Raw genomic sequence first — 56,819 nt, forward strand, 5'->3', positions numbered from 1 at the left:
CGGCCCGCTCGGCCTCGGGCAGCCGGCCGTCGCCGGCCCGGATCCCCTCGACCAGCAGCAGCAGCGCGAGCAGCTCGGCGGTGTACGTCTTGGTGGCGGCCACCGCCCGCTCGTGCCCGGCGGCCACGTCGACCGACAGCTCGGCGGCCCGGGCCAGCGGCGACTCCGGGTTGTTGGTGACCGCGAGGGTGAGCGCGCCGGTCTCCCGGGCGGCGGAGAGCACGCCGGTCAGGTCGGGCGAGCCGCCGCTCTGGCTGACCCCGACGACCAGGGTGCCGGTGAAGTCGGGCCGGGCGCCGTAGAGCGTGATGGCGCTCGGCGAGGCGCTGGCCACCGGCAGGCCGAGGCGGATCTCGGTCAGGTACGCCCCGTAGAGCGCGGCGTGGTCGGAGGTGCCCCGGCCGACGAACAGCACGTTGCGCGGACGGCGGGCCGCGATCTCGGCCGCCACCTCGGCGATCGCCGTCGCGTGCGGGCCGTCGAGCAGGCGGGCGAAACCCGCCGGTTGTTCCGCGATGTCCGCTGCCATCCCGTGGCCTGGCTGTGTCACGTCATCCTCCCCAGATGAGCATTTCCCGCGCGATCGATGCGCAGTCTTGCAAGAAAAAGCTTAGTACGTCAATCTTTCGAGCACTACTGCGCAAACGTGAGGCCTGACAGATCGCCCCGATGCCCGTACTGTCTTCACTCGTGGATGCCCACCCCCAGGTCAGCCAGGACCTCACGCTCGCCCGCGCCGCTCTCGACCGCGGGGAGCGCAGCCAGGCCGCCCGGCACCTGGCCGGGGCACTGCCACACGCACCCACCCTGCCGGAGATCCACGAGCTGCTCAGCCGATTGGCCGCGGACACCGACGACGCCCTGGACCTGTTCCCGCTGGACGCGCACGCGCCGGCCGGCCGGGTCGCGGCGCACGCCCACCTGCTCGCCGCGGCCGGGCGCCCGGAGGACGGGCTGCCGCTGCTCGCCGCGGCCAGCGGGCACACCCCCGGGGTGGACTGGGCCGGCGTCCCCTGGGTCAGCGACCCGGTGCTCGGCGACCGGATCGACCCGGACGCGCTGGCCCGCACCGTGATGCGGCTGTGCACCGCGGTGGGCGACCCGGCGCCGGCCACCGCCGCCGTCCCGCTGCAGCCCTACCTGACCGTGGTCCGGCACACCGTGGCCGCGCACGGCGAGCACGCGATGCTGCTCGGCGCCGGCTCGGCGCTGGCCCGGCGGCTGGGTGAGGCGCGGCTGGCGGTCGACTGGGCCAGCCGGGGTGCCCGGTCCCACCCGTCCAAGCTGGGCGAGATCTGGCTGGGGTACGCGTACCGCAGTGCCGGCCGGATCCCGGAGGCGCTGGCCGCCCTGCGCCGCGCGGTCACCTACGACCCGGACGACCTCAGCGTCTACGCCGACGTGGCGGCCACCCTGGCCGATCTGGGCCGGCTGGACGAGGCGCTGGACTGGACCGACCGGGCGATGGAGCGCGACCCGATGTTCGACTGCGTGGTGCACACCGCGCACCGGCTGCGTTACCGCGCCGACGGCGAGGTGGCCCACCTGATCGCGCTCGCCGACTACATCCGCGACCACCCGGACGACACCCACGAGCACACCGACCTCGCCGACTGCTGCCGCAACACGCCCTGGCTGAGCGGCACCCCGGCCGGGCTGGGCCGGCTGCGGCCGGGCCGGGCACCGGTCAACGCCGAGCCGTCCGCGGACGCCCGGGACCGGCTGCTCCGAGTCGCCTCGGGCACCTGGGCACATCCGCCGGCCGCCTACGATCGAGCGCTCGGCCTGGTCCTGGTCGAGCCGTGGGAGCTGCTCGCGCTGCTCGGGCACCCGTCGGTGACCGGCGCCGAGCAGCCCGGCGCCGCGGAGATCTGGGCCTGCCTGGGCCTGCTGCACCACGGGACGGACGAGCCGTGGCTGGACTCGAGCCGGCGGCGGCTGCTGCTCGGGCTGCTCGACGGCGAGGTCGACCGGGTCACCCAGGCGGCGCTGTTCGCGCTGATCACCTACGCCTGGGTGGACCCGGCCGCGCGCGCGGACGTGGCCGCGGTGGTCGCCGGGCGGTTCGCCGAGGTGGCCGGGGGGCCGTTCACCCGGGCGGTGGCCGAGCTGGCGATGATCACGCCGGAGCTGGGCCGGGCCACCCGGGAGCTGGCCGCGGCGACGATCCGGGTGCCGGCGATCCCGCGCCAGCGCCGCCGCTCCTACCTGCTGCGCTGGCTGCGGAAATAAGCGCGGCCGCGGAGATCAGCGGAGCGGTGATCAACGCGGCAGCGGGACAGCGCCGGCCCCGGCAAGCTCAGTTGATGACGGCGATCAGGTCGCCCTCCTGGACCACGTCACCCTCGTTCACCGCCAGCTGGTCGACCGTGCCGTCGGACTCGGCCAGCACCGGGATCTCCATCTTCATGGACTCCAGGATCACCAGCGTGTCGCCCTCGGCGACGGTGTCCCCCACGCCGGCCACGACCTTCCACACGTTGGCCACCATCTCGGCCCGGATCTCGTCGGCCATTCCTGATCGCCCTCCTTCGTCACCCTTTTGGGAACGTCATCAAATCACGGATCCCGCGCGGGTAGGTCCAGGCCCGCGAGAAGGGCCGACTACGATCGGCGACTGAGCAAGCGTGAGGAAGGAGGCCCCTTATGGCCAAGAAGGCTCGCAAGAAGAAGGCCCGTAAGAAGAGCGGCGCGAACCACGGCAAGCGCCCCAACAGCTGAGCCGCCCGGCGGGCCCGCGCCCGCCGCTCGTGGTTCAACCGAAAAGACCCGGCAGCGCGGCTGCCGGGTCTTTTCCGTGTCAGCACCTCAGATCAGGTACTCCCGGGTCTCGGTCTGCACCTCGAGCTGGTCGAGCTTGTGCCGCAGCCGCTCACGCAGCTCGGACGGCGCCCGCTCGTCCCCGCAGCAGCGGCTGACCAGAGCCTTCACGTCGTGCTCGATGCCGAACTCGCGCAGGCACCCGGCGCACTCGTCCAGGTGTTTCTGGATCAGCCGCCGGCGGTCCTCGCTGCACTCCAGGTCGAGGTAGAGATACACCTCGTCGAGCACCGCGGAGCAGTCGGTCTCGTGCTCGTTCTCGTCGGTCGCCATCGGGTCACGCCTCCTGCGGCTCGGACGCGGTCCGGGTGATGCCCCGGTCGCTCGCATACTGCTCGAGCAGGTTGCGCAGGTTACGACGGCCGCGATGCAGCCGGGACATGACGGTGCCGATCGGCGTGCCCATGATGTCGGCGATCTCCTTGTACGAGAAACCCTCGACATCGGCGAGGTAGACGGCGAGCCGGAAGTCCTCCGGCAGGGACTGCAGGGCGGCCTTGATGTCGCTGTCCGGGAGCCGGTCCAGCGCCTCGGTCTCGGCCGAGCGCAGGCCCTGCGAGGTGTGCGACTCGCTGGAGGCCAGCTGCCAGTCGGTGATCTCCTCGGTCGGCGACTGCAGCGGCTGACGCTGCTTCTTCCGGTACGAGTTGATGTAGGTGTTCGTCAGGATCCGGTAGAGCCACGCCTTGAGGTTGGTGCCCTCCTCGAACTGGTGGAACGCGGAGAACGCCTTCAGGAAGGTCTCCTGCACCAGATCCTCGGCGTCGGCCGGGTTACGGGTCATCCGCAGACCGGCGGCATACAACTGATCCACGAACGGCAGCGCGTCACGCTCGAAACGTGCACGACGCTCGTCGGTCCGCTCTTTCTGCGCCACCCTGGACTCTCCCCTCGACCGCCCCGCCGAGGATACGGGTAGTGCCCCAGTCACGCTCTCGAAAACCGGTGTGCTCACGCTCACCGGTGGGGCGGACGGCGCCGGCTCGGTGGCGGGCCACTCCGGGGACTCCAGAAGCTCCCGGACCCGGGTCGCCTCCCGGCGCTCGTGTTTCACGAACTCGGTACCGGCACGCACTACAGATTCCCCTTCCGCCGGACAAGTCTCCGAGGGCTGTAACGCCGGACCGTCCGTCAGCATTCCGAGGCTGGGCACCTGGCCTCGCTCCGCTCGGCGGCATCGCGCTGTGACATGGCCTCGCTCCGCTCGGCGGCATCGCGCCCCGAGGAGCCGGTGTCGTGAGGGCCGAAAACGACCACGCTTCGCTAGCTGTTTTCGGTCCTCACGACACCGGCGGGCGCGATGCATCCGTCACCGGGCCCAACCCCAGCGGCGGAGCCAGGTGATCGCGAGGTCCACTGTGCCGGGGAGGTCCTTTTTCAGGTCGTGCACGGCGCCGGGGCGGACGAGCACCTCGACGACGCCGGCCGGCTGCGGGACGCCGAACGGGTCCCGGTCGCCGTTCAGCACCAGGGTGGGGATCTCGGCGGGCAGCTCGGCGGCCCGGGTCTTCTCCGGCTTGCCCGGCGGGTGCAGCGGAAACGCCAGCGCGAGCAGCGCCGCGGCGCCCAGCACGGGTGCGGTCCGCGCCGCGACCCGCGCGCCGCTGCTGCGCCCACCGACGATCAACGGCAGGTCCGGTACGGCCTCGGCGCGCACGACGGCGGTCCACGCCTCGTCGAGCTGCCCGGCCGGTGCGGGCGCCCGCCGGCCGGCCACCCGATACGGCTGGGTGACCAGCACCACGCGCACGCCGGCGGCGACCGCGGCGTCGTGCACCGCGGCCAGGTCCGGGGCGTCCACCCCACCCCCGGCGCCGTGGCCGAGGAAGAGCTGGCTGCGCGCGGGGCCGGCCGGCTCGGTCACCCGGACCAGGGCCGGCCCGCGCGGTGTCTGGACGGTTCTCTCGGAGCGGGGCACAAGCTCCGTTTCTAGCAGCGCCGTCCCGGGACGCGGCCGGAAAGGGTCAGCGACTCACCGGGGTGAGGCTCAGGAACCGCCGATCCTCGTCGTCGGAGGACTCGTCGTCGACCGGATCCCCGTTCGGCTGGACCCGCTCGCGCCAGGCCACCAGCATGGCCCGCCGCTCCCGTGGCGTGGTGCCGCCCCAGACCCCGTGGCAGTCGCCCACCTGCAGCGCCCAGGCCAGGCACGGGCCCTGCACCGGGCACGTGCCGCAGAGCGCGACCGCGCCACCGGACGGCTCGTTGGGCGCCGGAAAGAATGTCTCCGGATCAACCGTGCGGCAGGACCCGCGGGTCCGCCACGCCTCGTCGGTCCGGCGTTGCGCAATTGCCTCGAGCAACCGCGGGTCGCGTCGCGCGATGGCCACCTCGTGCGGACGCGGCATGCGTGCTCGTGTCATCAGCCCACCTCCCCCGTGGGACCGGAATTGCTGCGGCGGTCGTTCCCGCACCTTGCGGATCGACACCACTCCGGCGCTGGTTTGTACCGCACCGTACAAGATCAGAACAAGGGTTTGATCTATCTTGAAACAAAGTTGTCGATTCAGAATCCGCGCATAATCCGACAAAGAACTTCGTTGATCTTCGTCAGTTCAGAAAAGCGTCACCTCGACGGGAGGAGTCAGTAACTCCGGCCCGTTGTTGCGCACATTGCCCACCGCCGGACCGACCGGGCGCACCTCGATCGCCGCCAGCGCGGCCTCGTCGAGCGGGCGCAGCAGCGGCTCCGGATCGCCGCCGCCGGCCAGCCAGTCGGCCCACCGCGCGGCCGGCAGGATCAGCGGCATCCGGTCGTGGATCCGGGCCAGCCCGCCCCGGGCGGCGGTGGTGATCACGCTGCAGGTGAGCATCGAGTCCGGGCCCCAGGCCGACCAGATCCCGGCGAACGCGAGCGGGGAGCCGTCCGCCGGCGTCATGTAAAAGGCCTGCTTACGCTTGCCGTCGCGGACCCACTCGAACCAGCCGTCGGCGGGCACCAGGCAGCGGCGGCGGGCGAAGGACAGGGCGAACGCCTTCGACGTGGCCACCGTCTCGGCGCGCGCGTTGATCATGCGGGAGCCCTGTCGCGGGTCGGCGGCCCACGGCGGGACCAGGCCCCAGCGGGCGGTGTCCAGCACCCGGGCGGCGTGCGACGACGACTCGCGGATCAGCGGGACCGGGTCGGTGGGCGCCACGTTCCAGCTCGGCCGCAGCTCCTCGGTCAGGTCGACCGCCTCGAAGAACTGGCTGAGATCCGCGTTGCTCCGCGTGGTCGCGTACCGCCCGCACATGGGCAGCAGCGTACGCCAACGGAAACGGTGGCAGGGGGCACGGAGCGCCGAGGAAAAACGGCGCGTGGAACGAGCACAGATCAAGAATCGGTGGTCCGCGCGGTGGAAAAGCCGGCCACCGGCGGCGCCGGGACGGGCCGGTGTCCCGGCCGGCGGGAAGGCTCGGCGGAAATGTCGGCCGCCCCCGGCAGAATGGCGGGCATGGCTGCTGAACTCCGCCCCTGGCTCGCCCCGTCCGCCGCCGGCCCGGTCACCGCCACCGTGCGGCTGCCCGGGTCCAAGTCGATGACCGCGCGCGCGATGGTGCTCGCCGCGCTGGCCGACGGCCGGTCGGTGATCGAGGCGCCGCTGCGGGCCCGGGACACCACGCTGATGGCGGCCGGCCTGCGCGCGCTCGGCGTCGCGGTGGACACCTCGGCCGACGACCGCTGGGTGATCGAGCCGGGCCCGCTGCGCGGTCCGGCCCGCATCGACGTGGGCCTGGCCGGCACCATCATGCGCTTCCTGCCGCCGGTCGCGGCGCTGGCCGACGGGCGGGTCGAGTTCGACGGCGACCCGCACGCGCGCAAGCGGCCGATGGGCCCGATCCTGGACGCGCTGCGCGCCCTCGGGGTCCGCCTGGAGGCGTCGCCGACCGGCGGCCTGCCGCTCACCGTGCACGGCGCCGGCCTGGTCGAGGGCGGCGAGGCGGTGGTCGACGCGTCCGGGTCCAGCCAGTTCGTCTCCGGCCTGCTGCTCTCCGCGGCCCGGTTCAGCAAGGGGCTGACCCTGCGGCACGAGGGCCCGCCGGTGCCGTCCGCCCCGCACCTGCGGATGACCACGCACATGCTGCGCGCGGCCGGCGCGGTGGTCGACGAGAGCGTGCCGGATGTCTGGGTGGTCGAGCCCGGCCCGCTGCACGGCCGCACCTGGGTGATCGAGCCGGACCTCTCCGGCGCGCTGCCGTTCTTCGCGGCCGCCATGGTCACCGGCGGCGCGGTCACCCTGGCCGGCTGGCCGGCCGCGAGCTGGCAGCCGGTCGCCCAGCTGAGCGAGCTGCTCACCGCGCTGGGCGGCGAGGTGACCCGCTCCGCCGACGGGCTGACCGTGCGCGGCACCGGCACGCTGCGCGGGATCACCGCCGACCTGTCCGAGGTGAGCGAGATGACCCCGGTGATCTCGGCGCTGGCCGCGCTCGCCGACGGGCCGTCCGAGCTGCGCGGCGTCGAGCACATCCGGGGCCACGAGACCGACCGGATCGCCGCGCTCGCCACCGAGCTGACCAAGGTGGGCGCCGGGGTCACCGAGTTCCCGGACGGGTTGCGGATCGAGCCGCGCCCGCTGCACGGCGCCTCCTTCGAGACCTACGCGGACCACCGGATGGCGCACGCCGCCGCGGTGATCGGACTCTCCGTCCCGGCCGTCCAGCTCACCGACGTAGGTTGTACGTCGAAGACCCTGCCCGAGTTCCCGGAACTCTGGTCGGGTCTCGCGACGACGAGCTAGACGACAAGCCAGAGGAGCCGGCTCTGCCAGGGCGCAAGCGGGAGTACGACGAGGACGACGTCCGGGTCCGGCCGGGGCGGTCGTCCCGGCCGCGCACCCGGACGCGGCCGAAGCACGACGACGCGGTCGACGCGCTGGTGATCACCGTCGACCGCGGGCGGTATGGATGCGTCCGCGAGGACGACCCCGACGTCGAGGTGATCACCGCGATGCGCGCCCGCGAGCTGGGCCGCAAGTCGGTGGTGGTGGGTGACCGGGTGGCGCTGGTCGGCGACGTGTCCGGCGACGCCGGCTCGCTGGCCCGGATCGTCCGGATCGGCGAGCGGACCTCGGTGCTGCGCCGCACCGCGGACGACGACGACACCACGCCGGAGGGCCGGCTGGAGCGGGTGGTGGTGGCCAACGCGGACCAGCTGGTGATCGTCAGCGCGCTGTCCGACCCGCCGCCGCGCACCGGGTTCATCGACCGCTGCCTGGTCGCGGCCTACGACGCGGACATCGAGCCGCTGCTCTGCCTGACCAAGGCCGACCTGGCCGGCCCGGAGCAGGTGCTCGACTACTACGCCGAGCTGGACCTGCCGCACGTGCTGATCCGCCCGGGCAGCGACCTGGCCGAGTTGCGCGACCGGCTGGCCGGCCGGATCTCGGTCCTGGTCGGGCACTCCGGGGTGGGCAAGTCGACCCTGGTCAACCGCCTGGTGCCGGACGCGCTGCGGGCGGTCGGCGTGGTCAGCGCGATCGGCAAGGGCCGGCACACCTCGACCAGCGCGGTCGCCCTGCGACTTCCCGTGGCCGGACCGGGTTCGGCGAAACGAGTGCGCAAGGACCCCGGGTGGATCATCGACACCCCGGGCATCCGGAGTTTCGGGCTGGCCCACGTCAGCGCGGAGAGTCTGCTGCACGGCTTCCCCGACCTGGTCGAGGGCACCCTGGAGGACCAGCCGAACTGCGGGCACACCGCCGCCGACGTGGACTGCACGCTGGACGCCTGGGTCGACGGTGGCCATGCCGATCGGCGGCGCCTGGAGTCGTACCGCAGGTTGCTCTCCTCGCGGGCCGGCGAGCTGGACGCGCGTGATCACCAGGCGGACAGCGGACCGAGCGCCTGACTCGCGACAGCGAGTCGCGGATAACCTTCTCGGCATGGCCGGATATGCCGACGATCTCGCCCTTGCCCACACCCTCGCCGACTCGGCCGACGCCATCGCGATGGCCCGGTTCCGCTCGCTGGACCTGAAGGTCGAGGCCAAGCCCGACCTGACCCCGGTGTCCGACGCGGACACCGCGGTGGAGAAGTCGATCCGCGCCACGCTGGCCCGGGCCCGGCCGCGCGACGGCGTGCTGGGCGAGGAGTTCGGCCGGTCGGAGGCGGCGGCCGGCCCGGGCACCCGGCACTGGGTGATCGACCCGATCGACGGCACCAAGAACTATGTGCGTGGCGTGCCGATCTGGGCCACCCTGATCGCGCTGATGGAGGGCGACACCCCGGTGGTCGGCCTGGTCTCCGCCCCGGCGCTGGGCCGGCGCTGGTGGGCCGGGCGCGGGCTGGGCGCGTTCGCCGGCAAGCACCAGCACGCGGCCACCCGGATCGAGGTCTCCCAGGTGCGCAGGCTGGCCGACGCGAGCTTCTGTTACGCCAGCCTGAACGGCTGGCAGGACAACGGCCGGCTGCCCCAGATGATGGACATCCTGCTCGGGGTCTGGCGCAGCCGGGCCTACGGCGACTTCTACGGCTACATGCTGATGGCCGAGGGCGCGCTGGACGCGATGGTCGAGCCGGAGCTGTCGCTGTGGGACATGGCCGCGCTGATCCCGATCATCACCGAGGCCGGCGGCAAGGTGACCGACCTGGACGGCCGCACCTGCGCGGACAAGTCCTCGGTGATCGCCACCAACGGCCTGCTGCACGAGAGCGTGCTGACCGCCCTGACCCCGCGGGGCTGAGCGGGTTCCGCCGTCCCGGAAACGGACCTTGGCATGAGAGCACCCGGACGGGGTACTCCCCTTGCATACCCGCGAAGGGCATATGTCCGGTTCCGGCGGGATCCGGCCCGCCGCTCGCCGACGTGCGCGGCGGCGAGGCGTTATGCACAATGGAGCGATCATGCCGAGCGAGGTTCGTCATCTGGTGAACCGCGACCAGAGCTTCCCGCTGGTCCGGCTGACCGGGGTGCTCGACGCGGACACCGCCGCGCCGGTCCGTTCCACCCTTCTCGACGTGCTGGCCGGTCAGCCGGAGGCGGTGGTGGTCGACGTGGCCGGCCTCCGGGTGCTGCAGGCCGACGCGCTGTCCGTGCTGCGTGAGGTGCTCGACGAGACCCGGGACTGGCCGGCCGCACGGCTCGCGCTCTGTTGTCCCGGCGACGCGAACGGCACGGCCTGGGAGTCGACCGGCTGGCCGGTCTGGCCGGACCGGGCCGGCGCGTTCGCCGCGCTGGGCAGCCCGGACCAGGGCCGCCGGGTCAGCCTGGAGCTGGAGCCGGTGGTCGGGGCGGCCCGGCGGGCCCGCGGCATGATCACCGAGACCTGTCTGCGCTGGGAGCTGGCCGAGCTGGCCGGGGACGCCTGCATCGTGGCCACCGAGATGGTCAACAACGTGGTGGCGCACGCGCACACCCGGATGTGGGTGCTGCTGGCCCGGCACGGCGACACGCTGAGCGTGGCGGTGCGGGACGAGTCGCCGGTGCTGCCCCGGTTCGCCGGCCCGGTGGCGCCGACCGCGTACGGCGGGCGTGGCCTGCTGCTGATCGACTCGGTGGCGGTCCGCTGGGGCCGGCTGGCGCTGGCCGGCGGCAAGGTCGTCTGGGCACATCTGGACCCGGAACGGATCACGGTATGACCTGCCCGGCACGCGGGTAAGTTGCGGACATGCGAGACAACGACTACCCCACCGAGGTGACCGATCCGGAGGCCTCCGGCCTGCCGGACACCGCCGACGACGACTCCACCGCGTACGACGAGGTGGACAGCGGCCGATGGGCCGACGGCCCGGACCCGGCGGCGCTGGCCGGGGTCGGCCCGGGCGGGTCGAACCGGTTCGGCGACACCGCGGAGGAGCAACGCCAGGGTGAGGGGCTCGACCGGCGGCTGCGCCAGGAGGAGCCGGACGTCGGTGCCGAGGACCCGCTCCCGCCGCGCCGCGATCCGGTCGACGAGACGGTCGACGACTCCGAGCGGGAGCGGTTCGACCGGGACGTGTGGGGCGACAGCCCGACCTCCGACCCGGACTCGCCGGTCTCGCTCTACGACGACGGCCAGCTCGACGAGGACAGCCCGGGCCGGGTCGGCCGGCTGGTCGCCCCGGACGGCGGCTCCGGCCTGGACGACGAGCCGGACAGCGTGGCCTGGGACGCCGGGGCGGCCGGCGGTGGCGCGAGCGCCGAGGAGCTGGCCATGCACGAGACCCGCGCCCCGGACTACGACTGACCTCCAGGTAAGGGATCCATAAACAGATCGCGGCTGGTCTTGCCCTCACCACCGGCGCCGTGCAGAGTCGGTGCGCGGCTTCGAGGTGGGGGTGGGAACGGTGCGTCACGGTGCCCGGTGGCTGCGGTCGCTGCTGGCGGCCGCGGTCGTCGTCTCCGGCTTGACCATGTCCGGCGTCGCGCGGGCCGAGACGGTCAGCAAGACCGTGTTCAGCGACGGTTTCGGCGGCGCCCGCGGCACCGGGGTGGACCCGGCCAAGTGGGCCGGCGACACCGGCGGCCCGTGGCGGGACGGCGACGGGCACCTGGTGCTGGGCTCATGGCTGTACACCGCGACCACCTTCACCCAGGACTCCGGGCACGCCTCGGCGCGGATCCGGGCCGGCCGGACCGGCGCCGCCTGGGCCACCTTCGGCATCCTCGGCGACCAGGGGCAGTACCTGTCCGGCTCGGTGCAGACGCTGGGCGACGACGGGGTGGACGACTACGACTTCCACACCTACGCGATCGACTGGACGGCGACGTCGTTCGTCTGGTCGGTGGACGGCCGGCAGGTGCTGCGGCTCATCCCGGACACCGCCGGGCAGCCGTTCCGGCTCGCGCTGAACCTGGGCGGCGGCGGGCGGTACTCCAGCGGGATCCTGATCGACTCGGTGAGCGTCACGGTGAAGGTCGTGGTGGCCGATCCGTGGAAGGTGCACACCACGTACCGGGTCGGTGACCACGTGACCTATCGCGGCGCGACGTACCTGGTGAAAGCCCTGCACACCGCCCTGCCGGGCTGGCAGCCGGGCCGGGTGCCGGCGCTGTTCGAAAAAATCTGAGCGAATCCTTGTTATCCGGGGTTCCGGAACCCGTCTCCATTGACCAGCAACAGTCCATCTCTAAAGACTGTTTGGAGTACGGCATCCTCTCCCCCCGGAGGTCTCCCCATGCGCAAGTCCCGGTTCTTCCTCGCGGCGGCGGTCGTCGCGTTGACCTTGGGCGCCGGTCTGACCGTCGCCTCCCGCAGTGACACCGCCGAGGCGGCCGTCGTCTGGAACGAAGACTTCAACGGCGCGGCCGGCACCGGCGTCGACACCTCCAAGTGGAACTTCGACACCGGCGGCAGCGGCTTCGGCAACCAGGAGCTGCAGTACTACACCAGCGGCACCAGCAACGTCGCGATGGACGGCCAGGGTCACCTGGTGATCACCGCCCGCAAGGGCAGCGGCGGGCACAACGACTGCTGGAACGGCACCTGCCAGTTCACCTCCGGCCGGATCCAGACCGCCGGCAAGTTCACCCAGCAGTACGGGCACGTCGAGGCCCGGATCCAGGTGCCGAACGGCTCCGGTCTGTGGCCGGCCTTCTGGATGCTCGGCGGCGGCAACTGGCCGACCGACGGCGAGATCGACATCATGGAGATCGTCGGCCGGGACCCCAACCGGCTGTTCGGCACGCTGCACGGCCCCGGTTACTCCGGCGGCGCCTCGTACGGCGGTCAGCTGGTCGCCGGCTCCCCGTGGTACCAGGCCTTCCACAACTACGCGGTGGACTGGTCGCCGAACCTGATCGTCTGGACCGTGGACGGCCAGGAGTACTTCCGCGCCACCCCGGCCTCGCTGAAGGCCGCCAAGGGCAACGTGAACTGGGTCTACGAGCACCCGTTCTTCATCATCCTGAACCTCGCGGTCGGCGGTAACTTCGGCCAGGGCAACCCGGCGAGCCTGCCCGCCGAGAGCAAGATGCTGATCGACTACGTGCACGTCAGCACCTCGACCAGCGGCACCACGCCGCCGCCGTCCACCGGGGGCACCGCGCTGAAGAGCAACTTCAGCAACCGCTGCATCGACATCCCGGGCGGCAACCCGGTCGACGGCGCCCGGCTGCAGACCTGGGACTGCAACGGCTCCACCGCCCAGAAGTGGACCTTCAACAGCGACGGCACGCTGCGCGCGCTCGGCAAGTGCATGGACCCGGCCGGCGGCGCGCTGGCCAACGGCACCCCGATCCAGCTGGTCACCTGCAACGGCAACCCGGTCCAGCGGTTCACTCTGTCGGCCGCCGGCGACCTGGTGAACGTGTCGGCCAACCGCTGCGTCGACGTCAAGGACAACAACGCGGCGAACGGCGCCCAGCTGCAGCTCTGGGACTGCGCCGGCACGGCCAACCAGAAGTGGAGCAGAGCTTGATGGCCTCGCTCCGCTCGGCGGGGATTGCGCCCCTTTGAGTCGATGTCGAGGGCACCGAAAACGACCACGCTTCGTTAGCCGTTTTCGGCGCCCTCGACATCGACGGGCACAATCCGAACCGTTCACGGCATTTCAACCGCTTTCCGGTACGGATGGTCGTACCGGGAAGCGGTTTTATCGTTTGATGGTGTATTTGTCGCCGTAGACGTGCCAGGTCAGCGGCGCCACCAGGTCGAGGTTGCTGCCGCGCAGGAAGACCCGTTGCGCGGTGTCCACCCGGGTGGTGTCACTGTGCGCGGCCTCGCGCCGCATCTCGGCGTCCCGGGCGTCCAGGAAAGCGCCCAGGTAGGCGATCTCGTCACCGCCCTGGGACGGCGTCTTGCCGGCCCGGACCGCCCGCTCGCGGATCGCCCGCAACCCGGAGACGCCGTGCATCACCGCCGCGTCGTAGTAGGCGAACTGGCCCAGCGCCCGCAGCCCGTCCGCCTGGGCCAGCCGGACCGCCGGCGTGAAGTACATCCGGTCCCGCGCGTCCTGCTGCGCCTTCTGGAACACCGGGTCCTTGGCGGCGGCCCGCCAGGCGGCCACGAAGCCCGGGTCCAGCCCCCGGTGCGAGGCGGTGCCGTCCACCGCGCGCAGCGCCGGCAGATAGCCCGCCAGCCGGTTCGACGGCGACCGCCGGGTGTAGTCGGTGACCAGGTCGAGCATGTCCCCGGTGCCCGAGCAGAACCCGACGATGCCGGCCGTGTAGCCCCGCCCGTCGCCCAGGTCCTCGATGTAGTCGAACTCGCCGCGCCAGTTCAGCGTCGAGTTCTCCGCACTGGAGACCAGCTGGAACGCGGTCTCCTTCTTGCCCCCGGCGGTCAGCGCGGCGGCCGCCGGCGGGGTCGCCGCACTCGGCACGGCGCCCGCCTCGGGCACCCGGGCGGCCGGACCCGGCCCGTACGCCCGCAGGTCCCACAGCGAATAGCCGCCCGGCGTGGCCCGCTGGGTGGCCAGCACCCGCAGGTAACGTCCGTGCCCGCGGAGGTTGCGCAGGTCGTCCACCCCGCCGTTGCCGGTCCCGGTCCGGTACGCGTCGGTCCAGGTCGCCCCGTTGTCGGAGAGCTGCACCCGGTACCCCTTGGCGTACGCCGAGGCCCAGTGCAGCCGCACCCGGCTCACCTCCTGCGCCGCGCCCAGGTCGACCCGCAGCCACTGGGTGCCCGGCCCGGCCCCGCTGGCCCACCGGGTGCCGGTGCCGCCGTCCACCGCCGACGAGGCCAGCCAGGCCACGCTCAGCGTCGACGAGGCGAGCGCCGGGCGGCCCCGGCTGAGCAGCACGTCGGCGGACGCGTTCGCGGCCACCGAGACGGCCGGCGGGACGCAGAGCAGCACCGCGATCCCGCCGCCGAGCGCCATCGATCGCCTGCTACCCGTCCGCATCCTCCCAAGCTAGGCAGCGAATCAGCGGCGCCGCTTGCGATTGCGCGAAATCAACACCATCGCCAGGATCACCGCCGCCACCACGAACAGGCAGCAGAGCCCGCCCACGAAGAAGAACCCGAACCCGCCACGGCTCCGGGTGCGGCGCTTGGCCGCCTCGATCATCACGTCGTCCAGCCCGTTGCTCGCCGCCCAGGCGTGCGCCGGGACCACCAGGGCCAGCACCGCACCGGTCAGCACGGCGGTCAGCCGGGTCCACCACTTCACCACGTCAGCCATGTGCCCCATGCTGGCCGATGTAAGCAACGAACGCACAGCGAGTAACCACCGATCAAGCCGGGTAATGACCCGGCACCGACGGGAGGGGTACGCATGGACGCGCGGCTCGAAGCGCTGGCCGAAGCACACGGGGTGGCCACCTGGTACGAGAACTACCAGCGCCGCCGCACCGAGGTGGCCCCGGAGTCGGTGATCGGGGTGCTGGGCCTGCTCGGCGTGGACGCCACCGACCCGGCAGCCGCACCACCGGCCCCCCGCACGGTGCAGCCCGGCACCATCGTGCTGCGCGAGGGGCAGAGCCGCGACCTGCCCGCCCCCGCCGAGCTCACCCTGGAGGACGGCACCACCCGGACCGTCGACCGGCTGGCGGACCTGCCGCTGGGCTGGCACCGGCTCGGCGACGCCACCACCGTCGTGGTGGTCCCGGCCGAGCTGCCGAAACCGCCGGTGACCTGGGGCTGGATGGTGCAGCTCTACGCCCTGCACTCGGCCGACTCGTGGGGCATCGGCGACCTCGGCGACCTGCGCTCGTTCGTGGCCCGGTGCGGGGACGCCGGGCTGGTGCTGCTGAACCCGCTGCACGCGATCACGCCGGTGCCGCCGGTCGCGGCGTCCCCGTACTCGCCGTCCAGCCGGCGCTTCGCCAACCCGATCTACCTGCGGATCTCCGACACGGCCGAGTACCAGCGGGCGGACCGGTCCGTACAGCAGAAGATCGACGCCTTGAGACCGGCGGCCGGTGAGCTGATCGACTACACCGCGGTCTGGACCGCCAAGCTGGCCGCCCTGGAACTGCTCTGGCCGCTCGCCGAACCGGTCGACCTGGACATCGACCCCGGGCTGACCGACTTCGCCCGGTTCTGCGCGCTCGCCGAGATCCACGGCCCGGACTGGCACGCGTGGCCGGCCGAGCTGCGCCACCCGGACAACCCCGAGGTGCGCGCCTTCCGGAGCGACCGGATCGCCTTCCACGCCTGGATCCAGCGCCTGGTCGAGCAGCAGCTGGACGCCGCCCGGGAGGCGGCCGCCGGGATGCCGGTCGGCATCGTGCACGACCTCGCGGTCGGCATCGACCCGTCCGGCGCGGACGGCTGGCTGCTGCAGGACGTGCTCGCCCCGGGCGTCCGGGCCGGCGCGCCGCCGGACGCGTTCAACCAGCTCGGCCAGGACTGGGGGCTGGCCGCCTGGCGCCCGGACACGCTGATCGCGACCGGCTACGCGGCCTACCGCGACATGCTCCGCCGGATCTTCCGGCACGCCGGCGGCCTGCGGGTGGACCACGTCGCCGGGCTCTGGCGGCTCTGGTGGGTGCCACCGGGGATGGGCCCGGCCGAGGGTACCTACGTGCAGTACGACCCGGAGGCGATGCTCGGCATCCTGGCGCTGGAGGCGCACCGGGCCGGCGCCGTGGTGATCGGCGAGGACCTGGGCACCGTGCTGCCGGAGATGACCGAGACGCTGGAACGGATGAACATGCTCGGCTCGTCCGTGCTCTGGTTCGTCCGGGACTGGGACACCGGCGAGTTCCGGCCCGCCGCCGACTACCGCCGCAACGCGCTGGCCAGCATCTCCACCCACGACCTGCCGACCGCGGCCGGATTCCTGGCCGGCGAGCAGGTCGAGGTCCGGGCCGAGCTGGGCCAGCTGGCCGGCACCGTCGAGGAGGAACGGGCCACCTGGCAGGCGGACAAGGCCGCGCTGCTGGAGCTGCTGCGGGCCGAGGGGCTGCTCACCTCGGAGCGGACCGAGGACGTCGTCGTCGCGATGCACGAGTTCCTGGCCCGCACCCCGTGCCGGCTGGTCACCGCCTCGCTCTACGACGTGCTGCTGGAGAAGCGGCAGCCGAACCTGCCGGGCACCTTCGACGAATACCCGAACTGGCGGATCCCGCTCGGCCCCGATCTCGACGGCGTCGTCAATGACCCGCTGTTCCGCAAGGTTGCCGGAATTCTGGGTAAGCGGAACAGCGAAGTGGACGAATTAGCGAAGGGAACCGCACGATGAGCTTCCTCGACAAGGCCAAGGACTTCGCCGACGAGCACGACAAGCAGGTGGACCAGGGCCTGGAGAAGGCCGGCGACCAGGTCGACGAGCGCACCGGCAACAAGTACTCGGAGCAGGTCGACCGGGGCGTCGACGAGGCGCAGAAGCGGACCGGGGCCGGCGACACCCAGCCCTAAGCACAGAGCCCGCCCTCCCTGGGGGCAGCCCCCGCTGACAGTGTGCACCCCGGCGGACAGCCGCCACGGCCACCCTGTGGACAACGCCTCGCTGTGGAAATCTCCCGGCGGGGCGCCCACGGCGTCACATGCGGCCGGTGGCGGCGCGGGGCGGACCGGAGCGGGACATCTCGGTACGCCAAGCGAACCCGCACGACACGCCGCGCCACGGCCCGGAGCAGGCCGGGACCTCGCGGTACCGCCCAGCGAACCCGCACGACACGCGCCACGGCCCGGAGCGGGCCGGGACATCGCGGGCCGCCTGCCACAGCACCCCAAGTCGTACCGAAAAAAGATCCGCAAGGGTGTGCGGCGACAGACTCTGGTCATACGTTGAGCGGCTCCGGCGGCGGGTCGTCGTCCAGGGCATAGAGCATCGGGTGCAACGGCAGGTAGGTGTCCGGCTGCCGGCAGGACGCCGGGGGCAGCAGCGACGAGCGGTGCTCCGGGTGCTCCTGGCAGTGCCGCACGGCCCGCAGGACCGCGTCCGGGTGGTGCCGGCCGCCGCCGTACTCCCCGCAGCTCTCGCAGTCCCACCGCCAGAACGGGAGACCCTCCTCGGAGGTGTGCCGGCGGATCCTCAGCGGCGGCCCGGCGCGATGCCGGGCCGCGTGCAGGATCGCCGGCATCTCCCGGGCCGGCGGCGGGCCGGGCGGGCGCCGCTGCCCCCCGATGAGCTCGGCCAACACGTTGCTGGTCACCGTCACCTCCGTACGTAAGATGTCGGTGACAGTGTGAAACAGCGGCCTTGCGCCCTATATGGGTTTTGTGAAATTAAGACCGTTTCTAGCGAGCCGTGACCAGGCCCAGCGAGGACGCCGCGACGCCCGGGAAGACCGTGGACAGGTCGCCGACCCCGCACCGGGCGCGCAGGATCTCGCCGATCACCGCTCGGTAGTCGGTGGTCACCGCCAGGTCGCCGTCGCGCAGCTGGGCGGCGCCCAGGCCCGGCCAGGTCCCGTAGACCCGGCCGCCGCGCACCCCGCCGCCGAGTACGAACATCGCGTTGCCGTACCCGTGGTCGAGCCCGGCGGACCCGTTCTGGGTGACCCGCCGGCCGAACTCGCTGATCGTGATCACGGTGACCCGGCGCAGCCCGTCGGCGCCCAGGTCGGTGGCGAACGCGGCGAGCGCGGCGGCCAGCTTGGCCAGCTGGTCGTGCATCCGCCGGCCGGGCGCCGCGATGCCCACGTTCTCGTGCATGTCCCAGTCGCCGGAGTCCACGGTCGCGGTCATCAGCCCGGCGTCCGCCTTGATCAGCCGGGCCACGTCGCGCAGCGCCGCGCCCAGCTCGGTGTCCGGGTAGGCCGCGCCGTTGGCCGGGGTGTACCCGGCCGCCCGCAGCTCCCGGCCCCGCTCCAGCGCGCCGGTCAGCTGCCCGGCGGTCTGCGCCAGCGCCGGCGGCGCGTCCCGGTAGAGGGCCGCCATCGTGGCCGCGACCGGCTTGGTCGCGTCGTCGCCGGTCAGCGCGAGCCCGTCGATCGAGGTGAGGCTCAGGTGCGGCACCGGGCCGGCGAGCACCCGGGCCGGCCGGGCGGTGCCCATCGCGATCGCGTCGAACGGGTCGTGCGCGCCGAACGAGCCGAGCATCCGGCTCAGCCAGCCGGTCCGCACCGAGGTGCCCGGCGCGGCCCGCTCCAGCTCCTCCATCGCGGAGAAGTGCGACCGGTTCGGGGCCGGCTGCCCGACCGCGTGCACCGCGGCCAGCGAGCCCGCGGTCCAGTGGGGCAGCAGCGGCGCCAGCGCCGGGTGCAGCCCGAAGAAGGTCCCGCCGCCGATCAGTTGCGCCTTCGGCACCCCGATGGTCGGCCGGGCGGCATAGTAGGCCGGGTCGCCGGCCGGCACCACCGCGGACAGCCCGTCGAACCCGCCGCGCAGCGAGAGCAGCACCAGCACGTCGCCGGAGTACGCCGGGTCGGCGGCGAACGCCAGCTGGGTGTCGAGCTGCGAGCCGGCCAGCCCGGCGAGCGCGCCCAGCGCGGTCGTCTTGAGGAACCGGCGGCGGCCCTTGTCACAACAGGTCACAGTCTTCACCTCAGTGCGAAGTTCGGCGAGTTCAGCAGCATCGTCATCAGGTACGGGTACAACCAGCCAACCGCGGGATCGTTGGACTTCAGTTGCGAGGCCGGTGTCTTGCCGTAGAAGGCGGCCAGCGCGGCGGTCTGGTCCGGCCCGAGCCGGACCCCGAGCAGCCGCTCCGCGGTCGCGTCGATCAGCGCCCCGTAGGTCGCCGGCCGGGCGCCGATCATCCCGGTCAGCAGGTCGGCCGGCTTGACCAGGTCGGCCGGCCAGTACCCGGCGGCGATCGACAGGTGGAAGTTCCACCGGACCAGCAGCCCGGACGGCGAGGCCCAGGCGGCGGCCACGTCCGGGTAGCCGTTCGGCGGCCCCCAGTACATCGGCGCCTGCCCGGCGTTGCGGGCCATCCAGTAGAGGCTCTCGAAGGTCTTGGTGCCGCTGGGCGGCGGGCCGTAGCCGAGGACCCGCACGGTGGCGGCCAGATCCTCCAGCGGCGTCCGGGTCTTGGCGCCGACCGAGGCGGCGAACTCCGCGGAGGTGAACAGCGCGCGCAGCACCGGGACGATCGCCGAGCGGTGGTCCAGGTAGACCTTGACCAGCTCGGTGACCAGGCCGGCCGGCGGCTCGTCGGCGACGAACCGGACGCACAGCTTGGTGACGATCCGGCGGGCGGTCGACGGGTGCAGGGCCAGGTAGTCGAGGAAGGCCAGGGCGGCCGACTCGCCACCGGTGGTGGTCGCGTTGTCGTGGCGGAAGCCGAGGATCCGGACCGGGCCGGCCACGTGGTTCGCCGCGTCGTACCGGTACGCCCCGGTCGCGTTGTCCACGGTCAGCCCGGTGAGCAGCTTCGCCGCGTCCTTGACGTCGGACTCGGTGTACTCCAGGCCGACGGTGTGCAGCTCCAGCAGCTCCCGGCCGTAGTTCTCGTTCGGCGCCAGCCGGGTGGAGAACCGGTTGTCCAGGTAGGTGAGCATCGCCGGGTGCCGGGCCGAACTCTTGAGCAGGTCGGCGAAGGTGCCGAGGGCGTGCTTGCGGAGCACCGTCCGGTCGTAGTCGGTACGGCTGTCCCAGACGTCGCCGAACGGGCAGGTGACGTTGAGGTGGTTGGCCCAGAAGTCCACCATCACCTCGAACAGCTGCCGCTCGCTCCAGATCGCCCGGGCCGGGGCGGCGAAGCTGAGCTGCCACATCGGGGTCCAGTCGTACTGCTTGAGCTGCCCGGCGGCGACCTTGGCGCGGATCTCCGCGATGCTCAGCCCGCTCAGCGGCAGCCGGGCGAGCAGCTGGTCGGCGACCGGGTCGGCGATCGAGGCCGGGTTCAGCTGCCGGTCCAGCCAGGCGTCCGCGCCCAGCCGGCGGATCTCGGCGATCGAGGCCGGGCTGGGCCCGTAGGTGGCCCGGCGCAGCAGGTGCAGCAGCGGGTCGGCGGGCAGCAGGCCGGCCGCCGGATCGAGGTCGAGGTCGTCGACGAACTCGACGCCGGGCTCGACGGTGGTGTGGAAGGTGGAGTCGGCGCGGGCGGGCGTACCCGTGGCAAGCACGGCGGCGGCACCGGCCGCGGCCGCGCCGCCGATCGCGGTCCGCCGGTGCAGGGTCTGCTCGAAAACCGTCACGGAGCAAACGTCGGAAGTTTCCCGCGCCACCATCGGCTTCCCGCCGCGGTGCTACCGAGCTGCTCCCCGGACAATGGTCGGATGGCACAGCGCAGGGCGGCACGACGACGGGTGGAGACGGTCGCCTCGGGCGTCGCCGAGCTGGTTCCGGACCCGGACCGGGACACCGCGTTCACCCTGCTGCTGGACGGCGCCCCGCAGTCACACGTGGACCTGGCCGACCCGACGTACCTGCAGTTCGAGTACGTCCGGCGGATCGCCGCGGCGATCGACCTGGCCGCCCCGCCGGGCCGGCCGCTGCGTGCGCTGCACCTGGGCGGCGGCGCGCTCACCCTGCCGCGCTACCTGGCGGTCACCCGGCCCGGCTCGGCGCAGCGGGTGGTGGAGATCGACGGCCCGCTGGTCGAGCTGGTCCGCCGGGAGCTGCCGCTCCCGGAGCGGGCGAACATCCGGGTCCGGGTGGGCGACGCCCGCGAGGCGGTGACCGGCATGCGGGACTCCGGGTACGACGTGGTGGTCCTGGACGTCTTCGCCGGCGCCCGCACCCCGGCGCACCTGGCCTCGGTCGAGTTCATCGAGCAGGTGGCCCGGGTGCTCGCCCCGGACGGCTGGCTGGTCGCCAACATCGCCGACGGCCCGCCGCTGCGGCACGCCCGCGCCCAGGTGGCCACGATCCGCGCGGTGCTGCCCGAGGCGTGCCTGGTCGCCGACGCCGCGGTGCTGCGCGGCCGCCGGTTCGGCAACGTGGTGGTGCTCGCCGGCCGGACCCCGCCGCCGGTGGCCGAGCTGACCCGGCGGGCGGCCGGCGACTGGTTCCCCGGACGGGTAGAGACGGACCTCGATCGGTTCGCGGCCGGAGCGGCCCCTGTCCCGGATGCGACAGCAATCCCGTCACCGGCACCCCCGGCTACCCTTTTCGGTAACCGAAAGTAGTGGTTTAATCGGCCGAAGGTGCATCGGTCATCACTGTCCGGTGTCATTTTCGGAAGTCCCGGTGTGATTCACGTCGGGTCACTGGCGACCCCGGGCGGGAGAAGGCTGTAATCGTTTCGGCCGCGTTCACCGACCGCGGCGTGAACAGGGAAGGCAACCATGTTCCACCAGCACTTCCTGTCCGCACCGGGCACCGACCTCGGACCGCTGGACAGCGGCGAGCGGGTGTTGTGGCGTGGCCGCTGCGCGGTCGCCGAGTACGCGTTCGACGAGGCGTCGTCGCTGCCACGATGGACCCTGCCGGAAGGCGCCGAGGTCCTGGTCACCGACCGCCGGGTTCGCTATACGTATGCGGACGAGAGCACGCTGAGTAACGGCGAACTGTTCTGGCTGTGGCCCCAGCACCTGCGCGTGCAGCCGGGCAACCGGGATGTCGGCCGGACCGCCACGGTCACCCAGATCCAGCTGGTCTGCAACGGCCCGGAGGGCAGCTACCCGGCCCTGGTGTTCGCCGGCGGCGACCTGGCCACGGTCGGCGACGCGGACCGCCTGGCGAACGTGTTGCGGCAGGCGATCGCCCGGTTCCGGGTGGAGAACGCCGCCGAGATCGGGGTGGCGCCGGCCCACGCGCGGATGCTGTCCCGGCAGGTGATCGGCCCCGAGTTCACCAATTACCAGGGCGGCGAGGGGCAGACGGTGACGCTGCTCGGCGCGGTCCCGGTGCCGGCCCCGGAGCCGGCGGAGCCGGTCTACGTCGAGGCCGTCTACGAGGAGCCGATCTACGAGGAGCCGATCTACGAGGAGCCGGTGTACCAGGAGCCGGTCTACGAGGAGGTGCCGACCTCGGGTTCGCGCGCCTACGCGGACCGGCCCGGCCGGGACGCCGACGCCGAGCGTGCCGAGCAGGCCCTGCGCGCCGAGCGAGACTCCCGCTACGCGGAGCCGGACCTGGCCTCCCGGGCGTCGAGCCTGGCCGCCCGGGTCGCCAGCCTGGTCTCCGGCGACGGCGGGGACAGCCGGTTCACCAACCTGTCCGCTTACCTGAACGGCGCCGACGAGCCGCACTCACGCCGCTGACCGCTCCGGTCGCACGAAACAGCGGCCGGCCGCGACCCGCTCGTCGTGCACCCGGTGTGCCCGGTCCAGCAGCTCCCGCAGGTCGGTGTGCCGCTGGACCCGGTCCTGGTACTTCTCCGGCAGCCCGTTCAGGTGTGCCTCGTCGCCGAGCAGCTGGTGGTACAGCTCGTCGCAGTACTCCGGATCGGTCTCCACGTCGAGGAACTCGGTGGCCCGGCGGCGGGCGCCGGCCACGTAGGTCCGGGCCCGGCCTTTCGGGCTGAGCACCGACGCCACCACGGTGATGAGCAGCACCCCGACGATGATGCCGAGCGAGGCCAGGGTCGGGATCTCGGTCACCCCGATCGGCTCGCCGTCGTTGATGAACGGCACGTTGTTCTGGTGCATGGCGTGCAGCACCAGCTTGACGCCGATCAGCGCGAGCACCGCGGCCAGCCCGTAGGACAGGTAGACCAGCCGGTCCAGCAGGCCGTCGATCAGGAAGTACAGCTGCCGGAGGCCGAGCAGCGAGAACGCGGTCGCGGTGAAGACCAGGTAGACGTTCTGGGTGAGGCCGAAGATGGCCGGGATCGAGTCCAGCGCGAACAGGATGTCGGTGCCGCCGATCGCCACCATGACCAGCAGCATCGGGGTCAGCACCCGCTTGCCGTCGCGGTAGGTGACCAGCTTGTCCCCGTCGTAGGTGTCCGAGGTGCGCAGCACCCGCCGGGCCACCCGGATCACGATGTTGTCCGGCGCCTCGTCGCTGTCGTCGCCGTGCCCGCGCACCAGGTTGCCCGCGGTGACCAGCAGGATCGCCCCGAACAGGTAGAAGATCCAGGCGAACGAGTTGATCAGCGCGGCGCCCAGGAAGATGAACGCGGTCCGGGCCACCAGCGACACCGCGATCCCGACCAGCAGCACCTTCTGCTGGTCGGCCCGGGGCACCTTGAAGCTACCGAGCAGCAGCAGGAAGACGAACAGGTTGTCGACCGAGAGCGCCTCCTCGGTGACATATCCGGCGAAGTACTCGGTGCCCATCGTGGCCCCGCCGAACACCCAGACCCCGGCGCCGAACAGGATCGCGATCGACACGTAGATCGAGGTCCACAGTGCCGCCTCGCGCAACCGCGGCACGTGCGCACGCCGGACATGGAAGAAGAAGTCGAACAGCAGCAGACCGATGATCCCGAGAACCGTCAGCAGCCACACCATGCCGGACACATGCCCCATCGGTCCAGCTTAGAGCCGATCGGTGTCGGTCACTGCGGAGCGCAGCTGTGATCTGGTCAGAAACAGCGCCCCGGTCAGGTCCGCGCCGCGCAGATCGGCGCCGCGCAGATCCGCACCGGTGAAGTCGGCCCGGCGCAGGTCGGCACCGCTCAGGTCGGCGCCGATCAGCAGCGCGCCCCGGAGACTGGCGCCGCGCAGATCCGCCCCGCGGAACCGGCGGCCGATCAGATCAGCGCCACTGTGGTCCGGGCGGCGGCCACCGGTCGCCGCCCTGGCCAGCTCGCTGGCCTTGCGCAACAACGGCACCACCGATTTCCGGTACGCCTCGACGTCCAGCCCGCGCAGCGCCTCCGGCGCCCCGCCGGCCGCCGCGTCGATCTCGTCCCGGGCGGCCCGCAGTTTCGGGTGCAGCCGCCGGGCCTCGTCCAGCTTCAGCGCCTCGCCGAGCAGCCAGAGCAGCTCGTGCAGCTGACGCATGATCGGCAGGGCGGCGAACATCGGGCCGGCGATCTCCGGGGCGCTCCGCCAGTCCCGCCCGCCGAAGGTCTCCTGGGTGATCCGCTGCCCGGCCCCGAAGCAGTCGAACACCACGCACCCGCGGAAGCCGCGCTCGGGCAGCTGCTCGTGGATCCGGCAGCGGAAGTCGCCGCCCAGGTTCCGGCACGGCTGCCCGGCCGGCTTGTTGATCGCGAAATCCGACGACTTGGCGAAGGCCGGCGCCACGCAGCAGAGTCCCGCGCACCGCGTGCAGTCGGCTTCCAGCACCGGCAGTTCCTGCTTTTCCATAGGCCGGCAAGTGTCCCGCACCGGCCCCGCCGCGAGGAAATCGGATCCCCGGAAACGACCCTGACCAGTACGTACGATCGGTTGATGCACCGACTACGGAAAGTAATCATCGGGCTGAGCGGCGCCGCCGGCCTGCTCGGCGCGACGCTGCCGGCGCCGGCCGTCGCCGCCCAGGTGCCGACCTTCAACCGGATCCCGGTGGCCGACGGCTTCGACGACCAGAACCCGATCACGCTGTCCGGCACCGCGCAGGCCGGTGACACCGTCACGCTCTACGAAGAGGCGTACATCTACGGCGTCGGCCACAGCAAGGCCGAACTGGCCCAGCACCCGGCGAACGACTACAGCAAGGCGGAGACCTCGCCGGGCGTCTGGCCGGCGCTGACCGTCAAGGCGGACAGCACCGGTCACTGGAGCATCAAGCGGCCGCTGGACTCCGGGCACGTGATGATGGTCGGCACCGACGACGGGTACTCCAACCGGCGGTTCGCCGCGGTCCGGGTGCAGCCCGACCTGTCGGTGACCGCGACCGGGGACAACGCGGTCAGTTTCACGGTGACCGTGAACCCGGGCGAGCCCACCCTGCCGGTGACCGTCCAGCGGTACACCAGCGGCGGCTGGACCAGGGTCGCCTCCGGGACGATCGGCGCGGACCCGATCCAGTACACCGGCTCGGCCACCGGCCAGCCGGGCGGCACCCCGACCTACCGCGCCTGGGTCAGCGACAGCGCGCACCCGGACTGGGCCGACCCGGAGAACTTCGTGATCGCCAACTACTCGGCGAACGTCAAGGTCAGCGTGCCGGGCACGGCCGGGTCCGCGCCGGCCCCGACGGCGGCCAACCCGGTGCCGAACCCGACCTGGACGGACCCGGACACGGCGAGCACACCGAGCACCCCGCCGCCCGCGCCGAGCACCCCGGCGGCCGGCTCGGTCCGGTTCACCAAGATCCAGTACAACGCGCCGGGCCGGGACACCCGGACCAACACCAGCATCGCCGGCGAGTACTTCCGGCTGACCAACAAGACGTCCAAGACGGTCACGCTGACCGGCTGGACGGTCCGCGACCGGGCCGGGAACACCTACAAGTTCAGCACCTACGGCCTGGGCGCCGGCAAGAGCGTGACGGTCCGCACCGGCAAGGGCAAGAACAGCACGTACACCCGGTACTGGGGCCGGACGTACCACGTCTGGAACAACACCGGGGACTCGGCGACGCTGCGGACCGGCGGCAACAAGACGATCGACTCCTGCACGTGGAGCTCGGCCGGCAAGGGTCACACCAGCTGCTGACACCCCATCAAGATCATCTCTTTCGGTACGGGCGGCGCGTCCCGTTTAAGATCCACGCCGGATGCGCCGTCCCCGACCGGCAGGAGCGACCGATGGAGACCGGGCCCCTACCCGTGCACTACAGCCGCCGCGAGGCGCTCCGGCACAGCGCCGCCGACCCGCGCGGCCTGCCGCCCGGCGCCCGCCGTCCGGAGCCCGGCGCGGACCCGGCGACCGTCCCGGTGATCCTGGTGCACGGCACCAACGGCCGATCGGCCAGCGACTGGTTCACCCTGGCGCCGCTGCTGGCCAATGAGGGCCGCACGGTCTACCCGTTCGACTGGCGGCGGGCCCGGCCGGGCGCCGAGGTCAGCGCCACCCACCGGCACGCCGAGGAGCTGGCCGCCTTCATCACGTCGACCGGCGCCACCCGGGTCGACGTGGTCGGCCACTCGTGGGGCGCGGTGCTCGCCCACTACCTGGTCCGCTGCCTGCCCGGCGAGCCGGCGGCCGGCGCGGTCCGGTCGCTGGTCGGGCTGGCCCCCACCTACGGCGGGACCACGCTGCACGGGCTGCTCCGCCGCCCGCACCGGCTCCCCGGCCGGCTGCGGCACTGGCTGGACGCGAAGATCCCGACCTGGCGGGAGCAGCTGCCCGGCTCGGCGGTGCTCCGGGCGATCCAGGCCGCTCCCCCGGCGCCCGGCACCCGGTTCACCACGATCGTCACCCGGTACGACCAGATGGTGACCCCGTACACCGCGTCGCTGACCGCGCTGCCCGGGGCCACCCCGATCGTGCTCCAGCAGCACGCCCGCCGGGCCGTGGTCGGGCACCTCGGCATCCTGCACCACCCGGTGGCGCTGACCCAGGTGGTGCGGGCGCTGGACCCGGCCTGATCAATAGGTCCACTTCTGCAGCGCGTTGCCGTTGCAGGTGTTCAGCTGCAGCGCCGCGTTGTTCGCGGTGGACGCCGCGGCCAGGCACAGCGTGGTCCCGCCGAGCGGCCGGATCGTCCCGTCAGCGCCGAACTGCCAGGTCTGCGCCACCGTGTTGTTGCAGGTGTAGGCCCAGATCTTCTGCCCGTTGACGAACTTGCGGGACGGCACGTCGAGGCAGTTGCCGATCACCCGCAGGGTCTGGTCGCCGGGCAGCCGGACCAGCGCCTGCGCCTTGGTGCCGTTGCAGGTGTACGACTGCAGGTAGGTGCCCGGCGCGGTCTTCGACGACGGCACGTCCACGCACTTCGCGGCGCTGTTGTTCCTCACCGGGGTGAGCAGCGGGTTCGGCCCCTTGGCGACCTGCACCATCTTGGCCACCGACGGGACGCCGTTCGCGTCGATCACGAAGAGCATGTAGTAGCCGGGCGGGGCCACCCCGCCGTTCGGCGGGCCGGTGACGGTCAGCGTGGTGCCCGAGGTGGTGAACTTCAGCGGCACGTAGCGCTGGCCCTGGTCCACGGCGTGGGTCACGTCGCCGAGGCCGACCAGGGCGACCTTCCGGATGCCGGCCGCCTCCGGCGAGGTGATGGTGAAATTCGTGTTGATCGGTACGCCGGTCGGCGCGGTGGCGATCGTCGGCCGGGCCGCGAGGTCCCCGCTGCCGTCCTTCTTGTAGAGGTACGGCGGAGTGAAGTACTCGACGTTCTTCTCCAGGTAGCCGACCGTCATGCAGCGGCCGCAGACCCCGCCGCCCCCGGTCATCACCCGGCCGTCCGGCAGCAGGATGGCGGTCGAGTGGTACTGCCGGATCCGGCTCGCGCTGCTCAGCTGGGTCCACTGGCCGGTCGCCGGGTTCCACAGCTCGGCTGCCGTCGCGGCGTGGTTCAGATCCACCAGCGGCGAGGTGGCCGCACTGGTCAGACCGCCGGTGGCGAGCACCGTGCCGTCGGCCAGCAGGGTCGCGTTCAGGTGCCGGCGGCCGGTCGACAGGGATCCGGTGGCGGCCACACCCGGGGTCAGCCCGGTGGTGCTGTTCATCACCACCGCGGTCTTCGTCGGTACGTTCGCGGCGCCGCCCTCGGTCAGGTTGCCGCCGCCGACCACCAGCGTCTTGCCGATGTCGTAGGTGGAGAAGCTGCCGTACTCCCGGTTCAGCGCGTCCCGGGTGCCGGTCGCGGTGATCAGCCCGTCCCCGACCGTGGTGATCGTGTAGCCGGTCGGGTACGGCCCGAGCAGCCCGAGCTGGGCGTCCGGGCGGGAGGCGAGATAGGGGTAGATCCGGGCGTCGTACTTGGTGAAGTTCTTCAGCGGGCGGACCGCGCCGTTCGCCTGGTAGACCTCGGCGGTCGCCGGGCCACCGCCGATGATCACCTCTTCGCCGTTCGCCATCTCGGCCACCGACGGGTACCACCGGGCGCCGGCCATGTCGTTGCCGCGGGTCCACGTCTCGGTCTGCCAGTTGAAGACGTGGGTGTGCACGGTGCCGTCCAGCTCCTCGTTGGCGTTCCCGCCGGCCACCAGGATGTTGCCGTTCGGCAGGTGGGCGAAGCCGGCGCAGAAGATGTTGGAGCCCTGCAGGTCGACCCGCTTCGAGGTGTTGTCCACCGGGTTCCAGACCATGGCCCGGGTGAAGTTGTGCTCCGGGTAGGACTCGGCCGCGTCGTCGCCGACCGAGTCCCAGATCAGCACCTTGCCGTTCGGCAGCATCGCCTGGAAGACCGGGACCACCGGGGTGTCGACCACCGCGCCCCACCCACCGGACACCGCCGGGTCGGCGGCCACCTTGGCCCGCTGCCGCACCGTGCCCGGGCGCACCCCGGTCGCCTGCTCGATCCGCTTCGCGTTCGCCGCGGTCCGCTTCTCGATCTCCGACATCGGCGTGCCGACCAGGTCGTCCGCCATGTGCTCCCGCGAGTCGTCCAGCCCCCGAGCATGCGCGTGCCCTTGGTCATGGGCCTGCTGAGCAGCTCCAGCCGCACCGCCCTCCGCCGCACCACCCGCGACGCTCGCTACGGCACCGCCCGCAGCGCCTTCCGCCGCACTGCCCGCGACGCCCTCCGCCGCACCACCCGTGACGCCCGCTACGGCACCGCCCGCAGCGCCTTCCGCCGCACTGCCCGCGGCGGCTGCCGGTGCGGGGCCACCGGCGGCGGTGGCCGGGTCGGCCGCGGTGGCGCCGAAGCCGAACAGGAGAAGCGCGGACAGCACCCCGGAAGCAATGTAGCCATGGCGAGCGCGCATGCCAGAGTCCCTTCGCCGAATTCGGACAGCGGCTGCCGCCGGCGGCGCACGGACCCCATTTCATCCCGGCCACCCGGCCGGTTTCCGAACCCGCTCCCGCGGGCCGCACGTCACCCCATCCGCATCGGGATGCCGCAGGTCGCGGCCGCGACGATCGGATTGTCACGCTCCGAAATGGACTACCGAACCATCACCTATGGACGCCCCCGCCTCCTATCGCCAGTCCGGCAACCTTAGACCTTCATTAAGGCGTCCTTCAATGCCCGATCAGGTGGTACCCACACCTCCACAGCCGCAATCCGGGTAATAGGTACCGATCGAACGCCTCTGTCGGTAACAACTCGGTCACACAATTAACAACCCGCCCGCCGCCCCACCTCAACAAAAGATCCACAATGGCAAGACACCCGCGATTATCCGGGTCGGCGTGGAAAAGATCCGCACTTACGAACCCCACTCCCGGTCAATACCAAGACCGAGTAGCCATCACCCTCCGGGCCCACCGCCACCGACTTGCCGCCGCACTCGCAGCCCACCGTCGTCGACTCGGCACCGCGCCGGCGCCCGCCCTCACCGGCTTCTGCACCGCGCCAGCAGCCCGCCCTCACCGGCTTCTGTACCGCGCCGCCAGCCGCCCTGGATCCGGCTCACGACCACCCCGTTGACGCCTGCGGCCCCCGCGAAAGCACCACCATGCCGACGCCAGGCTCTGCCACCAGGTGGATCGACCACCCTTGGCCCACCGCCACCATGGCCGGGAAGTCATCGCGCGTCCCGGCCCACCGCCGCCACTGGAGTGCTTGGCCACTCAAGGCCCACAGCCACCATCGGGTTGCTCGGCCACTCAAGGCCACCGCCACCACCGGGTTGCTCGGCCACCCAAGGCCCATCGCCACCACCGGATTGCTCGGCCACCCAAGGCCCACCGCCACCACCGGATTGCTCGGCCACTCAAGGCCCACAGCCACCAGGACCGGGCCGACCCGCCACCGCCGGCTTCTCCGCCACCACCGGAACGTGGGGTTTCCGGGGCTCGGCCCCGGAGCAGATATGCGAAGAGGGGCCGTTGTCCGCGCTTTCTGCGGACAACGGCCCCTCACCACTCGTAGCGGGGACAGGATTTGAACCTGCGACCTCTGGGTTATGAGCCCAGCGAGCTACCGAGCTGCTCCACCCCGCGTCGGTATGACCAGCTTAGCTTGCCTTCTCCCCGAACGCGCAACCGGGTCGGCTCCCAATCGTGTAGCGCTGGTCACTCAAGCTTCACCGGCGCCCGGGCGCACCTCCCGCCAGGCACGTTCGGCCCGGCAAACAGATCGCGCACGGCCGAGGTCGCGTCCGGCCGAGGCCGCGCCCGAGCAGACAAGCCGCGCCCGGGCAGACAGGCCGCGCCCGGCCGAGTGAGTCGGCCGGGCGCGGGAGTCGCCGGAGCAGGTCAGCGGGCTGGGCGCGGAGGCTGCTGGAGCATGATCAGCGGACCGGGCGCGGAGGGTGCCGGAGCGGTGCTCAACGCCTGGCCCCGGAGCTCCCGGAGCCCGGTGGTCACCGGACCGCGGGAGCTGCCGGAGTGCGGTTGGCGGGACCGCCCGCGCCCCCGGAGCGCGGCCGGCGGGACCCGCGCGAGCCCCCGGAGCGCGGTCAGCGCGCCGCGGGAACTGCCGGAGCGGTGATCAGTGGGCCGTGGTTTCCGCCGGGATGCGGTGGCGGCCTCGGGAGCGGGCCGTGACCAGGGCGGCGATGTTCAGCAGCAGGCCGGCCAGGGCGACGCCGGTGACCAGGTTGACGCCCGGGCGGAACGGGGTGAAGTCGGCGGAGGCCGCGGTGGTGGCCGAGGCGACCAGGCCGGTCACCACGGCCAGCACCAGCGCGGTGCCGACCTGGCCGGACGACTGCACCAGCCCGGACGCCAGGCCCTGCTCGGAGTCGTCGATGCCGTCCGTCGCCTGGGCCATGATCGAGCTGAAGCCGAAGGCGAACCCGCCGCCCAGCAGCAGCATCGTCGGCAGCACGGTGACCAGGTAGTCGGGCCGGTTGCCGGCGGTGAGCAGGAACCACACGTACCCGGCGCTGAGCGAGGTCATCGCGGCGACGATCAGCGGCGCGGTGCCGTGCCGGTCGATCAGCCGGCCCATGAACGGCGAGCTGAACGCGACCAGCAGGCCGGCCGGCAGCAGGGCCAGCGCCATGCTCAGCGGCGACCAGTGCAGCACGTCCTGCAGGTAGAGGGTCATCATGAACTGGAAGCTGACGTAGGAGCCCATCAGCGCGACCATGCTGGCGTTGGCCCGCACGATCGAGCCGATCCGGAAGATGCTGAGCCGGACCAGCGGGTGCCGGACCCGGTTCTCCGCGACCACGAAGGCGGCCAGCAGCACCACCGCGAGCACCGCGGCGCTGACGGTCAGCGCGTCCAGGCCGCGCTGCGGGGCGGTGACCACCGCGTACACCGCGAGCAGCATGCCGCCGACCAGGGTGACCGCGCCGGTCAGGTCGTGTCCGCCGCCGGCGGCGGGCTTGTCCCGCGGGATCAGGGAGAGACCGGCGATCAGGGCGCCGAGCGCGAGCGGCACCGGGACCAGGAAGGTCCACCGCCAGCCGAGGCTGGTGAGCAGGCCGCCGAGGATCAGGCCGGAGGAGTACCCGCTGGCGCCGAAGACCGTGAAGATCGACAGCGCCCGGTTGCGGGCCGGGCCCTCGGCGAACGTGGTGGTCAGGATGCTCATCGCGGTCGGCGCGGTGAACGCCGCGGCCAGGCCCTTGACGAAGCGGGTGGCGATCAGCAGGGTGCCGTCGTCGACCAGGCCACCGACCAGCGAGGCGACGGTGAAGACGCCGAGCGCGATCAGGAAGACCCGGCGCCGGCCGAGCAGGTCGGCGGTGCGCCCGCCGAGCAGCAGCAGGCCGCCGTAACCGAGCACGTAGCCGTTGACGATCCACTGCAGCGAGGTGGTGGACAGGCCGAGCTCGGTGCCGATCGAGGGCAGCGCCACCCCGACCATCGAGACGTCCAGCCCGTCCAGGAAGAGGACCGCGCACAACACCGCGAGCACGCCCCAGAGCCGGGGTGTCCAGCGCTGCTCCGCGGCGGCGCGCGACTCCGGCGCACCGCCCGCGGACTGGGTCAGGGATTCGGTGATAGTCACGGTGGAGACCCTAGATGCGTACGCATCTAATGTCCACGCATTGAATGTCCGCGCATTTATTTCAGGTGCATCGAGTGGCCGGTGCGGAGTAGGATGCCCCGCATGGACCCGGAAGTGGACCTCGTCGAGCGCTGGCAGTCGCTCCTGACCTGCTACAACGAGGTCGCGTGCCACCTGGAGCGGGCCCTGCAGGAGGGCCACGGCCTCACCCTGAGTGAGTACGAGACGCTGGACCGTCTCACCACCCAAGAGTGTGACAAGCGCCGCATGCAGGACCTTGCGGACACCATGTATCTGAGCCAGAGCGCCCTCTCCCGCACGGTGAGCCGCCTGGTCAAGGGTGGGCTGGCCGAGCGCACCCACTGCGAGGCCGACCGCCGCGGCGTCTTCGTGGAGATCACCGCGGCCGGCCGGGAGCGCTGGGCCGAGGCCCGCAGGACTCACCTGGCGGTGCTGGCCGAGCACCTCTCCCCGGTCACCGCCTGACCGGTTCCGGCGTCCGGGCGCCGGCCGCGGCCCGGCTCACCGGGGCGGCCTGCGCGATCAGCAGGACGGCCAGCCCGCAGGCGGCGACCAGGACCCAGCCCGGCCGGGTGGCGGCCGCGAGATCGGCCGCCCCGGTCTCCGCGACCAGTCCGCCGGCCAGCGCGATGCCGAGCGCCGCGCCGACCTGCCGGGCGGTCGAGGCGATCCCGCCGGCCACCCCGGCCCGGTCCGGCGGCAGGCCGCTCACCGCGGTGTTGGTGATCGGCGCGTTGGCGAAACCGATCCCGATCCCGGCGCACAGGTAACCGGCGAGCAGCACCGGCAGCGGCGTCCGGTCGGTCAGCCCGGCCAGAAGCAGTCCGCCGAGCGCGGTGCTCACCCCGGCCAGCCGGAGCGGCAGCCGGGGACCGTACCGGCCGACCAGGTGTCCGGAGAGCGGCGCGCAGACGGTGGCGGCGAGCGCCATCGGCAGGGTGACCGCGCCGGCCGCGAGCGGGCTCAGGCCGCGGACCCGTTGCAGGTAGAGGGTGCCGAGCAGAAGGGTGACGTTCAGCGCGACGAACACCACGACGGCCCCGCCGACCGCCGCGCTGAACGGGAGCCGGCCGAACAGGCGCAGGTCCACCAGCGGCTCGGCCCGACGGAGCTCGACCCGGGCGAAGGCGGCCGCGGCGGCGACGATCACGGCGTACCCGGCAAGCGCCTGCCCGGACCCGAAGCCCCACCGCGGGCCTTCGATGAGCACCGCGACCACCGTCCCGACCAGCACGATCAGCAGCGCCTGGCCGGGCAGGTCGAGCCGGCGCGGGCGCGGCGACCGGGACTCGGGCACGTGAACCGCGGTCAGCACGAGCACCACCGCGATGATCGGCAGGTTGGCCCAGAAGACCGGACGCCACCCGGCCCCGGTGATCAGCGCCCCGCCGAGCACCGGGCCGGCCGCCATGCTGAGGCCGAAGACCGCGGCCCAGACGCCGATCGCCTGCGCCCGCTCGCGCGGATCGGTGATCGCGGCGACCACGATGGCCAGCGCCACCGGGCTCAGCATCGATCCGCCCACGCCCTGCACCACCCGGGCCGCGACCAGCTCGTGCAGCCCGGGCGCCAGCGCGCAGCCGGCCGACCCGAGGGCGAACAGCACCAGCCCGATCCGGAAGATCCGCCGGCGCCCGACCCGATCGGCCAGCGCGCCCGAGGTGATCAACAGACCGGCCAGGACCAGCGTGTACGCGTCGACGGCCCACTCCAGCTGCCGCAGGTCCAGTCCCAGGTCCCGCCCGATCGACGGCAGCGCCACGTTGACCACGGTGGTGTCCAGCCCGACCAGGAAGATGCTGGCGCAGCAGACGGCCAGCACCACCCATCGATGTGTTCTCTCGTTCACGCCCGAGATGCTGCCGCGCGCGCCGCCCGGCTTCCCAGCGAACTTGCGAAGGCCGCAAACTACTGCGGTGGACCGTGAACTCGCCGAGCTGCTCGACGGCATCGGCCCCCGGCTGCGCCGGATCCGGCAGGACCGCGGCCTGACCCTGGCCGACCTGGCCACCGCCACCGGCCTGTCGATCAGCACGCTGTCCCGGCTGGAGGCCGGCATCCGGCGGCCCACCCTGGACCTGCTGATCCCGCTGGCCCGCACGCACCGGATGGCCCTGGACCACCTGATCGGCGCGCCGCCCACCGGCGACCCGCGGGCCCACCTGACCCCGCACCGCACGGAGCCGCGCACCGGCAATCCGAGCGTGGTGGTCCCGCTGACCTCGTACCCGGGCCGGCTTCAGGTCTTCAAACAGATCCTCGGCCCCGGGCAGACGCCGCCCGAGCTGGTCACCCACCCCGGCCACGCCTGGTTCCACGTGCTGTCCGGCACGGTCCGGCTGCTGCTCGGCCCGGGCGAGTCACTGCTGGAGCCGGGTGACACCGCCGACTTCGACACGTCGGTTCCGCACTGGTTCGGGCCGGCCGGCGACCGCCCCGCCGAGATCCTGCACCTCTACGGTCCGCACGGTGACCGGCCGGACGGCTCGGCACGGCGGGGCGGGCGCTGACCTCGTACCGGAGATCGGGGTTGTCAGGCGTTGAGGCGAGCGGTGGAGGCGACCACGTAATCGCCCTTGCTGCCCTGTTTGATCCGGTACATCGCCTCGTCGGCCTCGCGCAGCAGGGTGTCGCCGTCCGCGCCGGCGCCGACCGACACGCCGACGCTCGCGCCGATGGTGACCGGACCGGCCGCCAGGTCGAAGGTCCGGCCGCACTCGGCGACGATCCGGGCGGCGATCTCGCTGGCGGTCGTCGCGTCGCCGTCCGGGATGAAGACGGCGAACTCGTCACCGCCGAGCCGGGCCACGGTGTCGTCGGCCCGGACCGCGCCCCGCAGCCGCTCGGCCACGGTGACCAGCAGTTCGTCGCCGGCCGCGTGGCCGAGCTTGTCGTTGACCGGCTTGAAGTCGTCGAGGTCGACCAGGAGCAGGGCGCGCCGGCCCTCGGTGGCGAGCAGCTCGCCGAGCGCGCGCCGGTTCGGCAAGCCGGTCAGCGGATCGTGCAGTGCCTGGTGGCGGACCAGGGCCTCGTGCTCGGCCAGCGCCGCGAACGCGGTCCGCTGCTGGTGCAGCAGCTCGTCGGCGGCGCGCCGGGAGGCCCGGTGCTCGCGCTCGAAGCGGTAGAGCAGCAGGCCGATCATGACCACCGCGGCGGACATGGCGGCCAGCAGGGTGATGTCGGCGATGTTCTTGCTGACCTCGGCGGCGTCCTTCTCGTCCTGCTCGTGCCGGGCCAGGTCGGCGGCGAGCGCGTTGAACCGCTGGTCGGTCTGCTCCTGTTCGAGTGCCAGCGCCTCGGCGGTCTTGCCGACGCCGAGCAGGCCCAGCTCCAGGTCGAGCACCGCGTGGTAGCCCTCGACCTGCTCGGTCAGCGACGAGTTGCCGAACTGCGGCAGGCTCAGGATGTCGGCCTCCTGCTTGCGCAGTCTGCCCAGCTCACGGGCGACCTTGACGGGCGAGTTGCCCTTGGCGAGGGTCTTCCACTGCACCGAGCTCTCCTCGTGCAGCAGGGTGTCCAGCTCGTTGAGCCGGTAGGCGTTGCCGGAGTGCTGCGTGCTGCGCCCGTGCAGCATGATGTTGGCCCAGGTGACCCCGCTGAGCAGCAGCATCGTCAGGGCGAGCACGCGGGGCCATCGCCAGGAAAGCACCGATGCCACGCCAGCCCGCATGACCTGCCTATCGTCAGACCCGGGCCGGATTTCAGCACTTCGGTTCATTCATCTCGGCGAGGTGCCGATAGGTTCCCTGTGATCAAGGACGCTCCGGTGCCCCGCCGTGTCCTGCTCGCCGCCGCGACGGCCCTGCCGCTGGCCCTGGCCGGGTGCGGGGAGAGCGGCGACGACGCGAAGGACAAGGCGCAGACCGTCGGGTACGCCGCGGACCAGCCACCGGTGACGCTCGACTTCTGGTACATGCCGTACGGCGGCCCGATCCAGGACCGGGCGGTGGTGCAGGAGGCCGAGAAGTTCCACCAGGCACATCCCAACATCACCATCAATCCGGTACGGGTCCAGTGGAGTGACGCGCTGACCCGGCTGAGCACCGCGACCACCAGCGGGCAGGGCCCGGACGTGACGGTGCTGGGCACCACCTGGGTGGGCGGGTTCAGCGCGCTGGACGCGCTCCGGCCGTACACCGCGGCGGAGATCGCGGCGGTCGGCGGCCCGGGCGTCTTCGCCGAGGCCAGCTGGAGCGCGAGCCACCTGCTCGGCTCCGACAAGATCACCGCGCTGCCCTGGCTGACCGACGTGCGGGCGCTGTTCTACCGCAAGGATGTGCTGGCCAAGGCGGGGGTGGACCCGGCGACCGCGTTCACCGACTGGCAGACGTTCGCGGCCGCGCTGAAGAAGATCAAGGCGGCGGACACCGGCGTCTGGCCGCTCGCCATCGGCAACGCCAACAACTTCGGCATCATCCACGACGTGGCGCCGTTCATCTGGGGCGCCGGCGGCAACCTGCTCACCGACACCGGCGACAAGTCACTGCTCGACTCGACCGCCGCCCTGGACGGGGTCACCTACTACCAGCAGCTGGTGGCCACCTACGACGACCCGAAGGCGATGAGGATGGAGTCGGACGCCGTCCCGGCCGCCTTCGCCGACGGCACCGGCGCCATCACCATCGACAACTCCCAGTCGGTCGGCGACTACCTGGCCGACCCCGACCGCCCCGGGCTCAGGAACGGCTGGGGCACCGCCCCGCTCCCCGCCGGAAAAGCCGGCCGCTTCGGCTTCCTCGGCGGCTCCGGCCTGGCCATCCTCAAGGCCGCGAAACACCCGGACGCCGCTTTCGCATGGGTCAAGTATCTCACCAGCGAGGAGAGCCAACGCCGCTACAGCGTCTCCTCCGGCCTCTGGCCCGCCCGTTCCGCCGCCGTCCACGGCACCCGCCTCGAATCCGACCCCGCCTACGCCGCCTTCCACACCATGATCAAGTCCGGCCGCATGTACCCCTCCATCCCCGCCTGGATCGTCGTGGAAAGCATCATCGCCCGGGACCTGGCCGAACTCTGGCAGGCGAACGCCCCCCTCCCCCGCCCCGAGATCCAAGCCATCCTCACCAAAACCTCCACCGACATAGACGCCTCCCTAAAAGACCCCACCCAAACCGGAATCAAGTAACCCCCACCCACCCACAGCCCCAACGCATCGGCACAGCCGACCCACGTGCGCGCACAGCCAGGCGCAGCGCAGGCACAGGGGCGCGGACAGCACGGACAAGCGCGGCACGGACCGGCGCGGGCACAAAGACGGGCGATGCGCGGACCGAACGGCGCACGGAACCGACGCGTCAGGCAGGCACAAGTCGCAGGTCAGACGTGCCAGGCAAACACAGTCACGCCCAGACAGGGAGCTAGCGCAGGCAAGGCCGACGGAACGCAGGCCAAGTCCACGAGCCACCCGCAAACGCGCGGGACGCAAGAAGCGAGCCATCGGTAAGCGCAGTCGGCCCAGGCGTGACCTGCCCGGCGGCGGCGCGGACGAGACGTAAGCGGAACCCGTACCGAAATCGCTTTTGTCGGCCGCAACCACCGGCAAACCGCAAGAAATCCGTAACGCGGGGTTTCAGGGGGCTCGGCCCCCTGAGCAGAAATGCGAAGAGGGGCCCCGGTCCGCGCTTCCCGCGGACAGAGACCCCTCGCCACTCGTAGCGGGGACAGGATTTGAACCTGCGACCTCTGGGTTATGAGCCCAGCGAGCTACCGAGCTGCTCCACCCCGCGTCGGTAGGTAAACCCTAGCGCACCGGCTCCGGGAGCCGCAAAGCGACCCCCGAAGCCGACGTTCGCGCTGGTCAGCCGCCCGCGGTCGCGGAGGGTGCGGCGGACGGCGGGGTTGACGGCGGTGCGGACGGCGCGCCGCTGGGTGCGGCGGACGGTCCGGCGCCGGCCGTCTGGGCCTGCTGGAAGCGGGTCATCGCCTCGTCGAGCTCCTTGAGGGCTTGACCCTGGGCGGCGAAGTCACCGGCTTTCTGCGCGGTCCGCAGGTTCTCGATGGCCTTGTCCACGTCGGCGGCGGCCGCGGCCAGGCCCGGGTTGAGCTGCCCGGGCGGCGTGTTGGGCTGGGTCGTCGTCGGCGGGGTCGTGGTGCCCGAGTTGTTGTTGCCGCTCTTGCCGAGGGCGGCGAGGGCTTTCAGGCCGTCGGTGAGGTTGTTCTCCAAGACCACGTCGGAGCCGTCACCGTAGGACATCAGCACCTTCTGCAGCAGCGGCGGCGCGTTGGCCTGGGTGCTCTTCACATAGACCGGCTCGACGTACAGGATGTCGTTCTTCAGCGGCAGCGAGATGAGGTTGCCGTAGAGGACGGTCGCCTGGCCGTTGCGGTTGAGCCCGAAGAGCTGCTGCGAGATGTTCGCGTTGTTGACCATGAGCCGGTGGACCTGGATCGGGCCGGCCGACACCGACTGGTCGGGTAGTTCGAGCACCTCTATCTTCGGCTTGCCGTCGTCGTAGGACGCGGAGATGAGCGCGGCCATGTTCTCCCGGTTGGCCGGGGTGACGCCGGAGGTGAGCTGGAACGTGGTCCCGTCCTGCTCGGGCAGCTTGACGTTCAGGTAGAACGGCGGCTGCTTGACCCCGGTCTGCGGCTGGTCGGGCGCGTTCGGCACCTGCCAGAAGTCGTCACCGTTGAAGAACGTCTGCGGGTTGGTGACGTGGAACTTGGTGAGCAGGTTGCGCTGCACCTTGAACATGTCGGCCGGGTACCGGAAGTGCGTGGCCAGGTCGGCCGGGATCTGCGCCTTGGGGATCACCAGGTCGCCGCCGAAGGCCTGGTTCCACGCCTTGAGCACCGGGTCCTGGTCGTCGAACTGGTAGAGCTTGACCGTCCCGTCGTACGCGTCGACGGTCGCCTTCACCGAGTTGCGCATGTAGTTGACGTCGTCCCGGGCCAGCGCGAACGAGCCGGTCCCGGTCAGTTCGTCGCGGGTCTCGGTGGCGAGGTTGATCTTCTGCGCGTACGGGTAGGTCTGCGCGGTCGTGTAGCCGTCGAGGATCCAGGTGATCCGCCCGCCGATCACCGCCGGGTACGGGTCGCCGTCGATGGTGAGGAACGGCGCGACCTTCTCCACTCGCTCGCGCGGGGTCCGGATGTACATCAGCCGGGATTTCTCGTTGACCGCGTCGGAGAGCAGGAAGTTGCTCTCGGTGTTCTTGATCGCGAACACCATCCGGCGGAAGAACGACCCGATCGGGACGCCGCCCGCACCCTCGTAGGTGTAGTTGACCGACTCGTCCTTGTTCTGCTCCTGCGGCCGGTCGAACTCGACGTTCTTGCTCTTGTCGGCCTGGCCGACGATGGCGTACTCGGTGGACTGCTCGCCGAAGTAGATCCGCGGCTGGTCGGCCTCGAGCTCGTCGCTCGGGGCGGAGCAGGTGTTGGTCTGGCTGTCACCGAGGAAGCCGGAGACGAAGTACGGCAGGCCGGTGCCGCCGCACACCTTGTTGGCCGGGGCGGCGACCAGGCCGTACCCGTGGGTGTAGACGGTGTGCCGGTTGAGCCAGTTCCGCTGCTGGGCGGAGAGTTTCTCGTCGTTGATCTCCCGGGCGCCGACCACGTAGTCCTGGGTCTTGCCGTCGATCGTGTAGCGGTCGACGTCCAGTTTCTCGCCGAAGTCGTAGAAGCCGCGGGACTGCTGCGACTGGGTGAAGGCCTGGGAGACCAGCTGCGGGTCGATCAGCCGGACGTTCTGCGCGCTGGTGTCGTCGGGCAGGTCGGCCGGTGGGTTGGTGTTGGTCGGCTTGTATTCGCTGACCTCGGTGTCGGTCAGGCCGAACGCCGCCCTGGTGGCGCTGATCGACCGTTCGATGTACGGCCGCTCCTTGTCCGACAGGCTCGGCTTGACCTGGAAGTTCTGCACGGCGAGCGGGTAGATGCCGCCGATCGCCACGGCCGAGATGGCCAGCAGGGCGAGCGAGACGCCGGGCCAGACCAGGTTCCGCATCACCGCGTTGGAGAACACGATGATCGCCACGGCGACCACGATCGAGATGTACGCCAGGATCTCCTTGGCCGGCAGCAGCGCGTGCACGTCGGTGTAGCCGGCGCCGTACAGCCCCGGGGAGACGTGCTGCTCGAGCAGCAGGGCACGCTGGTCGAGCACGTACGCCACCGCCTTGAGCAGGACGAACACGGCGACCAGGGAGGTCAGGTGGGCCCGGGCGGCGGTGGTCATCCGGTCGCCGACGCCCTGCAGGCGCACGCCGCCGAAGATGTAGTGCACGGCGAGCGAGCCGAGCACCGACAGCACCACCGCGGTGAACCCGACGCCGAGCAGGTAGCGCAGCAGCGGGTAGTCGAAGATGTAGAACCCGATGTCCACGTTGAACTGCGGGTCCTTCTGACCGAACGACTGCGAGTTGCGGAACAGCATCCAGTCGCTCCACCGGCCTTGCGCGGAGAGACCCGCGAAGAAGCCGATGATCACGCTGAGCACGGTGATCCACAGCCCGAGCCGGGGCGCCAGCACCATCCGGTAGCGCTCGAGGGTGGCCTGTTCCGCGGAGTGCGGTCGCAGCAGCGGCCGCAATCGGTACGCCAGGTAGAGGTTGCCGCCCACGATCAGGGCCATCACCGCACCGATCACCAGGAACAGCATCAGCCTGGTGAGCAGCACCCCGGAGTACACGCTGGTCTTGTCGACCTCGTTGAACCACAGGTAGTCGGTGTACGCGTCGATGCCCCAGCCGAGCAGCGTGAAAAGAATGAAGACCCCGACCAGGACGCCGACGGTGACGCGACCGCGCCGGCTCATCCTCGGTAGCGGACTATTTCGCATTACCAACGTTGGCTCCACACTTCGTCGGGCCGGTGTTTCACCTTAGATTGTCGTATCCAGCTTCGATACGCGGCGGTACATGATCGATTACGGCCGGTCGCGTCATTTCGCCGTGCAGGGCGTCGGGGTGCCACCGGTCGTGAACGTCTTGAGGGCGGTGAGCGCGTCGTCCACGGTGGCCACCTTCGCCATCGGCAGGCCGTCCACCGCGTTGCGCAGCGCTTCCGCGCAGTTGTCCTTGGGGACCAGGAAGAGTTTCGCGCCCGCCTCGCTCGCACCGACCAGTTTCTGCGGGATGCCCCCGATCGGGCCGACGTTGCCGTCGTCGTCGATGGTCCCGGTGCCGGCGATCACCTTGCCGCCGGTCAGGTCCTCGTCGCGGAGCTTGTCGATGATGCCCAGGGTGAACATCAGCCCGGCGCTCGGGCCACCGATCTTGTCCAGGTCGATCTTGATGGTGAACGGGTGCGGCTGCTTGGTGTCGATCTCGATGCCCAGCCGCGGGGTCTTGCCGTCGTCGCCCGCCTTGGTGGTGACCACCACCGAGCCCGGCTTGCCGTCCCGGGTGTAGCCGACGGTCACCGCGCTGCCCACCGGCTTGGCCCGGACCAGGGCGGTGAGCTGGGTCGGCCCGCTCACCGCGGACCCGTTCACCGAGGTGACCACGTCGTTCTCCCGGAGACGGCCGACCGCGGCGCCGTCCGGGGTGACCTTGCGCACGTAGGTCTGCACCGGGTAGCCCAGCTCGCGCAGCGCCACCGTCTCGGCGCTGGTCTGCGACTGCTTCCACTCCTGCGCGTTCTGCTCCTGGACCTGCTTCTCACTGCGGTCCGGCGGATAGATGAGCTCGCGCGGGACGACCGCGTCCTGGTGGCTCAGCCAGCCCTGCACCGCGGCCACCAGCTCCACCTGCGACTGCACGTTCACCGTGGTGAGCCGCAGCGCGCCGGCCGAGGTCGAGGTCTTGGCCCCGGTCACCTGGATCACCTCGGTGCCCTGGGAGGAGCCGAGGGTGTTCACCGTCGGGCCGGGCTTGAGCACCACGTAGGGCAACGGGGCGATCATGACACCGGCAGCCAGCAGGGCGGTTATCAGGGCGCCCAGGATGACGGTGACACCGCGTCGTCTCATGCGCGTGAGACTACCGACCCAGTCTGAGTTCTCTCTGAGCTGACACCTCCATCAGTCCGCCGGGAGCTTTTCGCGCGTACCGTTGGGGACGTGCCTGATATCCCGTTCGGCTTCTCCCTGCCGGGCGCACAACCGCCCGACCCTTCCGACCCGCAGCAGATGCAGCAGTTCATGGCGCAGCTGCAGCAGATGTTCGCTGCCCCCGGCAGTGGCCCGGTCAATTGGGACCTGGCCCGGCAGGTCGCCGCCAGCCAGCTCTCGGCCAGTGGCGACCCCGCGGTGAACATGCACGAGCGCCATCAGGTGGAGGAGGCCCTCCGCCTCGCCGACCTGTGGCTCGATCCGGTCTGCGCGCTCCCGAGCGGCATCCACAAAGCCGTGGCGTGGAACCGCAACGAGTGGATCTACAACACCCTGGACGTCTGGAAGAAACTGTGTGAGCCGATCGCCGGCCGCATGGTGGGCGCCATGGGCGACCTGGTGCCCGAGGAGGCCCGGGCCCAGCTGGGCCCGATGCAGTCGATGGTGGCCACGCTCGGTGGCGCCCTCTTCGGCGGCCAGCTGGGGCAGGCGTTCGGCCAGCTCGCGGCCGAGGTGCTGTCGGCCGGCGACATCGGCCTGCCGCTCGGCCCGGCCGGCACCGCCGCGCTCATCCCGGCCAACATCAAGGCGTACGGCGAGGGTCTCGAGCTGCCCGAGGACCAGGTCCGGCTCTATGTGGCCCTGCGCGAGGCGGCCCACCAGCGGCTCTTCGGCCACGTCCCGTGGCTGCGGGCGCACGTGCTGAACGCCGTCGAGACCTACGCCACCGGCATCACGGTGAACCGGGAGGCGATCGAGGAGGCGATGAGCCGCGTCGACCCGACCGACCCGGAGTCGATGCAGGCGATGGCCCTGGAGGGCATCTTCACCCCGGAGGACACCCCGCAGCAGAAGGCCAGCCTGGCCCGTCTGGAGACGGCGCTGGCGCTGGTCGAGGGCTGGGTCGGCCACGTGGTCGACGACGCCGCCGGTGACCGGTTGCCGTCGGTGTCCGCGCTCGGCGAGGCGTTCCGCCGCCGCCGGGCCGCCGGTGGCCCGGCCGAGCAGACCTTCGCTGCCCTGGTCGGCCTGGAGCTGCGTCCCCGCCGGTTGCGTGAGGCGGGCGCGCTGTGGACGGCGGTCACCGAGCACCGCGGCATCCAGGGCCGCGACTCGCTCTGGGACCACCCCGACCTGCTCCCCACCGACGAGGATTTCGCCCAGCCGGACGTCTTCGCCCGCTCCCAGTCCGACTGGGACATCAGCGAGCTGGACGGCCTGGCCAGCAACCCGGAGCCGGGCCCGGACAACCCGGCCGACCCCTCCGACCCGGAGAAGTAGCCCTTTGTCCCGTGGATCGCCCGCTCGGCGGTCCACGGGACGGCTTCCGGGCCGTTTCCGCCGCTCAGGCGCGGGCGGGGCCATCCCGCTCGGGCTGCCGCGCCACGCCCGCCGGGCTGCCCGGCCACGTCGGACTGCCGCGCCCCTCGACTGTCACGCCACGCGGCCCGCTTGACTTCCACGGCACGCCTCACTCGACTGCCGCGCGGCACCGGACTACCGCGCCACGTTCAACTGTCAGGCCGCGCCCCGCATGACTGCCGCTCTACACCCCACGCGTCCTGCTCGGCTGCCGCGCAATGCGCGCTCGGCTGCCGCGCCCTGCGCGCTCGGCTGCCACGCCAGGCGCGCTCAACTGCCGCGCCGTGGCGCACTGGACTACCGCGCCACGCTCAACTGTCACGCCGCGCCCCGCATGACTGCCGCTCCACCCCACGCGTCCTGCTCGGTTGCCGCGCCCTTCGCGCTCGACTGCCACGCTCTGCGCGCTCGACTGCCACGCCCTGCGCGCTCGACTGCCACGCCCTGCGCGCTCGGTCTGCTGGGGAGAACTCAGCCGCCCAGGATCGCTCGGGTGTTGTCCCAGCCTTCCAGGGCGACGTCCAGGGTGGCCAGGTCGCCGGGAGCGCGTAGCCGGCGCCAGGGCGGGGTCGAGGTGACATCGCCGGGCGCGGGCGCGGTCTTGCGCAGTTTCTGGGCGGAGCCGGTGTCCAGGTCGTGGTCGGCCAGCCAGTCCGGCGCGGGCAGCCCGGTGGCCACACCGAGCAGTCCACCGGACGGTCCGCCCGGCGCGACGGCGACCGCCTTGCTCTCCAACGGGCGCAGCAGCTTGCCCAGGATCATCCCCGGCACGTCCGGCGCGTCGGCGGCGATGACCGCCGCCTGGTCGAACCCGTCCGCACTGGCCGCCGCGAACACCGGCAACACGGTGGCCTGCGGAATCTCATAAATCCGCATCCCCGGCCAGGCGATCTCCTCGGCCAGCGCCCGGTCCTCCGGCGTAGCGGCGATCGCCGCCTCCGCCTGAGCCAGCCGAGCAAGCAGGTCAACGACGTCCTCGGCGAGCGCGGCACGCCAGGCGGTCAGCTCCACCCCGGGCGGACTCCACGGCACCGGCACCAGCATCGCCACCACCACACGCCGCGTCACACCAGCACCCTACCCAGGCCGGCGCCGCCCAACGCCCGCCTCCCCACCAGCCGAATGGTCCGGGCGCTCATGACCCGGCCGCGCCCGCCCGGCCTGCCGCCAGTCGCCGGCCGGCTGCCACGCCAGCAGCGCCCGGCTCACGGCCCGGCCGCACCATCCGGCCCGCCGCAGGTCACCGCAGGTCACCACGCCAGCAACGCCCGGCCCACGACCCGGCCGCACCGTCCGGCCCGCCGCAGGTCACCACGCCAGCAACGCCCTGCCCACAGCCCGGCCGCACCATCCGGCCCGCCGCCGGTCACCGCAGGTCACCACGCCAGCAACGCCCGGCCCACGACCCGGCCGCACCATCCGGCCCGCCGCAGGTCACCGCAGGTCACCACGCCAGCAACGCCCGGCTCACGACCCGGCCGCACCGTGCGGCCCGCCGCAGGTCACCACGCCAGCAACGCCCTGCCCACAGCCCGGCCGCACCATCCGGCCCGCCACCGGTCACCGCAGGTAACCACGCCAGCAATGCCCTGCCCACGACCCGGCCGCACCATCCGGCCCGCCACCGGTCACCGCAGGTCACCACGCCAGCAACGCCCTGCCCACGACCCGGCCGCCCCACCCTGTCCGCTCATGGTCGCGGTGGCGGGTTGGGTTGCGGTCCGTGCGCCGCTTGCGGTGGTCTGCCGCCAAGGCTGCCGATTTCCGGTACGCCGCCCGGCGCTGGACACCCGGGGCCGACTCGGTGAGGCAGTGGCCGAGCTGGTCACGCGGACCCGCTTGTGGATAGGGAGCACGGGTGGGGCGGCACAAGGACGCGGTCGCGCGGATCCGCCTGTGGATACGGAGCGCGGTGGGGCGGCACAAGGACGCGGTCGCGCGGATCCGCCTGTGGATACGGAGCGCGGTGGGGCGGCACAAGGACGCGGTCGCGCGGATCCGCCTGTGGATACGGAGCGCGGGTGGGCGGCGCGAGGACTCGGTCCGGCGGGACCCGCTGCGGACAGCAGCAGCGGTGGGCCACGGCTGTGGAGGAGGGCGTGGGATGGGTGCTTACCGCGTACCGAAATGGGGTGTTGGGCGGACCTGCGGCCTTGGCTGTCACGCGGCCATGAGCAGGCCTTTTACTCGGCCATGACCAGGGAGCCGGCGGCGGAGACGCCCTCCAGGTAGCCGCGGGCGCGCTCCGCCTTCGGGAAGCGGTTCACCAGGTCCCAGAAGCGGGCGTTGTGGCTGGGGACGACCAGGTGGGCCAGCTCGTGCAGCAGGACGTAGTCGATCACCCAGTCGGGCATCTCCTGGATGCGGTGGGAGATGCGGATGGTGGCGTCGTCCGGGGTGCAGGAACCCCAGCGGCCGTTCTGGTTGGTCACCCAGCGGACGCTGGCCGGGGCGACCAGGTCGGCGTAGTCGTCCAGGTAGCGCGCGGTGAGCCGGCGGGCGCGGGCGAGCAGCTCGGCGTCGGTGTGGCGGAGCCGCTCCTCGCGGGCGGCCAGCCGGGCCAGCATCCGCTCGACCCACTCGGTCTCCTCGGCGCGCGAGAACCGGTCCGGGATGAGCACGACCACGCGCTCGCCGTCGCGATAGGCGGACACCGTCCTGCGCCGACGCTGACTGCGCCGCACTTCCACGACAGGTTTGCGCGCGCGGGCCATTACCGGCTCGCGCGGCCCAGATTCGGGTTCACGTTGAGACGCTAATCCGCGAGACCCTGGTCACCGCAAGAGTACGCCCAATGACTGTCGGCGAATACGAGTGTTACGTCCGCATATACCCGAAAAAATTTTCCTCAGCGGCAACATCTGAGACAGCCGTCAACCTAGACCATCGTCGACTCAGTGGGCTACTCGGGGCGCAACTCCCTTTCGTGCCGTTATGAAGGGAATCACCGGCGTGTCCCGGCAAACCTGTACGAAAAGGGCACTTCCTCCCGGCACACTCACGTCGTCGGCGACACCGCCGACGCCGCGATGACATGGAACCGGCCTGACCTGGGTAAGTCCACGCCCCGGACGGATGGCCACATCCACGTGGCCGCCTGGCGCGGTCAGCGCCGCAGACAGGTTCGCGCCCGTCGCCGCGACAGAGGCACGGGGCCCAGCGGCCGACGACACGAACGAGGAGGAACCGTGGCCGAGACCACGTACAACGGCTACTGCGTCAAGTGCAAGGAGAAGCGTGACTTCCAGGGCAACGTGGAGGTCTCCAAGACCGGCATGAACATGGCCAAGGGCAAGTGCCCGGTCTGCGGGACGACGATGAACCGGATTCTGGGCAAGGCCAAGTAGTGACCTGCGGTTCCGGGGAGGCGGCCACGCCGGCCGCTCTCCCCGGCGGCCCGTAACCGTGTCCGAACCGGCACGTTGAGTTATCCGGAGCCCGGTGTATCCACCTGTGGATAACCGACCTCGGCTTGTGGATAACGCTGGGGAGCGCACCGCAGGGCTGTGGATAACCAACTCTCTCCGCAGCCCTCCAGTGACACGCTGTCACTCATGACGCTTCCATCCCGGCTCCCCGTACGCTCCCCGCTGCCCCGGCCCACCCTGATACCCGGGCTCACCCGGGTCTGGCGCGGGCCGGCGGAGCTGCAGCTCGGGCTGGATCCGGCTCGCGCCGTCCGCCTGGAGCTGCCCGACCCGCGCCTGGCACGGGTCCTCGACCTGCTCGACGGCCACCGCCCGGAGCGGCAGGTGCTGCTGCACGCCGCCCAGCTCGGGGTGCCGCCGGACGAGGCCCGGCAGCTGCTCGACCTGCTGCACCGGGCCGGCCTGGTGCTGCCCGCGGCGGCGCTGCTGCCGGCCGGCCTGCCCAGCGACCAGCGGCGCCGGCTGACCGGCGAGGCCGCCGCCCTGGCCCTCGGCGCCCCACTCGCCTCACCGGCTCGCGTCCTGCGCCGCCGACGGGCCGCCCGGGTGGTGGTGACCGGCCGCGGCCGGCTCGGCGCCACCGTCGCGGTCGCCCTGGCCGAGGCCGGGGTGGGACACGTCCATCCGGATCTCTCCGGGATGGTCGGGCCGGGTGACCTGGCCGGCAGCCCGCTCACCGCGGCCGACCTCGGCGATCCGCTGCACACCGCGGTGGCCGCCGCGATCCAGCGGGCCGCGCCCGGCACCGAGGTGCGCGAGGTCCGCCGCGCGCCGGTCGCCCTGGTCGTCCAGCTCGCCCACGACCAGCCGGTCGCTCTGGTCGCGGCCGGGCACGCCGCCCGGCGCCAGCCGCACCTGGCGGTCCGGATCCGGGACGGCGCGGCGGTCGTCGGCCCGTTCGTGCCGGCCGCCGGCCGGCCCTGTCTGCACTGCTTGGAGCTGCACCGCCGGGACCGGGACCCGGGGTGGCCCGGCGCGCCCGCGCCGCCCGGTCCGGCGGCCGGCGAGCCGTGCGCGGTGGCCACCGTGCTGGCCGCCACCGGGTTCGCCACCGCCGAGGTGCTGACCTTCCTGGACGGCGGCACCCCGGAGACGCTCGGCGCGGCGGTCGAGATCAGCGCGCCCGGCCGCTTCCGCCGCCGCAGTTGGAAGCCGCATCCGGGCTGCGCGTGCCGCCGGTCGGCGCGCCGAAACCCCGATCCTTAATCGAACCTTTGTCGCATAACCTGGCAAACCAGGGTTCGACGGGCAGAGGAAGCGCCGAGCGTCGGTCACAATGATCTGGTGACGGACATACCGCGCCGCGCGGCTTCCCGGACGGCCAAGCTCGCCGCACTGCCCCTCGGCTTCGCCGGCCGGACCGCGCTGGGCTTGGGCAAGCGGGCCGTCGGGATCGCCGCCGACGTCATCTCCGCGGACATTCAGCAGCGCACCGCCGAGCAGTTGTTCAGCGTGCTCGGGCAGCTCAAGGGCGGGGCCATGAAGTTCGGCCAGGCTCTGTCGGTCTTCGAGGCCGCGCTGCCCGAGGAGATGGCCGGGCCCTACCGGCAGGCGCTGACCAAGCTCCAGGAGGCCGCGCCGCCGATGCCGGTGGCCAGCGTGCACAAGGCGCTCGCCGAGCAGCTCGGACCGGACTGGCGGGACAGTTTCGCCGAGTTCGACGACAGCCCGGCCGCGGCGGCCAGCATCGGCCAGGTGCACCGCGCGGTCTGGAAACTGCCGCCGGCCCGGCGCAACGGGAAGCCGCAGCTGCTGCCGGTCGCGGTCAAGGTGCAATATCCGGGTGCCGGCGAGGCCCTGGTCGCCGACCTCAAGCAGCTCTCCCGGCTGGCCGGGATGTTCAAGATCATCCAGCCCGGGATCGACGTCAAGCCGCTCCTCGCCGAGCTGCACGAGCGGGTGGTCGAGGAGCTGGACTACGAGATGGAGGCGGCCACCCAGCGGGCCTTCGCCGAGGCGTACGCCGACGACGAGGACATCTTCGTGCCGCGGGTGGTGGCGTCCGCGCCGCGGGTGCTGGTCACCGAGTGGGTGGAGGGCACCCCGCTGGCCGCCGTGATCGCCGACGGCACCGAGGCCGAGCGGAACGAGGCCGGCCGGCTGATGGCAATCCTGCACTTCTCCGCGCCCGCCATGGCCGGGTTGCTGCACGCCGACCCGCACCCGGGCAACTTCCGGATCCTCCCGGACGGCCGGCTCGGCGTGATCGACTTCGGTGCGGTGGCCCGGCTGCCGGAGGGCCATCCCGAGCCGATCGGGCGGCTGGTCCGGCTGGCCCTGGACGGCGACGCCGAGGCGGTCGCCGACGGGCTGCGCGACGAGGGCTTCATCCGGCCGGACGAGCCGATCGACGCGGAGGCGGTGCTCGGCTTCCTGCGCCCGATGATCGAGCCGGTCGCGGTCGAGCGGTTCCGCTTCACCCGCGCCTGGCTGCGCGGCGAGGCGGCCCGGCTCGCCAACCCCCGGTCGCCGGCCTACCAGCTCGGGCGCAAGCTCAACCTGCCACCGTCCTACCTGCTCATCCACCGGGTGACGCTGGGCTCGATCGGGGTCCTCTGCCAGCTGGAGGCCGAGGCGGCCTACCGGGAGATCCTGGAGGACTGGTTGCCCGGCTTCGCCCCGGCAGCCTGACAGACAATCACGACAGACCGAAGCCCGGCCGCTGCTGCGGCCGGGCTTCGTCATTCCCTGGGTAGCGGGTCTTCATCGGGGGATCTAGTAACCGCCGACGCCGAGTTCACGGGCGGCCTGCTTGCGGCCTTCCATGGCAATGCGGCGGGCGGAACGGTAAGCCTCAGGTGCACGGTCACTCTGAGGCTGACGCATTCGAGCCCTCGACAACGCTTCTTGGATGAGTCTCACTTTCATGGCTCCATTCGGACGCACGGTTTCGGTGCTCGGCTTTCGGATCTCGGTGGGGAGGGTCAGGTCGGTCATCTCAGGCCGCCAGCCGCACGCTGTTGCGGGTCTCGAGACCGTTCGCGGCGAGCCGCTCCTCGACCTCGACGGCCAGCTCGGCGTCGCGAGCGACGTCGGCCTTACGCGGACGGCCACGCGGCCGCTTGCGCGGAACCACGGCGCCGCGCTCGAAGATCTCGCCGCCCCAGACACCCCAGGGCTCGCTCCGCTCCACCGCGCCGGCGAGGCACTCGACGCGCAGCGGGCAGTCCCCGCAGAGCGACTTGGCCAGCTCCAGCTGGGCCGGGGAGTCGGAGAACCACAGGTCCGGGTCGAACTTCCGACAGGGCAGGTTCGCCTCGATCTCGACGGTGATGTCGATCGGGGCCAGCGCCAGACTCATAAAGCCCGGTCACCTCTCTCTTCTCTTCGATCTTCTGGATCGTTTCCGGGTGGTGCACCGGCCTGTGAGCCGGCAAAAAATTAAGGCCGCGGATCCCGGTTAGGGGTTCCGCGGCCTCGAGGTGAGCCGGAGGTCTGGTCTGTCAGACCGGCCTTCCTCGAGGCGGGACACCGTCACCATCCGTGTAACGCTTGCTGGAGATGGCGTTGCCCTTGAACCCAGTGGTGCCGTTGGTGCCAGTGCTGCCCACGACGGCTCCGACGAGCACCCGCTCGACAGCCCATTCGCCCAGCTCGGCCTGGGACTGGCTGTGGATCTGGTGCGCCTGCGGAGCCAGGACACGCTCAGCGGCCAGCAGCGCCGACGGAGCGGCGGTGGCGGGCAGCGGAGCAGACGGAGCGCAGACAGACGGCAGCAGCGACGGACGCATCAGCAGGCTGTTGATCCTCATCGGTGCCACCTCCTCCGTAAAAAAACTGCACTCGTCGTTTGATCTCGCCCGGGATGGTTCCCCGGCAAGGTGTGTCCTGAGGCTATGCCTGCCCTACAGGAGAGGGCAAACGAATTAACCGACTAGTTTTCAAAGTTTTTTCGGCCAAGATCATCGGGGCTCGCGCCGCCCACCAACGCGAAGACGGCGTCGCCGTACTGGCCCAGCTTCCGCGGGCCGATTCCGGCGATCGAAAGCAACTGGGCAGGATCGGACGGACGGCGTTCCGCGACGGCCACCAGGGTGGCGTCGGTGAACACGACGTACGCAGGGACTTTCAGCTCCGCGGCGGTGCTCGCCCGCCATTGCTGCAGCCGCTGGAAAAGGTCCTCGTCCATGTCCGACGGACAGGTCGGGCAGCGCCCCAGTTTGCGGTCGGCGCCGGCCAGCAGAGTGGCCCCGCAGACCCGGCAGGAGGACACCTTGGGCGGCCGCCGGTCAATTTTCTGACTCCGGGCCGCGGTGGTGGATTTCGCGAAGGTGCCACCGGAGCGTTCCAGCTGCGGCAGGAAACGGCACGGCCGGCGGGCCCGGCCGCCCGGCGCCCGGGACTGGCCGTAGGAGAGCCAGAGCAGCTGACGGGCCCGGGTCACGCCGACGTACAGCAGGCGGCGCTCCTCCTCCAGCTGCTCGGGAGTCTTCGCGTACGTCGTCGGCAGGGTCCCGTCGGCCAGCCCGACCAGGAAGACCGCGTCCCACTCCAGGCCCTTGGCGGAGTGCAGCGAGGCCAGGGTGACCCCGGCCACGGTCGGCGCGTGCTGCTGCTCGGCGCGGCGGGCCAGCTCCTCGTTGAAGGCGGCCAGGGTGACCTCGCGCTGCACCCGGCCGGCCTCGCCGATCGGCAGGATGACCGGCTCGGCGGCGTACTCCTCGGCGAGGGTGACCAGGGCGGCGAGCGCCTCCCACTGCTCCCGGGCGGCGCCGCCCGGCGGTGGCTGCGAACGGTTCCAGCCGGTCGCCGACAGCCCCTCGACCACCGCCTCGACCAGCGGGGTCTCGCCGGGGGTGGACCGCACCGCGGCGCGCAGGGCGACCATCGCCTGACGGACCTCGGCGCGCTCGAAGAACCGCTCGGCGCCGCGCACCACGTACGGCACCTCGGCCTCGGCGAGCGCCTCCTCGTACGACTCGGACTGCGCGTTGGTCCGGAAGAGCACCGCGATCTCGCTGGCCGGCGTGCCGGACGCGATCAGCTCCTGGCACCGGCGGGCCACCGCGTTCGCCTCGCCCGGCTCGTCCGGGAAGACCTTGAGCGTCGGCTCCGGCCCGGACGGGCGCTGCCCCTCCAGTTCCAGGCGCAGTTTCGCCTCGGTGCCCCGGGCCTGCCGGATCACCGCGTTGGCCAGGCCGACCACCTGCGGGGTGGAGCGGTAGTCCCGGACCAGGCGGACCACCACGGCGCCGCGCCAGCGACGCGGGAAGTCGATCAGGTACGACGAGGTGGCGCCGGTGAACGAGTAGATCGTCTGGCTGGCGTCGCCGACCACGGTCAGGTCGTCCCGGCCGCCCAGCCAGGCCTCCAGCAGGCGCTGCTGCAGCGGGTTGACGTCCTGGTACTCGTCGACCACGAAATGCCGGTACTGCGCCCGGATCTGGTCGGCCACGTCACCGTGCTCCTCGATCCCCCAGACCGCGGCGCGCAGCAGGTCCTCGAAGTCGATCACGCCCTGGCGGCGTTTGAGCGACTCGTAGGCGGCGAACACCTCGGCCACCCGGGCCGGCTCGAACGGGGGCTCACGCAGCGCCTTGGCGGCCGCGACGGCGTATTCGGACGGCTCGACGAGGGACGACTTGGCCCACTCGATCTCGCTGGCCAGGTCGCGGGCGACCGCCCGGTCGGCGCGCACCCCGGCACGGGCGGCGGCCAGGCCGACCACCCGGACCTTGCTCTCCATCAGCTCCGGCATGCCGCGGCCCTCGAGCAGCCGGGCGGAGAAGTAGCGCACCTGGCGCAGCGCGGCGGCGTGGAAGGTGCGGGCCTGCACCGCGCCGGCGCCCAGGCCGGTGAGCCGGGCGCGCATCTCGGCGGCGGCCCGGGCGGTGAAGGTCACCGCGAGCACGTGCCGCGGGTTGATCTCGCCGGACAGTGTCCGGTGCGCGATCCGATGGGTGATCGCCCGGGTCTTGCCGGTGCCGGCGCCGGCCAGGATGCAGACCGGACCGGCCGGGGCCGTCACCGCCGTCCGCTGATCCGGGTCGAGGCCGGCCAGCACCGATTCAGTCCGCACGGTAGGGAATCATGACACCCTCGCCGGGCGTTGTGCTTTTCAGCCGCACCGCCGTGTGACCTGTACCGAAGGAGCCCTGACCGATGCTGACCATGTACTCGACGTCCTGGTGTGGGTATTGCCACCGGCTGAAGAGCCAGCTCGACCGGGAGGGCATCGCCTACGACGTCGTGGACATCGAGCAGGACGAGGCCTCGGCCGCGTTCGTGCGCAGCGTGAACGGCGGCAACCAGACCGTTCCCACGCTGAAGTTCGACGACGGCTCGGCGCTGACCAACCCGTCGATCGTGCAGGTGAAGCAGCACCTCGCGGCGCTGTCCGCCTGAGTCTGCCGCAACGAGGAAGGGCCGTCCCCGAAGGGACGGCCCTTCCTCGTGTCAGCGGATCAGGGGATCAGCGCGGGGATGCTGGAGTCGAGCAGACCCCGCTCCTTGAGCGCGCCGTAGAGCGGCGTGGTCTCCGGGTAGTGACCCCACTGGTGGTCACCGTCACCCTTGCCGAAGCCGCCGAGCAGCTGCTTCTGCACCTCGGTCATCGACTCCCACTCCGGCTTGCCGGGCAGGTCGGCGACCTCGTCCCGGATCGCGATCCAGCGCGGGGTGTAGCCGAAGAAGGCACCGACCCGGGTGATGTCGGAGTAGTTGTCCGACCGGGCGTGCCAGATGCGCCGGTCGAAGACGACCAGGTCACCCGGGTTCGCGGTGATCTGGACGGCGCCCTCGGGCTGCGGCCACGGCACGCCACGGCTCGGCGGGCCGGGCAGCCAGTTGGTCTTGTGGCTGCCGGGCAGCACGGTGAAGTTGCCCCGGCCGGTCTCGCTGACGTCGGAGAACCAGTACGCCAGCTTCACCGACAGCATCGGGCGCGGGTCGGTCTCGATCTCCCGGTTCTGCCGGCCGCCGTCCTGGTGCCAGTGCCACCACTGCTTCTGCTGCTCGTGCAGCTGCGGGTGGACATCGATGTGCGAGTGGTACACGTGAACGTTCCACCCGAGCAGCGACCAGATGTACTTGAAAGCCTTGGGGTGGTCGAGCAGGAAGGCCAGCTCCGGCACGTAGTTGACCGGCGAGAGCCGGTGCAGGGCACCGGTCGCGCTGAGCTCGCCCTGAGCCTTCGCCTTCTCGTAGTACCCCAGGATCGCAGCCCGGCCGGCCTCGATCTCGCTCTCACTCAGCACCGACGGCACGATGATGTAACCATCGCGGTCGAACGCCTCCCGCTCCTCCGCGGACATCGGCGTCCACGCCGGCGCTTCCACCTGGGTCATCGGATCCCCTCTCGTCTTTGTAAGTCTGACGCACCGGGACCACCTCCAGGTTGCCTGTTAAACGAGAAATTCTCTGATCAGCCGGTTAAACGTGACCTTGACCACTACCACCGAGCCATTTCTCGATCAGGTAGAAGGCGATCGAGGAGCGCATCGGCAGGCTCATCGGGACGCCGGTCTCCGGGTGCACGAAGCCACCGGCGATCATCTTGGCGATGTCGTCCCGGGAGAACCAGTGCGCCTCGTCGATCTCCTCCGGGTCGAGCCGCAGCGGCTGGGACGCGTCCGCGGTGGCCAGGAAGCCCAGCATCAGCGAGCCCGGATAGGGCCAGGACTGGCTGCCCTGGTAGCTCAGCGAGCTGAGCCGGATGCCGACCTCCTCGCGCACCTCGCGGGCCACCGCCGCCTCGGCCGACTCGCCGGGCTCGACGTAACCGGCCAGGCAGGAGAACCGGGTGAGCCCGTCCGCGCCGCGGCCCCAGGCCGCGTTGTGACCGAGCAGGCAGCGACCGGCCGGGCCGGGCACGCCGTCGTGCACCACCACGATCATCGCCGGGTCGGTGCGCGGCCACATCAGCCGGCCCTCCGGGTCGGCGCGGGCCCAGCCGGCCTCCACCACCACCGTCGGCTCGCCGGTACGCGGGGAGAACTTGTGGCTGGCGTGCCAGTTGGCCAGCGCGGCGGCCGCGGTGAACAGGCCGGCGTCCCGGTCGTCGAGCAGGTGGCCGATGTCCCGCAGGGTGACCGCCCGGGTGCCGTCGGCCGCCGGCAGTGCGGCGTCCATGGTCCAGAGCGGGGTGCCGTCGACGTCCACGCCGAGGAACCAGCGCTCCGCCCCGGGCGCCTCGGCCGCCGGCACCAGGACCAGCGCGGCGCCGCCGTCGGCCCGGTCGGTGACCAGTGCCCGGCCGCCCTTGGCCAGGTCCACCACGAGCACCAGCCCGCGGGTCCAGGCCTCGGCCAGCCAGGCCTCGTCCTTGCGCCGGTGCGCGGCGCGGTCCAGGGTGGTCCGCGCCAACGGCGGGGTGCCGGGTTGCTCGCCGCCCAGGTCGGGCTGCTCCGGCTGCTCGGGGCTGGTCACTGCGCGCTGCGCTCGACCACGGTCAGGGCGGACAACTGGGCCTCGATCTTCTCCGCGTCGCCGAGCACCACGGTCACCGCGCGGGACGGGGCCAGGTGCCTGGCCGCGACCTCGGCGACCTGCTCACGGGTGGCGGCGGCCAGCGCGGCCGAGTGCTCGCGCAGATGGTCGAGGCGCAGGCCGAAGCCGGCGTAGACGCTGGCCAGCCCGGCCAGCCCGGCCTGGGTGGACATGCCCAGCCGGAGAGTGCCGAGGGCATAGCGCCGGGCCTGCTCCAGCTCCTCCTCGCCGGGCGGCAGGCTGGCGATCCGGCCCAGCTCGTAGGTCGTCTCCAGCAGCGACGGGCCGGTCACCTCGGTGGCCACGTCGGCCGCGGCGAGCAGGGCCGAGCCGGCCACGAAGTGCTCGACGACCGAGTGCGAGCCGTAGGTGTACCCCTTGTCCTCCCGGATGTTCTCCACCCAGCGGGACGAGAAGTAGCCGCCGAAGACCAGGTTGGCCAGGGTGAGCGCGGCGTAGTCCGGATCGGTGCGGGTCAGCGCGGGCAGCGCCATCCGCAGCGAGGACTGCACCGAGCCGGGCCGGTCGACCAGCAGCAGCGGGCCGGGCTGCAGCGCCGGGGTGGGCGGGACGCCGCCGTCCCGGGCCTCGCCGGTCCAGCCGCCGAGGGTTTTCTCCGCCACGTCGATGGCCTGCTCCGGGTCGATGTCGCCGACCAGCACCAGGATGGCGCCGCCCGGGCGGACCCGGTCGGCGTGCAGCTCGCGCAGGGCCTCCGGCTCGACGGCGTGGACCTCCTCCGGGGCGGGGGTCTGCACCGCGTACGGATGGGTCGAGTACATCCGCTTGAGCAGCGCGACCCGGGCCAGGTGCGCCGGCTGGCTGAGGGCGACCTGGATGTTGTCGACCAGCCGCTCCCGCTCGGTGACCACCTCCTCGCCCGGATAGGTGGCGCCGGTCAGCACGCCGGCCAGGATCTCCAGGGTGCGGGCCAGGCCGTCGGCGAGCGCGTTGCCGCTGATCTGCAGCCGGTCCGGGTCCAGCCCGGCGGCCAGGCTGCCGCCGACCGCCTGCAGCTCGGCGGCGATGTCCAGCATCGACATCGTCCCGGTGCCGGTGAACAGCGCCTGGGAGAGCAGGGTGGCCGGGGCCAGCGGGGCCCGGCCGAACGGGATGCGCAGGCGCACCTCGACCAGCGGCACCGACTCCCGGCGGATGGCGATCACGGTCAGCCCGTTCGGCAGCTTGCGCTCGGCCTGGCGGGGCAGGGTCAACGCGGCGTCCGGAACCAGGTCCGGCAGGGTCTTGCTGGTCATGCTCCGGCTCCCGGCTTGACTTCGACGGTGGCGCGGCGCTCCG

General features: G+C 72.0%; 51 protein-coding genes, 2 tRNA genes and 1 pseudogene (2 of these 54 cut by a window edge). 23 read left to right on the forward strand and 31 right to left on the reverse strand.

The genetic code is table 11. The features are described 5' to 3' along the window. Positions 1–529, reverse strand: the 5' portion of a protein-coding gene (locus tag BJY16_RS03690) for an SIS domain-containing protein (protein ID WP_185046249.1). Its footprint begins 488 nt before the window's first position; the window shows 529 of its 1,017 coding nt (coding positions 1–529); it begins with the start codon at positions 527–529; the stop codon falls past the left edge of the window. A gap of 161 nt (positions 530–690) precedes the next feature. Here BJY16_RS03690 and BJY16_RS03695 point away from each other — a divergent pair, with 161 nt between their 5' ends. Then, complete coding sequence (locus tag BJY16_RS03695; RefSeq protein ID WP_185037715.1) at positions 691–2,232, forward strand: tetratricopeptide repeat protein; 1,542 nt, start codon at positions 691–693, stop codon at positions 2,230–2,232. A gap of 67 nt (positions 2,233–2,299) precedes the next feature. Here BJY16_RS03695 and BJY16_RS03700 read toward each other — a convergent pair whose 3' ends face one another. Next, positions 2,300–2,515 (reverse strand): biotin/lipoyl-binding carrier protein, encoded by a 216-nt coding sequence (locus tag BJY16_RS03700; protein ID WP_185037716.1) that lies wholly within the window; start codon positions 2,513–2,515, stop codon positions 2,300–2,302. 131 nt (positions 2,516–2,646) lie between these two features. On the opposite strand from BJY16_RS03700, the gene BJY16_RS48910 reads away from it, so the two are divergent. Then, a complete protein-coding gene (locus BJY16_RS48910; RefSeq protein WP_369700219.1) occupies positions 2,647–2,721 on the forward strand; it encodes a 50S ribosomal protein bL37 in 75 nt (24 codons plus the stop codon). A gap of 87 nt (positions 2,722–2,808) precedes the next feature. On the opposite strand, the gene rsrA is transcribed toward BJY16_RS48910, so the two are convergent. From rsrA to BJY16_RS03725, 5 genes are all read right to left on the reverse strand, one after another. Beyond that, on the reverse strand, positions 2,809–3,093 hold the full coding sequence (gene rsrA, locus BJY16_RS03705; protein WP_185037717.1) for a mycothiol system anti-sigma-R factor: 285 nt from the start codon (positions 3,091–3,093) through the stop codon (positions 2,809–2,811). Between the two features lie 4 nt (positions 3,094–3,097). After that, positions 3,098–3,895, reverse strand: a complete 798-nt coding sequence (locus BJY16_RS03710; protein WP_239177653.1) for a sigma-70 family RNA polymerase sigma factor — start codon at positions 3,893–3,895, stop codon at positions 3,098–3,100. A 234-nt stretch (positions 3,896–4,129) separates the two neighbouring features. Further along, the gene (locus BJY16_RS03715) at positions 4,130–4,738 is read right to left on the reverse strand and encodes an alpha/beta hydrolase family protein (RefSeq protein ID WP_185037719.1); all 609 of its coding nucleotides are present in this window, start codon (positions 4,736–4,738) and stop codon (positions 4,130–4,132) included. Between the two features lie 46 nt (positions 4,739–4,784). Next, on the reverse strand, positions 4,785–5,183 hold the full coding sequence (locus BJY16_RS03720; RefSeq protein ID WP_185037720.1) for a WhiB family transcriptional regulator: 399 nt from the start codon (positions 5,181–5,183) through the stop codon (positions 4,785–4,787). A 192-nt stretch (positions 5,184–5,375) separates the two neighbouring features. Then, positions 5,376–6,053, reverse strand: a complete 678-nt coding sequence (locus BJY16_RS03725) for an SOS response-associated peptidase (RefSeq protein ID WP_185037721.1) — start codon at positions 6,051–6,053, stop codon at positions 5,376–5,378. A gap of 192 nt (positions 6,054–6,245) precedes the next feature. On the opposite strand from BJY16_RS03725, the gene aroA reads away from it, so the two are divergent. The 7 genes from aroA to BJY16_RS03760 all read left to right on the forward strand — a co-directional run bounded on the left by aroA (position 6,246) and on the right by BJY16_RS03760 (position 13,137). Continuing rightward, positions 6,246–7,538 (forward strand): 3-phosphoshikimate 1-carboxyvinyltransferase, encoded by a 1,293-nt coding sequence (gene aroA / locus BJY16_RS03730; RefSeq protein ID WP_185046251.1) that lies wholly within the window; start codon positions 6,246–6,248, stop codon positions 7,536–7,538. A 23-nt stretch (positions 7,539–7,561) separates the two neighbouring features. Beyond that, positions 7,562–8,647, forward strand: coding sequence for a ribosome small subunit-dependent GTPase A (gene rsgA / locus BJY16_RS03735; protein WP_185046250.1), 1,086 nt, complete (start codon positions 7,562–7,564; stop codon positions 8,645–8,647). A 34-nt stretch (positions 8,648–8,681) separates the two neighbouring features. Beyond that, entirely contained in the window at positions 8,682–9,482 is an 801-nt protein-coding gene (gene hisN / locus BJY16_RS03740; protein WP_185037722.1) for a histidinol-phosphatase, read from the forward strand. Positions 9,483–9,642: 160 nt separating this feature from the next. Then, the gene (locus BJY16_RS03745; protein WP_239177651.1) at positions 9,643–10,377 is read left to right on the forward strand and encodes an ATP-binding protein; all 735 of its coding nucleotides are present in this window, start codon (positions 9,643–9,645) and stop codon (positions 10,375–10,377) included. A gap of 29 nt (positions 10,378–10,406) precedes the next feature. Further along, positions 10,407–10,964, forward strand: coding sequence for a DUF5709 domain-containing protein (locus BJY16_RS03750; RefSeq protein WP_185037724.1), 558 nt, complete (start codon positions 10,407–10,409; stop codon positions 10,962–10,964). Positions 10,965–11,064: 100 nt separating this feature from the next. Continuing rightward, a complete protein-coding gene (locus BJY16_RS03755) occupies positions 11,065–11,787 on the forward strand; it encodes a carbohydrate-binding protein (RefSeq protein ID WP_185037725.1) in 723 nt (240 codons plus the stop codon). Positions 11,788–11,895: 108 nt separating this feature from the next. Further along, positions 11,896–13,137 carry a glycoside hydrolase family 16 protein gene (locus BJY16_RS03760; RefSeq protein ID WP_185037726.1) on the forward strand — a complete coding sequence of 414 codons (1,242 nt, stop codon included), beginning with the start codon at positions 11,896–11,898 and terminating at the stop codon, positions 13,135–13,137. Positions 13,138–13,311: 174 nt separating this feature from the next. Here the strand turns inward: BJY16_RS03760 and BJY16_RS03765 are convergent, their stop codons facing one another. Both BJY16_RS03765 and BJY16_RS03770 read right to left on the reverse strand, forming a co-directional pair. After that, the gene (locus BJY16_RS03765) at positions 13,312–14,562 is read right to left on the reverse strand and encodes a chitosanase (protein ID WP_239177649.1); all 1,251 of its coding nucleotides are present in this window, start codon (positions 14,560–14,562) and stop codon (positions 13,312–13,314) included. Positions 14,563–14,583: 21 nt separating this feature from the next. Then, positions 14,584–14,841: a hypothetical protein gene (locus BJY16_RS03770; protein ID WP_185037727.1), complete on the reverse strand. Its 258-nt coding sequence runs from the start codon at positions 14,839–14,841 to the stop codon at positions 14,584–14,586. Between the two features lie 93 nt (positions 14,842–14,934). Between BJY16_RS03770 and malQ the strand changes: the two genes are divergently transcribed. Then, positions 14,935–16,845, forward strand: coding sequence for a 4-alpha-glucanotransferase (gene malQ, locus BJY16_RS03775; RefSeq protein ID WP_185037728.1), 1,911 nt, complete (start codon positions 14,935–14,937; stop codon positions 16,843–16,845). Further along, positions 16,842–17,021, forward strand: a complete 180-nt coding sequence (locus BJY16_RS03780) for an antitoxin (protein ID WP_185037729.1) — start codon at positions 16,842–16,844, stop codon at positions 17,019–17,021. The genes malQ and BJY16_RS03780 overlap by 4 nt, the downstream gene beginning before the upstream one ends. Before the next feature lie 365 nt (positions 17,022–17,386). Here BJY16_RS03780 and BJY16_RS03785 read toward each other — a convergent pair whose 3' ends face one another. The 3 genes from BJY16_RS03785 to BJY16_RS03795 all read right to left on the reverse strand — a co-directional run bounded on the left by BJY16_RS03785 (position 17,387) and on the right by BJY16_RS03795 (position 20,692). Then, positions 17,387–17,761, reverse strand: a complete 375-nt coding sequence (locus tag BJY16_RS03785) for a hypothetical protein (RefSeq protein ID WP_185037730.1) — start codon at positions 17,759–17,761, stop codon at positions 17,387–17,389. A gap of 85 nt (positions 17,762–17,846) precedes the next feature. Beyond that, the gene (locus tag BJY16_RS03790; RefSeq protein WP_311775288.1) at positions 17,847–19,094 is read right to left on the reverse strand and encodes a DUF1501 domain-containing protein; all 1,248 of its coding nucleotides are present in this window, start codon (positions 19,092–19,094) and stop codon (positions 17,847–17,849) included. Continuing rightward, entirely contained in the window at positions 19,091–20,692 is a 1,602-nt protein-coding gene (locus BJY16_RS03795; protein WP_239177640.1) for a DUF1800 domain-containing protein, read from the reverse strand. The genes BJY16_RS03790 and BJY16_RS03795 overlap by 4 nt, the downstream gene beginning before the upstream one ends. Before the next feature lie 81 nt (positions 20,693–20,773). Between BJY16_RS03795 and BJY16_RS03800 the strand changes: the two genes are divergently transcribed. Next, positions 20,774–21,625 carry a spermidine synthase gene (locus BJY16_RS03800; RefSeq protein WP_185037732.1) on the forward strand — a complete coding sequence of 284 codons (852 nt, stop codon included), beginning with the start codon at positions 20,774–20,776 and terminating at the stop codon, positions 21,623–21,625. Between the two features lie 159 nt (positions 21,626–21,784). After that, positions 21,785–22,702 carry a translation initiation factor 2 gene (locus tag BJY16_RS03805; RefSeq protein WP_185037733.1) on the forward strand — a complete coding sequence of 306 codons (918 nt, stop codon included), beginning with the start codon at positions 21,785–21,787 and terminating at the stop codon, positions 22,700–22,702. Between the two features lie 231 nt (positions 22,703–22,933). Here BJY16_RS03805 and BJY16_RS03810 read toward each other — a convergent pair. Continuing rightward, positions 22,934–23,914: pseudogene (locus BJY16_RS03810) on the reverse strand (TerC family protein); the annotation flags it as partial. A 9-nt stretch (positions 23,915–23,923) separates the two neighbouring features. After that, positions 23,924–24,700 carry a pentapeptide repeat-containing protein gene (locus BJY16_RS03815; protein WP_185037735.1) on the reverse strand — a complete coding sequence of 259 codons (777 nt, stop codon included), beginning with the start codon at positions 24,698–24,700 and terminating at the stop codon, positions 23,924–23,926. Between the two features lie 84 nt (positions 24,701–24,784). Between BJY16_RS03815 and BJY16_RS46885 the strand changes: the two genes are divergently transcribed. Both BJY16_RS46885 and BJY16_RS03825 read left to right on the forward strand, forming a co-directional pair. After that, complete coding sequence (locus BJY16_RS46885; protein ID WP_239177638.1) at positions 24,785–25,993, forward strand: lamin tail domain-containing protein; 1,209 nt, start codon at positions 24,785–24,787, stop codon at positions 25,991–25,993. 92 nt (positions 25,994–26,085) lie between these two features. Further along, positions 26,086–26,868, forward strand: coding sequence for an alpha/beta fold hydrolase (locus BJY16_RS03825; protein WP_185037736.1), 783 nt, complete (start codon positions 26,086–26,088; stop codon positions 26,866–26,868). Here BJY16_RS03825 and BJY16_RS03830 read toward each other — a convergent pair whose 3' ends face one another. From BJY16_RS03830 to BJY16_RS03840, 3 genes are all read right to left on the reverse strand, one after another. Further along, positions 26,869–28,812 carry a galactose oxidase-like domain-containing protein gene (locus BJY16_RS03830; protein WP_185037737.1) on the reverse strand — a complete coding sequence of 648 codons (1,944 nt, stop codon included), beginning with the start codon at positions 28,810–28,812 and terminating at the stop codon, positions 26,869–26,871. It abuts the gene before it with no gap. A gap of 1,445 nt (positions 28,813–30,257) precedes the next feature. Further along, positions 30,258–30,331, reverse strand: a tRNA-Met gene (locus BJY16_RS03835). A gap of 490 nt (positions 30,332–30,821) precedes the next feature. Then, positions 30,822–32,294: an MFS transporter gene (locus tag BJY16_RS03840; protein WP_185037738.1), complete on the reverse strand. Its 1,473-nt coding sequence runs from the start codon at positions 32,292–32,294 to the stop codon at positions 30,822–30,824. Positions 32,295–32,396: 102 nt separating this feature from the next. Here BJY16_RS03840 and BJY16_RS03845 point away from each other — a divergent pair, with 102 nt between their 5' ends. Further along, positions 32,397–32,780, forward strand: coding sequence for a MarR family winged helix-turn-helix transcriptional regulator (locus tag BJY16_RS03845; protein WP_185037739.1), 384 nt, complete (start codon positions 32,397–32,399; stop codon positions 32,778–32,780). Here BJY16_RS03845 and BJY16_RS03850 read toward each other — a convergent pair. Further along, positions 32,770–34,164: an MFS transporter gene (locus tag BJY16_RS03850; protein ID WP_239177636.1), complete on the reverse strand. Its 1,395-nt coding sequence runs from the start codon at positions 34,162–34,164 to the stop codon at positions 32,770–32,772. The genes BJY16_RS03845 and BJY16_RS03850 overlap by 11 nt on opposite strands. 67 nt (positions 34,165–34,231) lie before the next feature. Here BJY16_RS03850 and BJY16_RS03855 point away from each other — a divergent pair, with 67 nt between their 5' ends. After that, complete coding sequence (locus BJY16_RS03855) at positions 34,232–34,825, forward strand: helix-turn-helix domain-containing protein (RefSeq protein WP_185037741.1); 594 nt, start codon at positions 34,232–34,234, stop codon at positions 34,823–34,825. A gap of 23 nt (positions 34,826–34,848) precedes the next feature. Here the strand turns inward: BJY16_RS03855 and BJY16_RS48265 are convergent, their stop codons facing one another. Further along, positions 34,849–35,940, reverse strand: a complete 1,092-nt coding sequence (locus BJY16_RS48265; protein WP_275408079.1) for a GGDEF domain-containing protein — start codon at positions 35,938–35,940, stop codon at positions 34,849–34,851. 141 nt (positions 35,941–36,081) lie between these two features. On the opposite strand from BJY16_RS48265, the gene BJY16_RS03865 reads away from it, so the two are divergent. Further along, complete coding sequence (locus tag BJY16_RS03865; RefSeq protein ID WP_185037742.1) at positions 36,082–37,437, forward strand: extracellular solute-binding protein; 1,356 nt, start codon at positions 36,082–36,084, stop codon at positions 37,435–37,437. Positions 37,438–37,964: 527 nt separating this feature from the next. On the opposite strand, the gene BJY16_RS03870 is transcribed toward BJY16_RS03865, so the two are convergent. The 3 genes from BJY16_RS03870 to BJY16_RS03880 form a co-directional block, all read right to left on the reverse strand. Further along, a tRNA-Met gene (locus tag BJY16_RS03870) sits at positions 37,965–38,038 on the reverse strand. Between the two features lie 71 nt (positions 38,039–38,109). Further along, complete coding sequence (locus tag BJY16_RS03875) at positions 38,110–41,067, reverse strand: UPF0182 family membrane protein (RefSeq protein WP_185037743.1); 2,958 nt, start codon at positions 41,065–41,067, stop codon at positions 38,110–38,112. Between the two features lie 126 nt (positions 41,068–41,193). Further along, positions 41,194–42,222: a YlbL family protein gene (locus tag BJY16_RS03880; protein ID WP_185037744.1), complete on the reverse strand. Its 1,029-nt coding sequence runs from the start codon at positions 42,220–42,222 to the stop codon at positions 41,194–41,196. A 159-nt stretch (positions 42,223–42,381) separates the two neighbouring features. Between BJY16_RS03880 and BJY16_RS03885 the strand changes: the two genes are divergently transcribed. Beyond that, complete coding sequence (locus BJY16_RS03885) at positions 42,382–43,584, forward strand: zinc-dependent metalloprotease (protein WP_260418450.1); 1,203 nt, start codon at positions 42,382–42,384, stop codon at positions 43,582–43,584. Positions 43,585–44,136: 552 nt separating this feature from the next. Here BJY16_RS03885 and BJY16_RS03890 read toward each other — a convergent pair. Together BJY16_RS03890 and BJY16_RS03895 are read right to left on the reverse strand one after the other, a co-directional pair. Beyond that, positions 44,137–44,733, reverse strand: coding sequence for a hypothetical protein (locus tag BJY16_RS03890; RefSeq protein ID WP_185037746.1), 597 nt, complete (start codon positions 44,731–44,733; stop codon positions 44,137–44,139). 1,115 nt (positions 44,734–45,848) lie between these two features. Next, positions 45,849–46,379 carry a M48 metallopeptidase family protein gene (locus BJY16_RS03895; protein ID WP_185037747.1) on the reverse strand — a complete coding sequence of 177 codons (531 nt, stop codon included), beginning with the start codon at positions 46,377–46,379 and terminating at the stop codon, positions 45,849–45,851. Positions 46,380–46,853: 474 nt separating this feature from the next. Here BJY16_RS03895 and BJY16_RS03900 point away from each other — a divergent pair, with 474 nt between their 5' ends. From BJY16_RS03900 to BJY16_RS03910, 3 genes are all read left to right on the forward strand, one after another. Further along, positions 46,854–47,012 carry a DUF5679 domain-containing protein gene (locus tag BJY16_RS03900; RefSeq protein WP_014694545.1) on the forward strand — a complete coding sequence of 53 codons (159 nt, stop codon included), beginning with the start codon at positions 46,854–46,856 and terminating at the stop codon, positions 47,010–47,012. Between the two features lie 207 nt (positions 47,013–47,219). Next, the gene (locus BJY16_RS03905) at positions 47,220–48,299 is read left to right on the forward strand and encodes a ThiF family adenylyltransferase (protein WP_185037748.1); all 1,080 of its coding nucleotides are present in this window, start codon (positions 47,220–47,222) and stop codon (positions 48,297–48,299) included. Between the two features lie 78 nt (positions 48,300–48,377). After that, a complete protein-coding gene (locus BJY16_RS03910) occupies positions 48,378–49,724 on the forward strand; it encodes an ABC1 kinase family protein (protein ID WP_185037749.1) in 1,347 nt (448 codons plus the stop codon). 307 nt (positions 49,725–50,031) lie between these two features. On the opposite strand, the gene BJY16_RS03915 is transcribed toward BJY16_RS03910, so the two are convergent. From BJY16_RS03915 to BJY16_RS03925, 3 genes are all read right to left on the reverse strand, one after another. Further along, positions 50,032–50,394, reverse strand: coding sequence for a WhiB family transcriptional regulator (locus BJY16_RS03915; RefSeq protein ID WP_185037750.1), 363 nt, complete (start codon positions 50,392–50,394; stop codon positions 50,032–50,034). A 142-nt stretch (positions 50,395–50,536) separates the two neighbouring features. After that, positions 50,537–50,845 carry a hypothetical protein gene (locus BJY16_RS03920; RefSeq protein WP_185037751.1) on the reverse strand — a complete coding sequence of 103 codons (309 nt, stop codon included), beginning with the start codon at positions 50,843–50,845 and terminating at the stop codon, positions 50,537–50,539. 122 nt (positions 50,846–50,967) lie between these two features. Further along, positions 50,968–53,112: an ATP-dependent DNA helicase UvrD2 gene (locus BJY16_RS03925; RefSeq protein ID WP_185037752.1), complete on the reverse strand. Its 2,145-nt coding sequence runs from the start codon at positions 53,110–53,112 to the stop codon at positions 50,968–50,970. A gap of 83 nt (positions 53,113–53,195) precedes the next feature. Between BJY16_RS03925 and BJY16_RS03930 the strand changes: the two genes are divergently transcribed. Further along, entirely contained in the window at positions 53,196–53,438 is a 243-nt protein-coding gene (locus BJY16_RS03930) for a mycoredoxin (protein WP_185037753.1), read from the forward strand. 59 nt (positions 53,439–53,497) lie between these two features. On the opposite strand, the gene BJY16_RS03935 is transcribed toward BJY16_RS03930, so the two are convergent. From BJY16_RS03935 to BJY16_RS03950, 4 genes are all read right to left on the reverse strand, one after another. Beyond that, positions 53,498–54,379, reverse strand: a complete 882-nt coding sequence (locus BJY16_RS03935; RefSeq protein ID WP_185037754.1) for a phytanoyl-CoA dioxygenase family protein — start codon at positions 54,377–54,379, stop codon at positions 53,498–53,500. Positions 54,380–54,464: 85 nt separating this feature from the next. Next, complete coding sequence (gene nudC / locus BJY16_RS03940) at positions 54,465–55,460, reverse strand: NAD(+) diphosphatase (protein ID WP_239177631.1); 996 nt, start codon at positions 55,458–55,460, stop codon at positions 54,465–54,467. Continuing rightward, positions 55,457–56,776, reverse strand: a complete 1,320-nt coding sequence (locus BJY16_RS03945) for a M16 family metallopeptidase (RefSeq protein ID WP_185037755.1) — start codon at positions 56,774–56,776, stop codon at positions 55,457–55,459. The genes nudC and BJY16_RS03945 overlap by 4 nt, the downstream gene beginning before the upstream one ends. Then, positions 56,773–56,819: the end of a M16 family metallopeptidase gene (locus BJY16_RS03950; protein ID WP_185037756.1), read on the reverse strand. 1,261 nt of this gene lie beyond the right edge of the window; the window shows 47 of its 1,308 coding nt (coding positions 1,262–1,308); the start codon falls outside the window, past its right edge — the gene reads right to left on this strand; the stop codon is at positions 56,773–56,775. Before BJY16_RS03950 ends, BJY16_RS03945 begins: the two co-directional genes overlap by 4 nt.

Source organism: Actinoplanes octamycinicus (assembly GCF_014205225.1).
GTDB lineage: Bacteria > Actinomycetota > Actinomycetes > Mycobacteriales > Micromonosporaceae > Actinoplanes > Actinoplanes octamycinicus.

What these genes read in the sequence shown, in the direction of transcription:
- BJY16_RS03885 (WP_260418450.1), top strand. Translation starts at nt 42,382, where the DNA reads ATGCAGCAGTTCATGGCGCAGCTGCAGCAGATGTTCGCTGCCCCCGGC.
- BJY16_RS03845 (WP_185037739.1), top strand. Translation starts at nt 32,397, where the DNA reads ATGGACCCGGAAGTGGACCTCGTCGAGCGCTGGCAGTCGCTCCTGACC.
- aroA (WP_185046251.1), top strand. Translation starts at nt 6,246, where the DNA reads ATGGCGGGCATGGCTGCTGAACTCCGCCCCTGGCTCGCCCCGTCCGCC.
- BJY16_RS03830 (WP_185037737.1), bottom strand. Translation starts at nt 28,812, where the DNA reads ATGGCGGACGACCTGGTCGGCACGCCGATGTCGGAGATCGAGAAGCGG.
- BJY16_RS03930 (WP_185037753.1), top strand. Translation starts at nt 53,196, where the DNA reads ATGCTGACCATGTACTCGACGTCCTGGTGTGGGTATTGCCACCGGCTG.
- BJY16_RS03945 (WP_185037755.1), bottom strand. Translation starts at nt 56,776, where the DNA reads ATGACCAGCAAGACCCTGCCGGACCTGGTTCCGGACGCCGCGTTGACC.
- BJY16_RS03760 (WP_185037726.1), top strand. Translation starts at nt 11,896, where the DNA reads ATGCGCAAGTCCCGGTTCTTCCTCGCGGCGGCGGTCGTCGCGTTGACC.
- BJY16_RS46885 (WP_239177638.1), top strand. Translation starts at nt 24,785, where the DNA reads ATGCACCGACTACGGAAAGTAATCATCGGGCTGAGCGGCGCCGCCGGC.
- hisN (WP_185037722.1), top strand. Translation starts at nt 8,682, where the DNA reads ATGGCCGGATATGCCGACGATCTCGCCCTTGCCCACACCCTCGCCGAC.
- BJY16_RS03745 (WP_239177651.1), top strand. Translation starts at nt 9,643, where the DNA reads ATGCCGAGCGAGGTTCGTCATCTGGTGAACCGCGACCAGAGCTTCCCG.
- BJY16_RS03815 (WP_185037735.1), bottom strand. Translation starts at nt 24,700, where the DNA reads ATGGAAAAGCAGGAACTGCCGGTGCTGGAAGCCGACTGCACGCGGTGC.
- BJY16_RS03920 (WP_185037751.1), bottom strand. Translation starts at nt 50,845, where the DNA reads ATGAGGATCAACAGCCTGCTGATGCGTCCGTCGCTGCTGCCGTCTGTC.
- BJY16_RS03875 (WP_185037743.1), bottom strand. Translation starts at nt 41,067, where the DNA reads ATGAGCCGGCGCGGTCGCGTCACCGTCGGCGTCCTGGTCGGGGTCTTC.
- BJY16_RS03770 (WP_185037727.1), bottom strand. Translation starts at nt 14,841, where the DNA reads ATGGCTGACGTGGTGAAGTGGTGGACCCGGCTGACCGCCGTGCTGACC.
- BJY16_RS03880 (WP_185037744.1), bottom strand. Translation starts at nt 42,222, where the DNA reads ATGAGACGACGCGGTGTCACCGTCATCCTGGGCGCCCTGATAACCGCC.
- BJY16_RS03935 (WP_185037754.1), bottom strand. Translation starts at nt 54,379, where the DNA reads ATGACCCAGGTGGAAGCGCCGGCGTGGACGCCGATGTCCGCGGAGGAG.
- BJY16_RS03780 (WP_185037729.1), top strand. Translation starts at nt 16,842, where the DNA reads ATGAGCTTCCTCGACAAGGCCAAGGACTTCGCCGACGAGCACGACAAG.
- BJY16_RS03805 (WP_185037733.1), top strand. Translation starts at nt 21,785, where the DNA reads ATGTTCCACCAGCACTTCCTGTCCGCACCGGGCACCGACCTCGGACCG.
- BJY16_RS03720 (WP_185037720.1), bottom strand. Translation starts at nt 5,183, where the DNA reads ATGACACGAGCACGCATGCCGCGTCCGCACGAGGTGGCCATCGCGCGA.
- malQ (WP_185037728.1), top strand. Translation starts at nt 14,935, where the DNA reads ATGGACGCGCGGCTCGAAGCGCTGGCCGAAGCACACGGGGTGGCCACC.
- BJY16_RS03725 (WP_185037721.1), bottom strand. Translation starts at nt 6,053, where the DNA reads ATGTGCGGGCGGTACGCGACCACGCGGAGCAACGCGGATCTCAGCCAG.
- BJY16_RS03800 (WP_185037732.1), top strand. Translation starts at nt 20,774, where the DNA reads ATGGCACAGCGCAGGGCGGCACGACGACGGGTGGAGACGGTCGCCTCG.
- BJY16_RS03700 (WP_185037716.1), bottom strand. Translation starts at nt 2,515, where the DNA reads ATGGCCGACGAGATCCGGGCCGAGATGGTGGCCAACGTGTGGAAGGTC.
- BJY16_RS03895 (WP_185037747.1), bottom strand. Translation starts at nt 46,379, where the DNA reads ATGGCCCGCGCGCGCAAACCTGTCGTGGAAGTGCGGCGCAGTCAGCGT.
- BJY16_RS03765 (WP_239177649.1), bottom strand. Translation starts at nt 14,562, where the DNA reads ATGCGGACGGGTAGCAGGCGATCGATGGCGCTCGGCGGCGGGATCGCG.
- rsrA (WP_185037717.1), bottom strand. Translation starts at nt 3,093, where the DNA reads ATGGCGACCGACGAGAACGAGCACGAGACCGACTGCTCCGCGGTGCTC.
- BJY16_RS03915 (WP_185037750.1), bottom strand. Translation starts at nt 50,394, where the DNA reads ATGAGTCTGGCGCTGGCCCCGATCGACATCACCGTCGAGATCGAGGCG.
- BJY16_RS03825 (WP_185037736.1), top strand. Translation starts at nt 26,086, where the DNA reads ATGGAGACCGGGCCCCTACCCGTGCACTACAGCCGCCGCGAGGCGCTC.
- BJY16_RS03905 (WP_185037748.1), top strand. Translation starts at nt 47,220, where the DNA reads ATGACGCTTCCATCCCGGCTCCCCGTACGCTCCCCGCTGCCCCGGCCC.
- BJY16_RS03750 (WP_185037724.1), top strand. Translation starts at nt 10,407, where the DNA reads ATGCGAGACAACGACTACCCCACCGAGGTGACCGATCCGGAGGCCTCC.